Annotated in this window: 54 protein-coding genes, 2 tRNA genes and 1 other RNA gene (2 of these 57 only partly in view); 14 read left to right on the plus strand and 43 right to left on the minus strand. The window is 62.7% G+C overall.

The window, feature by feature from the left end:
* The 3 genes from ccmC to ACS0VV_RS07385 all read right to left on the minus strand — a co-directional run.
* Positions 1-93 carry the 5' portion of a heme ABC transporter permease CcmC gene (gene ccmC, locus ACS0VV_RS07375; protein WP_483532075.1) on the minus strand. 654 nt of this gene lie to the left of the window's left edge, so only the first 93 of its 747 coding nucleotides appear in the window; it begins with the start codon at positions 91-93; its stop codon lies off the left edge, out of view.
* Between the two features lie 108 nt (positions 94-201).
* Positions 202-1266, minus strand: a complete 1065-nt coding sequence (locus ACS0VV_RS07380; RefSeq protein ID WP_483532076.1) for a Leu/Phe/Val dehydrogenase — start codon at positions 1264-1266, stop codon at positions 202-204.
* A 53-nt stretch (positions 1267-1319) separates the two neighbouring features.
* Positions 1320-1396, minus strand: a tRNA-His gene (locus tag ACS0VV_RS07385).
* 205 nt (positions 1397-1601) lie between these two features.
* On the opposite strand from ACS0VV_RS07385, the gene ACS0VV_RS07390 reads away from it, so the two are divergent.
* The gene (locus tag ACS0VV_RS07390; protein WP_483532077.1) at positions 1602-2243 is read left to right on the plus strand and encodes a prolyl hydroxylase family protein; all 642 of its coding nucleotides are present in this window, start codon (positions 1602-1604) and stop codon (positions 2241-2243) included.
* Positions 2240-2677 (plus strand): GFA family protein, encoded by a 438-nt coding sequence (locus ACS0VV_RS07395; RefSeq protein WP_483532078.1) that lies wholly within the window; start codon positions 2240-2242, stop codon positions 2675-2677. The genes ACS0VV_RS07390 and ACS0VV_RS07395 overlap by 4 nt, the downstream gene beginning before the upstream one ends.
* 63 nt (positions 2678-2740) lie before the next feature.
* On the opposite strand, the gene rpmE is transcribed toward ACS0VV_RS07395, so the two are convergent.
* From rpmE to pyrH, 10 genes are all read right to left on the minus strand, one after another.
* Positions 2741-2968, minus strand: a complete 228-nt coding sequence (rpmE, locus tag ACS0VV_RS07400; RefSeq protein WP_151975121.1) for a 50S ribosomal protein L31 — start codon at positions 2966-2968, stop codon at positions 2741-2743.
* Between the two features lie 190 nt (positions 2969-3158).
* Positions 3159-3608: a 3-hydroxyacyl-ACP dehydratase FabZ gene (gene fabZ / locus ACS0VV_RS07405; RefSeq protein ID WP_483532079.1), complete on the minus strand. Its 450-nt coding sequence runs from the start codon at positions 3606-3608 to the stop codon at positions 3159-3161.
* Between the two features lie 27 nt (positions 3609-3635).
* Positions 3636-4334 carry an OmpH family outer membrane protein gene (locus tag ACS0VV_RS07410; RefSeq protein WP_483532080.1) on the minus strand — a complete coding sequence of 233 codons (699 nt, stop codon included), beginning with the start codon at positions 4332-4334 and terminating at the stop codon, positions 3636-3638.
* Entirely contained in the window at positions 4334-7012 is a 2679-nt protein-coding gene (gene bamA, locus ACS0VV_RS07415) for an outer membrane protein assembly factor BamA (RefSeq protein ID WP_483532081.1), read from the minus strand. Before bamA ends, ACS0VV_RS07410 begins: the two co-directional genes overlap by 1 nt.
* Positions 7013-7210: 198 nt before the next feature.
* A complete protein-coding gene (rseP, locus tag ACS0VV_RS07420) occupies positions 7211-8335 on the minus strand; it encodes an RIP metalloprotease RseP (protein WP_483532082.1) in 1125 nt (374 codons plus the stop codon).
* Position 8336: 1 nt separating this feature from the next.
* Entirely contained in the window at positions 8337-9491 is a 1155-nt protein-coding gene (locus ACS0VV_RS07425; protein WP_483532083.1) for a 1-deoxy-D-xylulose-5-phosphate reductoisomerase, read from the minus strand.
* On the minus strand, positions 9488-10234 hold the full coding sequence (locus ACS0VV_RS07430) for a phosphatidate cytidylyltransferase (protein ID WP_483532084.1): 747 nt from the start codon (positions 10232-10234) through the stop codon (positions 9488-9490). The genes ACS0VV_RS07425 and ACS0VV_RS07430 overlap by 4 nt, the downstream gene beginning before the upstream one ends.
* A gap of 168 nt (positions 10235-10402) precedes the next feature.
* Positions 10403-11083 carry a polyprenyl diphosphate synthase gene (uppS, locus tag ACS0VV_RS07435; protein WP_483532085.1) on the minus strand — a complete coding sequence of 227 codons (681 nt, stop codon included), beginning with the start codon at positions 11081-11083 and terminating at the stop codon, positions 10403-10405.
* Positions 11084-11102: 19 nt separating this feature from the next.
* The gene (gene frr / locus ACS0VV_RS07440) at positions 11103-11660 is read right to left on the minus strand and encodes a ribosome recycling factor (RefSeq protein WP_151975135.1); all 558 of its coding nucleotides are present in this window, start codon (positions 11658-11660) and stop codon (positions 11103-11105) included.
* 13 nt (positions 11661-11673) lie between these two features.
* Entirely contained in the window at positions 11674-12393 is a 720-nt protein-coding gene (pyrH, locus tag ACS0VV_RS07445) for a UMP kinase (RefSeq protein ID WP_483532086.1), read from the minus strand.
* A 147-nt stretch (positions 12394-12540) separates the two neighbouring features.
* On the opposite strand from pyrH, the gene ACS0VV_RS07450 reads away from it, so the two are divergent.
* Positions 12541-13392 (plus strand): metallophosphoesterase, encoded by an 852-nt coding sequence (locus tag ACS0VV_RS07450; protein WP_483532087.1) that lies wholly within the window; start codon positions 12541-12543, stop codon positions 13390-13392.
* Positions 13393-13450: 58 nt separating this feature from the next.
* On the opposite strand, the gene tsf is transcribed toward ACS0VV_RS07450, so the two are convergent.
* The 5 genes from tsf to ACS0VV_RS07475 all read right to left on the minus strand — a co-directional run bounded on the left by tsf (position 13451) and on the right by ACS0VV_RS07475 (position 18955).
* Positions 13451-14386, minus strand: a complete 936-nt coding sequence (tsf, locus tag ACS0VV_RS07455) for a translation elongation factor Ts (protein WP_483532088.1) — start codon at positions 14384-14386, stop codon at positions 13451-13453.
* Between the two features lie 101 nt (positions 14387-14487).
* Positions 14488-15258, minus strand: a complete 771-nt coding sequence (gene rpsB / locus ACS0VV_RS07460; protein ID WP_483532089.1) for a 30S ribosomal protein S2 — start codon at positions 15256-15258, stop codon at positions 14488-14490.
* A 543-nt stretch (positions 15259-15801) separates the two neighbouring features.
* Positions 15802-16737 carry a CDP-alcohol phosphatidyltransferase family protein gene (locus tag ACS0VV_RS07465; protein WP_483532090.1) on the minus strand — a complete coding sequence of 312 codons (936 nt, stop codon included), beginning with the start codon at positions 16735-16737 and terminating at the stop codon, positions 15802-15804.
* Complete coding sequence (locus ACS0VV_RS07470) at positions 16734-17483, minus strand: phosphatidylserine decarboxylase (RefSeq protein WP_483532091.1); 750 nt, start codon at positions 17481-17483, stop codon at positions 16734-16736. Before ACS0VV_RS07470 ends, ACS0VV_RS07465 begins: the two co-directional genes overlap by 4 nt.
* 74 nt (positions 17484-17557) lie before the next feature.
* Positions 17558-18955, minus strand: coding sequence for a helix-turn-helix domain-containing protein (locus ACS0VV_RS07475; protein ID WP_483532092.1), 1398 nt, complete (start codon positions 18953-18955; stop codon positions 17558-17560).
* 136 nt (positions 18956-19091) lie between these two features.
* Between ACS0VV_RS07475 and ACS0VV_RS07480 the strand changes: the two genes are divergently transcribed.
* The 3 genes from ACS0VV_RS07480 to ACS0VV_RS07490 all read left to right on the plus strand — a co-directional run bounded on the left by ACS0VV_RS07480 (position 19092) and on the right by ACS0VV_RS07490 (position 23068).
* Positions 19092-20687 carry an isocitrate lyase gene (locus tag ACS0VV_RS07480; protein ID WP_483532093.1) on the plus strand — a complete coding sequence of 532 codons (1596 nt, stop codon included), beginning with the start codon at positions 19092-19094 and terminating at the stop codon, positions 20685-20687.
* 81 nt (positions 20688-20768) lie between these two features.
* Positions 20769-20924, plus strand: a complete 156-nt coding sequence (locus ACS0VV_RS07485; RefSeq protein WP_199857872.1) for a hypothetical protein — start codon at positions 20769-20771, stop codon at positions 20922-20924.
* Positions 20921-23068 (plus strand): malate synthase G, encoded by a 2148-nt coding sequence (locus ACS0VV_RS07490; protein ID WP_483532094.1) that lies wholly within the window; start codon positions 20921-20923, stop codon positions 23066-23068. The genes ACS0VV_RS07485 and ACS0VV_RS07490 overlap by 4 nt, the downstream gene beginning before the upstream one ends.
* 64 nt (positions 23069-23132) lie before the next feature.
* Here ACS0VV_RS07490 and ACS0VV_RS07495 read toward each other — a convergent pair whose 3' ends face one another.
* The 4 genes from ACS0VV_RS07495 to ACS0VV_RS07510 all read right to left on the minus strand — a co-directional run bounded on the left by ACS0VV_RS07495 (position 23133) and on the right by ACS0VV_RS07510 (position 26037).
* Positions 23133-24101, minus strand: coding sequence for a hypothetical protein (locus ACS0VV_RS07495; RefSeq protein WP_483532095.1), 969 nt, complete (start codon positions 24099-24101; stop codon positions 23133-23135).
* Between the two features lie 127 nt (positions 24102-24228).
* Complete coding sequence (locus tag ACS0VV_RS07500) at positions 24229-24633, minus strand: hypothetical protein (protein WP_483532096.1); 405 nt, start codon at positions 24631-24633, stop codon at positions 24229-24231.
* A gap of 146 nt (positions 24634-24779) precedes the next feature.
* Positions 24780-25520 carry an anti-sigma factor gene (locus tag ACS0VV_RS07505; RefSeq protein ID WP_483532097.1) on the minus strand — a complete coding sequence of 247 codons (741 nt, stop codon included), beginning with the start codon at positions 25518-25520 and terminating at the stop codon, positions 24780-24782.
* Positions 25513-26037, minus strand: a complete 525-nt coding sequence (locus tag ACS0VV_RS07510; RefSeq protein ID WP_483532098.1) for an RNA polymerase sigma factor — start codon at positions 26035-26037, stop codon at positions 25513-25515. Before ACS0VV_RS07510 ends, ACS0VV_RS07505 begins: the two co-directional genes overlap by 8 nt.
* Before the next feature lie 202 nt (positions 26038-26239).
* Between ACS0VV_RS07510 and ACS0VV_RS07515 the strand changes: the two genes are divergently transcribed.
* A complete protein-coding gene (locus tag ACS0VV_RS07515) occupies positions 26240-27637 on the plus strand; it encodes a S8 family serine peptidase (protein WP_483532099.1) in 1398 nt (465 codons plus the stop codon).
* A gap of 128 nt (positions 27638-27765) precedes the next feature.
* Here ACS0VV_RS07515 and ACS0VV_RS07520 read toward each other — a convergent pair whose 3' ends face one another.
* From ACS0VV_RS07520 to ACS0VV_RS07530, 3 genes are all read right to left on the minus strand, one after another.
* A complete protein-coding gene (locus tag ACS0VV_RS07520; protein WP_483532100.1) occupies positions 27766-29580 on the minus strand; it encodes a glycosyltransferase in 1815 nt (604 codons plus the stop codon).
* An 18-nt stretch (positions 29581-29598) separates the two neighbouring features.
* Positions 29599-30858 carry a tetratricopeptide repeat protein gene (locus ACS0VV_RS07525; RefSeq protein ID WP_483532101.1) on the minus strand — a complete coding sequence of 420 codons (1260 nt, stop codon included), beginning with the start codon at positions 30856-30858 and terminating at the stop codon, positions 29599-29601.
* A gap of 261 nt (positions 30859-31119) precedes the next feature.
* A tRNA-Tyr gene (locus tag ACS0VV_RS07530) sits at positions 31120-31205 on the minus strand.
* Positions 31206-31347: 142 nt separating this feature from the next.
* On the opposite strand from ACS0VV_RS07530, the gene rlmB reads away from it, so the two are divergent.
* Positions 31348-32136, plus strand: coding sequence for a 23S rRNA (guanosine(2251)-2'-O)-methyltransferase RlmB (gene rlmB / locus ACS0VV_RS07535; protein WP_483532102.1), 789 nt, complete (start codon positions 31348-31350; stop codon positions 32134-32136).
* Positions 32137-32474: 338 nt separating this feature from the next.
* Here rlmB and ACS0VV_RS07540 read toward each other — a convergent pair whose 3' ends face one another.
* The 8 genes from ACS0VV_RS07540 to ffs all read right to left on the minus strand — a co-directional run bounded on the left by ACS0VV_RS07540 (position 32475) and on the right by ffs (position 39972).
* Positions 32475-32831 carry an HU family DNA-binding protein gene (locus tag ACS0VV_RS07540; RefSeq protein ID WP_483532103.1) on the minus strand — a complete coding sequence of 119 codons (357 nt, stop codon included), beginning with the start codon at positions 32829-32831 and terminating at the stop codon, positions 32475-32477.
* Between the two features lie 171 nt (positions 32832-33002).
* Entirely contained in the window at positions 33003-35402 is a 2400-nt protein-coding gene (gene lon, locus ACS0VV_RS07545) for an endopeptidase La (protein WP_483532104.1), read from the minus strand.
* A 141-nt stretch (positions 35403-35543) separates the two neighbouring features.
* A complete protein-coding gene (locus tag ACS0VV_RS07550; RefSeq protein WP_483532105.1) occupies positions 35544-36377 on the minus strand; it encodes a hypothetical protein in 834 nt (277 codons plus the stop codon).
* Positions 36378-36451: 74 nt separating this feature from the next.
* Complete coding sequence (locus tag ACS0VV_RS07555; protein ID WP_483532106.1) at positions 36452-37132, minus strand: RES family NAD+ phosphorylase; 681 nt, start codon at positions 37130-37132, stop codon at positions 36452-36454.
* Complete coding sequence (locus ACS0VV_RS07560) at positions 37129-37518, minus strand: antitoxin Xre-like helix-turn-helix domain-containing protein (RefSeq protein ID WP_483532107.1); 390 nt, start codon at positions 37516-37518, stop codon at positions 37129-37131. The genes ACS0VV_RS07555 and ACS0VV_RS07560 overlap by 4 nt, the downstream gene beginning before the upstream one ends.
* Before the next feature lie 78 nt (positions 37519-37596).
* The gene (locus ACS0VV_RS07565) at positions 37597-37986 is read right to left on the minus strand and encodes a YbaB/EbfC family nucleoid-associated protein (RefSeq protein WP_483532108.1); all 390 of its coding nucleotides are present in this window, start codon (positions 37984-37986) and stop codon (positions 37597-37599) included.
* Positions 37987-38013: 27 nt separating this feature from the next.
* Complete coding sequence (locus tag ACS0VV_RS07570) at positions 38014-39828, minus strand: DNA polymerase III subunit gamma/tau (RefSeq protein WP_483532109.1); 1815 nt, start codon at positions 39826-39828, stop codon at positions 38014-38016.
* A 49-nt stretch (positions 39829-39877) separates the two neighbouring features.
* Positions 39878-39972: signal recognition particle sRNA small type (ffs, locus tag ACS0VV_RS07575), an RNA gene on the minus strand.
* 80 nt (positions 39973-40052) lie between these two features.
* On the opposite strand from ffs, the gene ACS0VV_RS07580 reads away from it, so the two are divergent.
* Positions 40053-40640 (plus strand): hypothetical protein, encoded by a 588-nt coding sequence (locus ACS0VV_RS07580; protein ID WP_483532110.1) that lies wholly within the window; start codon positions 40053-40055, stop codon positions 40638-40640.
* Here the strand turns inward: ACS0VV_RS07580 and ACS0VV_RS07585 are convergent.
* The 3 genes from ACS0VV_RS07585 to ACS0VV_RS07595 form a co-directional block, all read right to left on the minus strand.
* The gene (locus ACS0VV_RS07585) at positions 40637-40918 is read right to left on the minus strand and encodes an ETC complex I subunit (protein WP_483532111.1); all 282 of its coding nucleotides are present in this window, start codon (positions 40916-40918) and stop codon (positions 40637-40639) included. The genes ACS0VV_RS07580 and ACS0VV_RS07585 overlap by 4 nt on opposite strands.
* Before the next feature lie 18 nt (positions 40919-40936).
* A complete protein-coding gene (gene hrpB / locus ACS0VV_RS07590; protein ID WP_483532112.1) occupies positions 40937-43423 on the minus strand; it encodes an ATP-dependent helicase HrpB in 2487 nt (828 codons plus the stop codon).
* Positions 43424-43513: 90 nt separating this feature from the next.
* Positions 43514-44536: a polyprenyl synthetase family protein gene (locus ACS0VV_RS07595; protein WP_483532113.1), complete on the minus strand. Its 1023-nt coding sequence runs from the start codon at positions 44534-44536 to the stop codon at positions 43514-43516.
* A gap of 96 nt (positions 44537-44632) precedes the next feature.
* On the opposite strand from ACS0VV_RS07595, the gene ACS0VV_RS07600 reads away from it, so the two are divergent.
* On the plus strand, positions 44633-44923 hold the full coding sequence (locus ACS0VV_RS07600; RefSeq protein WP_483532114.1) for a chorismate mutase: 291 nt from the start codon (positions 44633-44635) through the stop codon (positions 44921-44923).
* A gap of 73 nt (positions 44924-44996) precedes the next feature.
* Here ACS0VV_RS07600 and ACS0VV_RS07605 read toward each other — a convergent pair whose 3' ends face one another.
* From ACS0VV_RS07605 to ACS0VV_RS07620, 4 genes are all read right to left on the minus strand, one after another.
* On the minus strand, positions 44997-46205 hold the full coding sequence (locus tag ACS0VV_RS07605) for a hypothetical protein (RefSeq protein ID WP_483532115.1): 1209 nt from the start codon (positions 46203-46205) through the stop codon (positions 44997-44999).
* Between the two features lie 118 nt (positions 46206-46323).
* Entirely contained in the window at positions 46324-47817 is a 1494-nt protein-coding gene (locus ACS0VV_RS07610) for a sensor histidine kinase (RefSeq protein ID WP_483532116.1), read from the minus strand.
* On the minus strand, positions 47768-48445 hold the full coding sequence (locus tag ACS0VV_RS07615; protein ID WP_151975183.1) for a response regulator transcription factor: 678 nt from the start codon (positions 48443-48445) through the stop codon (positions 47768-47770). Before ACS0VV_RS07615 ends, ACS0VV_RS07610 begins: the two co-directional genes overlap by 50 nt.
* Before the next feature lie 88 nt (positions 48446-48533).
* On the minus strand, positions 48534-48854 hold the full coding sequence (locus ACS0VV_RS07620; protein ID WP_483532117.1) for a PepSY domain-containing protein: 321 nt from the start codon (positions 48852-48854) through the stop codon (positions 48534-48536).
* A 119-nt stretch (positions 48855-48973) separates the two neighbouring features.
* On the opposite strand from ACS0VV_RS07620, the gene ACS0VV_RS07625 reads away from it, so the two are divergent.
* Together ACS0VV_RS07625 and ACS0VV_RS07630 are read left to right on the plus strand one after the other, a co-directional pair.
* Complete coding sequence (locus ACS0VV_RS07625; protein ID WP_483532118.1) at positions 48974-50845, plus strand: ABC-F family ATP-binding cassette domain-containing protein; 1872 nt, start codon at positions 48974-48976, stop codon at positions 50843-50845.
* 76 nt (positions 50846-50921) lie between these two features.
* Complete coding sequence (locus ACS0VV_RS07630; RefSeq protein ID WP_483532119.1) at positions 50922-52169, plus strand: hypothetical protein; 1248 nt, start codon at positions 50922-50924, stop codon at positions 52167-52169.
* A 10-nt stretch (positions 52170-52179) separates the two neighbouring features.
* Here the strand turns inward: ACS0VV_RS07630 and ACS0VV_RS07635 are convergent, their stop codons facing one another.
* Positions 52180-52653, minus strand: coding sequence for a DUF6456 domain-containing protein (locus tag ACS0VV_RS07635; RefSeq protein WP_483532120.1), 474 nt, complete (start codon positions 52651-52653; stop codon positions 52180-52182).
* Positions 52654-52765: 112 nt separating this feature from the next.
* Between ACS0VV_RS07635 and ACS0VV_RS07640 the strand changes: the two genes are divergently transcribed.
* The gene (locus tag ACS0VV_RS07640; RefSeq protein ID WP_483532121.1) at positions 52766-53338 is read left to right on the plus strand and encodes a helix-turn-helix domain-containing protein; all 573 of its coding nucleotides are present in this window, start codon (positions 52766-52768) and stop codon (positions 53336-53338) included.
* A 14-nt stretch (positions 53339-53352) separates the two neighbouring features.
* Entirely contained in the window at positions 53353-54534 is a 1182-nt protein-coding gene (locus ACS0VV_RS07645) for a glycosyltransferase (protein ID WP_483532122.1), read from the plus strand.
* A gap of 113 nt (positions 54535-54647) precedes the next feature.
* On the opposite strand, the gene secF is transcribed toward ACS0VV_RS07645, so the two are convergent.
* A complete protein-coding gene (gene secF / locus ACS0VV_RS07650) occupies positions 54648-55625 on the minus strand; it encodes a protein translocase subunit SecF (RefSeq protein ID WP_483532123.1) in 978 nt (325 codons plus the stop codon).
* Positions 55626-55641: 16 nt separating this feature from the next.
* A protein-coding gene (gene secD, locus ACS0VV_RS07655) for a protein translocase subunit SecD (protein ID WP_483532124.1) crosses the window boundary here: on the minus strand, positions 55642-56728 show its 3' portion. It continues 512 nt past the right edge of the window; the window shows 1087 of its 1599 coding nt (coding positions 513-1599); its start codon lies off the right edge, out of view; the stop codon is at positions 55642-55644.

Below are 56728 nucleotides of genomic sequence, written 5' to 3' on the forward strand. Positions count from 1 at the left end.
CGCACCGGTCACCAGCAAGCCACCGATCAGCAGAATCGGGGTCAGCCAGTTGGCAATGGAAAGGAAACGTTTGGGATTGGCGTAAAGATGCATCGGTTCAGCTAGCTGTTCACCCGCGCATCATTGGCAGGTGCAATCCCGCGCTGCAAGGCAAACCGGACACGGCATGGTCTAAATCCCGCTGTCCAGTGGCTTTGACGCTTAGCCGCGTCCAATCAGTTCCATCGCCATTGCGTCGGCAACCTCGTTGGACGGGCGGCCTTCCGCCTCGCTCGTGTCCCAGATCGCCTGCAAACGTGCGGGGATTTGCGCGATGCGCTTGCGCACTTCGTTGATATCGCAAGGCTCGCCCTTCTGGCGGCAGAGATATTCGAGGCTGACATTGATGATGCCGCCTGCGTTGATGACGTAATCGGGCGCGTAGAGGATACCGCGTTCGTGCAGCATCGCGCCATGCTGAGGCCGTGCCAGCTGATTGTTCGCGCCGCCTGCCACGATGGCGCAATCGAGCCGGGCAATACCTTCGTCATCGAGGATCGCGCCCAGAGCATTGGGGCTGAAGACGTCGCACGCGGTGCTCATCACCACGTCGCTTTCCACCGCTTCGCCGCCGATTTCCTGCGCCAGTTCCTGCGCGCGCTTGGCGTTGATGTCAGAGACAATGAGGCTAGCCCCGTCCTTCGCCAGCAGCCGCGCCACGCCGCCGCCGACCGAGCCGCAACCCTGCACCGCGACGCGCACGCCGTCCATTCTGTCCTTGCCCAGCTTGTGCGCCACTGCGGCCTTGATGCCGTGGTAAATGCCCATGGCGGTGAACGGACCGGGATCGCCGCCCGCATCGCCTTCTGCCACCGGAAGACCACAAACATGGCTGGTGCGTTCGGCCACTTTGACCATGTCAGCCACCGTTGCTCCGACATCCTCGGCGGTCACATAGGCGCCGTTCAGACCCTCCACTGCATCGCCGAATGCGGCGAGCATTGCGTCGGTCTTGGTGCCGTCTTTATCAAGCATTACAACGGCTTTACCCCCGCCCATAGGCAGGCCGGCCATCGCGTTCTTGAAGCTCATTCCACGTGAAAGGCGCAGCGCATCGCGCATTGCACCAGCGGGATCGGCATAGTGCCAGAATCGGGTGCCGCCAGCTGCCGGACCGAGATGGGTCGAGTGAAGCGCGATAATCGCGGTGAGGCCGCTGGCGCGATCATGCACCACTTCAACCCGCTCATGCGCGTCCCAATCGGCTTCGGTCCAGAATGCCGGCATATCGCAAATCCCCTGCCGTTTACGGCGCAACTGCTTGCTATGCGGGGAGAAAATGGGGCGATCGAGGGGTCTCGAACCCCCGACCTCCGGTACCACAAACCGGCGCTCTAACCAACTGAGCTACGATCGCCACACACCCTACGCATTGCGTGAATGCGATGGGCCAATACCCGCCCGAACCCAAGCGTCAAGCGGGTTACAGCGCGGAGGCAGGCCTGTTGCACAAGTCGGCATTCGAGCAAAGCAAAAAATGCGCGGAAGCGATCTTGGCGCAAGATTGTTACGCAGCCGTTTTGCGGTTGGCGCGCCGCAACGCCCTCGCTATCGCTGCATACATGAATCAACCGGGCGATTCCTCGCTGGAAATCCTGCGCCGTGATCCGCGCGTGCTGCACGTGCCCTCGCCCAAGGTCGAGATGGTGATCGTCCCCAACTTCCTGCCCGCCGATTTGTGCGCGGAACTGGTGCGGCTGATCGACCTCGACCGCCGCCCCTCCACCATTGCCGATTACAATGGCGACGATGCCTTCCGCACGAGCGAGACTTGCGATCTGAAAGCGGAGGACGCGGCAGTGCAGGAGGTCGAGCAACGGCTTTTTGCGCTGACCGGCATCGACCCCGCGCATGGCGAGCCTTTGCAAGGCCAGCGTTACGAAGTCGGGCAGGAATTCAAGCAGCACACCGACTGGTTCAATCCCGATGGCGCCGATTGGGAGAAGTACTGCTCGGTCTCTGGCCAGCGCACCTGGACGTTCATGGCCTATCTCAACGATGTCGAAGCGGGCGGCGCAACACGGTTCAAAGTTGTCGGCAAGACGGTAAAGCCCGAGACCGGCAAGCTCGTCGGCTGGAACAACCGATTACCCGATGGCCGTGGCAATGTCAGCACGCTCCACCACGCGATGAAGGTGCGCAAAGGGCTGAAATATGTGATTACCAAGTGGTATCGCGAGCGGCCCTGGGGTTGGGAGACATGATACGTAGAGGGAAATGTCATTGCGGCGCAATCACCTTTGAGGCGGTGTTTCCGGATGAGAGGCTGGTGCCGTCGCGCTGCAATTGTTCGATGTGTGCAATGAAGGGCTCGGTTGGCGTCTACGTTCCAATCGAGGCGCTAAACATTACCAAGGGCAGTGACATTTTGGCTTGCTACCAATTCAACACAATGGCTGCCAAGCATCATTTCTGCCCGCGCTGTGGCATCCACTGTTTCCATCAGGCACGTTCTGACCCCGATAAATTCGCGATAAATGCCGCGACTTTGGAAGGCCTTGATCCCTATTCCGATTTTGCCGAGGTTCCGGTGTTCAACGGCAAGCGACACGTCAACGATTTCGGCGACCGCACGCAAGCTGGCTGGTTGCGGTTCGAGGCCACGCCCGGCAAGACTTGGCCTGACGGCGTAATTTGATCTTGCACAAACGAAAAAGGCGGCCCGCAGGACCGCCTTTTCGTGTAAAAGCGAAGCCGCCGTTTACTGCTTCTTGAGCGACAGACCGCCGAAACGCTGGTTGAACTTCGCCACGCGGCCACCGTCCTGGATGCGCTGCGGACCGCCCGTCCAAGCCGGGTGGCTGGTCGGATCGATTTCGAGGTTCATGGTGTCGCCTTCCTTGCCCCACGTCGTGCGGGTCTGGAATTCGGTGCCATCGGTCATCTTGACCGTGATCATGTGGTAATCGGGATGCGTATCGGCCTTCATGACGGTAGTCCTTCTGAGCAATTGCCCGGTTCCGACCGGACGTGCTGTTATCTGGGAAGCGGCGCGGTTAGCGACGTTCAACAAGTTTTGCAACCTTAGTTTCATCATTGCGAGCGAAGCAAAGCAATCCAGAGTGACCCGCGGAACGCTCTGGATTGCCACGGCGACTGCGTCGCCTCGCAATGACGGGTTAGGAAGGCGGATCAGCGACCATCGCGGTGAAGTCGACATCGCAGGTCACTTTGCCATCGACACTCGCCTCACCGTGGAATTTGCAAATGCGGCTGCGCTGCTGCGTGAACGCAACATCCAGCTTCAGCAAACAACCCGGCTCCACTGGCGCGCGGAACTTCGCGTTTTCGATCGCCATGAAATAGACGAGCTTGCCGCTATCGGCGAGTTCCAGCGTCTCGATGCCGAGAATGCCCGCAGCCTGCGCCAGAGCCTCGATCTGCAACACGCCCGGCATGATCGGGCGGCCGGGAAAGTGGCCTTGGAAGAAACCCTCGTTGAAGGTCACCGCCTTCAGCGCGCTGATCCGCTCGCCTTTGACGATTTCCTCGACGCGGTCCACCAGCAACATCGGGTAACGATGCGGCAGAGCCTTGAGGATGCGCGGAATATCGTACGTGTCGCTCATCGGCCCTGCCCCTCGCCTGTCCGGTGCTTAGCGGCCCGAAGCGGCCGGGTCCTGCTGTTGCTGCTGCTGCGCCGCCGCCTGTTGCTGCAAGGCGACAAAGGTCAACAGCTGCTGCACCTGCTGGAACAGCTGGATCGAGGCTTCGCTGGGCTGGAAGTCCGCCGGCGGAATGATGTTCACCACAGGCACCAACGTGTTGAGCGCGTCAACAACGGGGCCGGTGATGTCCGAGCCTTCAGCCTGGTACACCACCGTTGCGGGGTCGAGGATGAACTGCACGTTGCGCGCGGTAATCACCTGCTGCACGGCGGGCGAATATTGCTGCGCAACCTGCTGCACCACATACACGCGGGCGAGGTTGATCGGCTGTTGCAGCGTGGCAATTTCCTGATCGATGGCCTGAACCTGCCGCACGGTGGCATTGTTCGGGTCCTGCATGGCCGCTGCTTCATTCTCGTCGAGATTGCCGTTCGAGTTGAAATCGAACGACTGCATCAGCTGCTGGCGGGTCTGCTGGCGCTCCGAAATCGTCTGGCGCTGCGTCGCATATTGCTGGCCGATTTGCTGATAGGCATTCTGCAATGCGTTCGAGCTGGCGACGGCGGCCGGAAGATCAACCGTGGCAATGCCGTTCACCTGCGCAGCGGCGGTAACAGACATTTGCGGTGCCGCAATAGCACCAGCGAACAGCGCAGCGCCAAGCGCCTGCTTGAAAACAGTATTCATCAGAATTGCGTTCCTACATTGAAGGAGAAGAGTTTCACTTCATCGCCGCGCTGACTCAGAATGTCAGTGGCGATGTCGATCCGGAACGGACCAAAGGGCGAATTCCAGTTCACGCCAATACCCGCAGTGATACGCGGCGTGGCGGAATCGCCGACGAATTCCTCCACGAATGGCGGCAGCGTCTGGCCAACAGCCGGGTTGTTCGAGCCGTCCGGCGCAAGCGGGCTCGGCACCAAAATCGATCCGGTGATATTGCCGCCGTCATCGCGGATGAATTGCTGGAACAGCGGGTTACCGTCCCCGTCGCGCTGCGGGATGAACAGGCCATCGGGCACGGGGCTGATCGTCAACTGCGGGGTTTCGACATTGAACACCGAGCCGACATCGACGAAGATCGACGGGCGCAGCCCCAACTCGCGCGCGCCCGATCCCAGCGGAATCTCGACTTCGGCACGGGCAAGGTAATAGGCATTGCCGCCCAGGGCATCGTCGGTATTGCGATCGTCATCGATCGGCAACAGGTCGGCCTCTGTCAGCACGCCGTCGTCATCGCTTTCGATGTAGAAACGCCGCACCACGCGCGGGCCAACACCGCGAATATCGAAACCGCGGAACTGGCCCTCGCCAAGGAAGAAGCGGTCGGTGAGCAAAACGCCTTCATCGCCCCAGCCATAGATATAGCCACCTTCAAGCGAGAGCGAGCCGATAAAGCCGCTGCCCAAATTCCAGAAGCGCGAAGCATTCACTCTTGCGCGGGCATATTGCGTATCCCCGCCCAAACCGGCGAAATCGAGCGACAGGCTGGCTGCCGTGCCCGCCGTCGGACGCAGGCGGCTGTTGAGCGTGTTATAGGAGAAGGACGCACTGAGGATCGACTGCAAACGGTCGCCAATCGCATCGCACAGGAAGCGCCCGGCCAGCAGCGGCTCGCACTGCGATGTGCCGTCACCGTCGAAATCGGCGAAGAACTGCGATTCGTCGAGCGTCACTTCCTGATAGTTGAGCGTGTAGCGACCAAGGAAGCTGATATATTCGGTGAGCGGAACGCCGGTGCGGATGTTGAAGCCGGTGGTCGTCTGCTCGAACGTCGCGCGATCGCGGTCGAAGAAGCCGTTGTTGAAATCCTGCCGGAACACGTCAACGCCCACGGCGATATCGCGGTCAAACAGCTTGGGCTCGGTAAAGCTGATATTGCCCGAACGCGAGAAGCGCGACCAGTTGACGCCAAGGCCCACCGTCTGCCCGCGCCCACGGAAGTTGTTCTGCCGCACCGAGCCGTTGAAGATGAAGCTTTCGAGCGAGGAGAAACCGGCAGACAGCGAAAGCTCGCCGGTCGGTTCTTCCTGCACGTTCGCTTGGAGGATAATGCGGCCTTCGGCGCTGCCTTCCACCTGCTCGACTTCGAAATTCTCCTGGAAATAGCCCAGTGAATTGATCCGCGCGGTGGAGCGGCGCACTTGCAGGCTGGAGAAAGCGTCGCCTTCCGCAATGCGGAATTCGCGGCGGATCACCTTGTCCTGCGTCAGCGTGTTACCGTTGATCTCGATCGCTTCGATATAGGCACGCGGCGCATCGGCAACGGTGAAGGTCACGTCCATCGTGCGTTCTTCGGCATTGCGGACGATGCGCGGGCGCACCTGCGCGAAGGCGTAGCCGAAGGCGCCTGCGGTTTCGGTCAGGCCTTCCTCGATTTCGTCAATCTCTTCGGTGTTGTACCAGTCACCGCTCTGGATCGTCAGCTGGCTGGTCAGCGCCTCGCTGGAGAAATCGCGCAGCTGGCTGACAACTTCGATGTCGCCATATTGGTACCGCTCGCCCTCTTCCACCACATAGGTGATGATAAAGTCGCGGCGATCCGGCGTCAGCTCGGCCACAGCGGAGACGATGCGGAAATCGACATAGCCCTGGCTGAGATAGAACTGGCGCAGCAATTGCTGGTCATACGCCATCCGGTCCGGGTCGTAGCTGGTGTTCGAGCTGAAGAAGGCGAACAGGCTGTCCTCGCGGGTGATCATCTCACCGCGCAGTTGCGAATCGGAGAACACCTCGTTGCCGATGATGTTGATCTGGCGGACCTTGGACTTGGGCCCTTCGGTGATTTCAAAGATCAGATCGACGCGGTTCTGGTCGAGCATAACCATCTGCGGCTCCACCGTCGCGGCGAAGCGGCCCTGGCGCTTGTACAGCTCGATAATCCGCTCGACATCGGCGCGCACGCGGCTGCGGGTGAAGATCTGGCGCGGAGCAAGGTTGATTTCGGGGTAAATCTCGTCCGATTCAATCCGGTTGTTGCCTTCCAGAATGATGCGGTTGATGATCGGGTTTTCCTCGATATCGATCTGCATCACGCCGGTCGCGCGATCGAAGCTGATCGAATAGTCGGCGAACAGCTCGGTCGTGGCGAGTTCGATCAGCGCGCGGTCAGCGGCGGCGGCGCTATACGTGTCGCCCGGCCGCAGCGAGATGTAGGAAACGATCGTTTCCGGCTCCAGCCGCTGCGCGCCGCGCACGGTGATCGCGCGGATGAGGTCTTCCTGCACCTGCACCACCGGCGCAGTTTCTGCTGGGGGAGCCGCATCCTGAGCCAGAGCCACGTTTGGCAAACCCGCCAAAGTGGTGCAGCCGAGCAGAGCGGCCGCGTAGTGCGATGCAGTTATTGTCCGTGCTTTGGAACCCATTATCCGTCCACTCTAGTCGACACCAGCGCCCCAAAGTCCAGCCCGACCGGCCCAACCCCTATGGGCCACATCCAGGCCAATTGCTTCAAGGCCGTTTGACGCGAAGTGCGCCCTTGCCCGATGCCCGCCGGGCAATCAAGCGACCTTGCCGTATTTGGCCCCGATTTCGCGCTGAAATGTCTCTTTCCTCGTTCGCGCCTAGCTGCCGAAGAACGGCAGTTTGGCAATATCGATCACCGTCACGAACAGCATCAGTGCGAGCACTGTAGCGATGCCGACGCGATAGGCCCATTCCATACTGCGGGCGCTGGCTGGCTTCCGGCGGATCGCTTCGACCGCGTAGAAAGCCAGATGCCCACCGTCCAGTGCGGGGATTGGCAGCAGGTTAATGAATGCCAAATTAAGCGAGATGAGCGCAGCGAAGGTCGCGAAGGGCAGCCAGCCAAGGCTAAGCTGCTCGCCCGAGACCTTGGCGATGGTGATCGGCCCTCCCAGCTCCTCGACGCTGCGCTTGCCGGTCACGATCTGCTTGATGCCCGTTACCATCATATCGACCGTGGCCACGCTTTCACCCCAAGCCAGCCCCAGGGCCGGGACAGGCCCTACAGGCTCGTAGGTAATCTCCGTTTCCGGCCCCTGCACGCCGATCAAGCCGATGCGGCTGCTATTGCCGAACTGGTCTTCCACCTCTTCGGAGCTGGTGAGCACCGGAATGGTCAATTCCTCCCCGTCGCGGCGGACGGTGATGTCGAGCTCCGTATCGGGGTGGATGATGATTGCGCGGCGCACATCGAGGAAATCGCGCACTTCCTCGCCGTCCACCGCGATGATGACGTCGCCCAGCTCGATCCCCGCATCACGCGCAGCCGATTCTTCGGGAAATGCGGCAACCACGGTTTCATCGCTCGCGCTGCTGGCTACAGGCTGGCCGAAAGCCATGAAAAACGCCGCAAAAATGCCCACTGCGATCAGAATATTCGCAAACGGACCGGCGGCAACGATCAACGCCTTTTGCCAGAGCGGCTTCGAATGGAAATCATCGGGCTGCGGCGGATTGTCGGGATCGGGCACGCTCGCCGGGTTCATATCGCCCTTGAACTGGACATAGCCGCCAATCGGGATCGCGGAGATCTTCCACCGCGTGCCGCGCTGGTCGGTAAAGCCCGCCAATTCCTTGCCGAAACCCACCGAGAACGCCTCTGCCCCGACGCCGAAAAAGCGCCCGACCAGATAGTGCCCCAGCTCGTGAAGGGTCACCAATGGCCCAAGCACCAGCAGAAAGGCCAGCGGGTAAATCCACAAAGGAACGGACTGGATATCCAATTCAGGCAAGCTCCATCATTGCGCCCGCGCGCACCCGCGCTTCGGCGTCGACGGCGAGCACGTCGTCGAGCGTTTGCGGCGCTTGCGGCGCGTAGCTGTCGAGAGTTCTAGCCACTATTGCCGAAATTTGGGTGAACCTGATCTGACCGTCAAGGAAAGCGGCCACTGCGACTTCATTCGCCGCATTGAGCACAGCGGGCGCGGCTCCGCCCGCATAGGCAGCTTCACGCGCCAGTCTGGTCGAGGGAAAACGCTCTTCATCCGGCGCGAAAAAGCTCAATTCGCCAATCGCGGGCAGATCGAGCGGCTTGCACTGCGTGTCCATGCGCTTCGGATGCGCCAAGGCCGAGGCAATCGGCACGCGCATATCGCTCGGCCCCAATTGCGCCAGCGTTGATCCGTCGCGGTATTCAACCATCGAATGGATAACGCTTTGCGGGTGGACCACGATGCGCAGCCGATCCAGCCCCACGGGGAAGAGGTGGAACGCCTCGATAAATTCGAGCCCCTTGTTGAACATCGTAGCGCTATCGACGCTGATCTTCGCGCCCATCGACCAGTTGGGATGCGCGACCGCCTGCGCGGGTGTCACTGCCTCCAGCTCGGCGAGCGTTTTGGTGCGCAGCGGCCCGCCGCTCGCAGTGAGTGTGATCCAGCGCACATCCTCGATGGCATTGCCTTGCAGGCACTGGAATATGGCGTTGTGCTCGCTATCGACCGGTAGCAGCGTGGTGCCATATTGGGCGACTTTCGCCGTCATCACATGGCCCGCGCTGACGAGCGATTCCTTATTGGCGAGCGCGACGGTTTTGCCCTGCTCGATCGCCGCCATGGTGGGCGCAAGGCCCGCGCAGCCAACGATCGCTGCGACGGTCAGGTCAGCCGGGCGCTTGGCCGCTTCAATCAGAGCACCCTCGCCGCCCGCGCTTTCGATTGACGTGCCAGCAAGATGCTCGCGCAATTCAGGCAGACAGTTTTCTTCGCCTACAACCGCTATCTCCGCGTCAAACTCCTTGGCGAGCGCTGCCAGCTTCTCTGCCGAGCAATTCGCGCTCAGCGCTACGACATTCCAATTGGTGCGGTCGCCCCGGATCAGGTCGAGCGTCGAGTCGCCGATAGAGCCGGTCGCTCCGAAGATGGAAATGCTGCGCGTCATGCCGGATGCATCCGATACCACAATTCCGCCGAAACTATGGCAACGGGCAGCAATCCGTCCACCCTGTCCAAAACGCCGCCATGGCCGGGGATGAGGCGGCCCGAATCCTTCAGATTGGCTTTGCGCTTGAGCCAGCTCTCCAGAAAGTCACCCGCCTGCGCGACAATCGCCAGCACCGCGCCGATGGCGAGCGCGACAAGGCCCATCGCCGAGAAGCTGCGCTCTCCGACATTGCTGTAGAAAAAGGCGAAGGACACCAGCCCTGCCGCCAACATCCCGCCACCCAGCCCCGCCCAGGTTTTGGACGGACTGATACGCGGCGCGATCTTGGGGCCGCCGATGGCCCGGCCGGAGAAATAGGCGCCGGTATCGGTGGCGATGACGACCGCGACGATGCCGAGGACGACTTCGTAGGGGAGCCCGCCCAAGCGGTATGCCGCCCAGCCGATATAGGCGGTGCCGGCAAGCAGGATGACAGCGCGCGTGGCGGCATTCTTGCTGAAACGCAGCGCCATCCGTGCAAGCTCACCCAGTCCGATGACTGCGACCAGCGCGATAAAGGCCTTCCAGACATAGCCCCCCGACCAAAGCGCCGTGCCCGCCACCGCAACCATCACCACTGCACTCGCCAGCCGCTTGGGCAAATCGCCGGTGCGGATGTTGAAGGGGACGACGGTTATCGCCTTTTTGGCATAGCGTTTCGCCTTGTCGCGCTTGCGTTCAGGGGGGAGAGCGTCCGTCATCCCATCCTCCGTACGGGAATGATCGCCGCAACACCGCCAAAAACTCCCCTTCCCTCAGGGGAGGGGTTGGGGGTGGGGGAACCGCCGTTCGATAAGCGACCGCCGCACACCCACCTCCCAACCTCCTCCCTCAAGGGAGGAGGAGCAGGTTGCGCCCAGCCCATACGTTCACCGCCCGCCATAGCGTCGCTCCCGCTTGGCAAATTCCTCGCACGCCGCGCGCAAATGGCTCTCGTCAAAATCCGGCCACAGCACATCGAGGAACAGCATTTCGGCATAGGCCGATTGCCACAACAGGAAGTTTGACAGGCGCACTTCGCCGCTGGTGCGGATCAGCAGATCGAGCGGCGGCAGATCGGCGGTGTAGAGGTGCTTTTCGATGCTTTCGGCGTCGATAGACCCCTCTTCGCATGCTTTCTGCGCCGCGCGCACAATTTCCTGCTGCGCGCCGTAATTCAGCGCCACCGCCAGTGTCCGCTCACCATCCTTGGTACGCTCCAGCGCGTCTTCCAGCCTGGTGACAATATCGGGCGCGAAGGCCTTGTAATCGCCGATGATCTTCAGCCGCACCCGGCGTTCGATCATGTCCTGCAGATTGGCTTCGATAAACCTGCGCATCAGGTTCATGAGGTCGGAGATTTCCTCCTCCTCGCGCTTCCAGTTCTCGCTGCTGAAAGCATAGAGCGTAAGGCATTCCAGCCCCAGCACTTCGGCGGCCTGCACCGCCTTCTTCACCGCATCCCCGCCCGCCTTGTGGCCAAGCGCGCGCGGCAGCTTGCGCGCCTTCGCCCAGCGGCCATTGCCATCCATGATGATGGCGACGTGGCGGGGATAGTTCGGTTCGGACATCGGCGGAATAATCTGGCGCTTACTGCGTCAGGATTTCCTGTGTCTTCTTCTCCACCGCAGCATCGGTGTCCGCGACGTATTTGTCGGTGAGCTTCTGCACCTCCTCTTCCAACCGCTTGCGGTCGTCTTCGGAGATTTCCTTCTTCTTCTCGTCTTCCTTCAGCGCGTCATTGGCGTCGCGGCGGACATTGCGGATGGCGATTTTCGCCTTCTCGCCATATTCGCCCGCGAGTTTCGCCAGATCGCGGCGGCGTTCCTCGTTCAGATCCGGCATCGGCAGGCGAATGGTCTGCCCGTCCACCATCGGATTGAGGCCGAGATTGGCGCGGGCAATGCCCTTCTCCACCGCAATCACATTGCCCTTGTCCCACACCTGCACGCTGAGCATCCGCGGTTCGGGTGCGGAGACGGTGGCGACCTGCGAGATCGGCATCATCGCGCCGTACACTTCGCACACCACCGGATCGAGCAGCGAGGTGTTGGCGCGGCCCGTGCGCAGGCCGCCCAGATCGCTCTTGAGGCTTTCCACCGCGCCCGCCATCCGGCGCTCGACGTCGCTCTTGTCATATTTCGGCATTGTTCTCTCTCACTTAGTCTTTTTGTACGATAGTCTGGACACCATTACCCGCCAGCACGCGCGCAACATTGCCCTTTTCGCGGATCGAGAAGACCACGAGCGGGATATTGTTGTCACGGCACAGCGCCACGGCGGAGGCGTCCATCACTTTGAGATTGTCGGCAAGCACTTTGTCATAACTCACCGTGTCGAACCGCACCGCATCGGCGTTGCGCTTGGGATCGCTGTCATACACCCCGTCCACGCTGGTGCCTTTGAGCAGCGCGTCGCAGCGCATTTCGGCAGCGCGCAGAGCCGCTCCGGAATCGGTGGTGAAATAGGGCGCGCCGACACCGGCGGCAAAGATCACGATGCGGCCCTTTTCCAGATGCCGCTCGGCGCGGCGGCGGATAACGGGTTCGCACACCTGGTCCATTTGGATGGCGCTCTGCACGCGGGTGTGGACGCCCAGCTGTTCGAGCGCGCTCTGCATCGCCAGCGCGTTCATCACCGTCGCGAGCATTCCCATGTAATCGGCCTGCGCGCGGTCCATCCCCTGCGCCGCGCCCGACATTCCGCGAAAGATATTGCCGCCGCCGATGACGAGGCAGATTTCAAGGCCGGTTTCCTTCGCAGCCTTCACTTCCTCGGCAAGGCGCATGACATAGGCCGGGTCGATCCCGAATTCCTGCTCCCCCATCAGCACTTCGCCCGAGAGTTTGAGCAGAATACGCTTGGCGCCGGGCAAAAGCATGGGGAGTGGGTCCTCGTCCGATAAGGGTTTGCGCGGCCTTAGAGCGCGGGCGCGCCGGTGCCAAGGGTTTGCGGCGAGGTTTTGCGCCAAGGTTTGCTCCAAGGTTTGCTCTTGTGCGGGCGTGCTGGCGCTATAGGGATGGACGGCATGGCGTGGCGCATCCTAGATTTTCTCTGGCTCCGGTGGAAGCAGATCGCGCTTTTCCTGTTGCTGATTGTCGCACTGCTGGCGTGGAAAGCGTGGTCGGACACGATGGGCGAGCCTGTCGTGCTGGAGACGCAGGTGACCTTGCCCGGAATGCCCGCCGGAAGCGCAATCAAGGCGGTGCTGATCTCCGACATTCACGTCGCCGGGCCGGATATGCCGCCATCGCGGCTGGAGGCGATTGTCGAGCAGATCAACGCGCTGCAGCCCGATGTGGTCTTCATCGCAGGCGATCTGGTGAGCGAGAAGCGCACGGCGACGCATATCTATACGGCGGATGAGATCGTCGCCCCGCTCGCCGCGCTTGACGCACCGATGGGCGTGGTGCTGGTGCCGGGCAATCACGATCACTGGTTCGATTGGGACGCGCTGCGCGCAGAGGCGGAGGCGGCGGGACTGATTGTACTGCAAAACGAAGCGGTGCAGATCGGCCCGCTGGCGGTGGGCGGTGTGGACGATGCCTATACCCGCCGTGATGATTTGTCGCTGGTGCTCGACCAGATGCGCGAGCTTTCTGGCGGCCGTCTGATCCTCACCCACAGCCCCGACATCACCCCGCAAGTCCCCGCCGATATTCCGCTTGTTCTGGCGGGCCACACGCATTGCGGCCAGATCAGCCTGCCCTTGCTGGGCGCCCCCGCCTATATGTCGACCCACGGCAAACGCTACGCCTGCGGCGTGATCGAAGAAGGCGGGAAGACGATTATCGTCGGCGCAGGATTGGGGACGAGCCTGCTGCCGGTCAGGTTCGGGACGCGCGCGGAGATCTGGGTGGTGGAGTTGGTTGGGGAATAGAAAAAGCCGCCGGAGCGCGAACTCCGGCGGCTTCTCATTTTCGCTATGGAAGGAGCGATCAGCCCTTAACGGCAGCAGCCACTTCTGCGGCGAAGTCGCTTTCTTCCTTCTCGATGCCTTCGCCCAGCTGGAAGCGGACGTAATCGACCAGTTTGATCGTGCTGCCTGCTTCCTTGGCGGTGCGGGCGACGTACTCCTCGACCGAGGCCTTGCCGTCCTTCACGAAGATCTGGCTGAGCAGGGCGTTTTCCTTGGCGTATTTCTTCACCGCGCCATCAACCATCTTTTCCTGCACTTCGGCGGGCTTGCCGCTTTCGGCAGCCTTTTCGGCAGCGATCTTGCGCTCGCGCTCGATCACTTCGGCGTCCAGACCGTCAGCGTCCAGCGCCAGCGGGAACATCGCGGCCGCGTGCTGCGCGATATCGCGGCCGAGCGCGGCAAGCACGTCTGCCGACGCATCGCCTTCGAGCGCGACGAGCACGCCGATCTTGCCCAGATCCTGCGCATCGGGCGACACCGCATTGTGCATATAGGCCACAACCGCGCCCTGCGAGACCGACACGGTCTTCATCCGGCGCACCTGCTGGTTTTCGCCGATGGTGGCGACGTTGTTGGTCAGCTTGTCAGCCACCGTGCCGCCGTCGGGATAGGCAGCGCTCTTCAGCGCTTCGACATCGTCACCGGCAACGCCAAGCGCAACCTGCGTGGTCTTGCGGACGAAATCCTGGAACTGGTCGTTCTTGGCGACGAAGTCGGTTTCCGAATTGACTTCCACAGCCACGCCCTTGGTGCCTTCCACCGCGAGGCCGATCAGGCCTTCGGCAGCAGTGCGGCTGGACTTCTTGGCGGCGGTAGCAAGGCCCTTGGCGCGCAGCGCGTCAACCGCGGCTTCCATATCGCCATTGGCTTCTTCGAGCGCCTTCTTGGCGTCCATCATGCCCGCGCCGGTCTTTTCGCGCAGGGCCTTCACATCGGATGCGGAAAATGCAGCCATTGTTCTGTTCCTTCTTATGGAATGAGCGGCGCCGCCCCCATTGGAGCGGCGCCATAATCATTGTGTGTGACGGTTGGACGACTGTGCAGTCGTCCGGCCAATCAGGCGTCGGCAGCCGCTTCTTCAGCGACAACTTCGGCAGGCGGTGCGTCCATGGCGCCGATATCGGCACCCGAATCGACCACGCCTTCGCCCTTGCCAGCGCGTGCAGCGGCGGCAATCGCGTCGCAATACAGGCGCACGGCGCGGCTCGCATCGTCATTGCCCGGAACCGGGAATGCAATGCCTTCGGGATCGACATTGGTGTCGAGCACGGCGACGACCGGAATGCCAAGTACGTTGGCTTCCTTGATCGCGAGGTCTTCCTTGTTCGCGTCAATCACGAACATCACGTCGGGAACGCCGCCCATATCGCGGATGCCGCCGAGCGACATTTCCAGCTTGTCCTTCTTGCGGGTGAGGTTCAGCACTTCCTTCTTGGTGAGGCCGCTGGTGTCGCCCGAAAGCTTTTCCTCAAGCGTTTTGAGTTCCTTGATCGACTGCGAAATCGTCTTCCAGTTGGTGAGCATACCGCCCAGCCAGCGGTGGTTGACGAAGTGCTGGCCGCAAGCGCGGGCTGCCTGTGCAATCGGCTCCTGCGCCTGGCGCTTGGTGCCGACGAACAGCACCTTACCGCCTGCGCGGGTGGTCTGCTGCACGAAATCGAGCGCGCGTGCGAAGAGCGGCACGGTCTGCGACAGGTCAATAATGTGAACGCCGTTGCGGTCGCCGAAGATATACGGCTTCATCCGCGGGTTCCAGCGGTGGGTCTGGTGGCCGAAGTGTGCACCGGCCTCGATCAATTGCTGCATGGTGACGGTAGGACCCGCCATAGATAATTCCTTTCCGGTTAAGCCTCTGGAAAGCGGGGAACCGTGTGCAGCGCGTTTGCCCTGCCAACGGCACCGGTATGTGTGCCTTCCATGTGGATTTGCCCGCACGTGAAACGGCGGAGATTCGCCGGAGCCGGTCAAGCGGTTGCGCGCCTAGCGGAAGCGTTGAAGGAAATCCAGCGGAAACTTGCAGAACAGAGGTGCAGCCGGGCTACAACAGTTTACTCGGCGTTCGGATGCAAATGGCGCATAGGTTTTCCACAGGGTTATCCAGAAACCCTGAAGCCGTGGGGGAATGAGAACGCAAAAAGAACAAACTGCTTGACGGTGCGGAACAGATGTGGAACAAAAGAACGCATCAGGAACGTTTTCGATGCCGACCGTTTCCATCAAGCAACGCTAAAGCGCCCAAAGGAACAACCGCTATGACATTCGCAATCGCTATTTCGCTGTTCTTCGGCCTTGTGGCTGCGCTGTCACTGTCGGTCGTGTTTGCTTCACTCACCCGCGCATGGGCGCAATATCGCGCCATTCGGGCCGAACTTATCGCGATGGATCGTCCGAAAGCTGCTGTTCCACTTCGTCGACCGCAAGAGGCTCTCGCTCGGGCGCTGGCGGTTTGAGTTTCTCCGCCCTCGCCCGCTTGATCTTGTCGTAACGGATCACCGTCCATGCGATCAGCGCGAGGTAAATCGTCCCGATCAGAGTCAGCGTCCACCACGTTTCGATCAGCAAGCCGCCCACCAGCAGGCCCGCCAGCGCGATTACGACGAGTTTGAGCTCGCCCGTGGGACGCAGCGATTTCCAGCTCGGCGTTGCGAGGTTCGACACCATCAGTAGCGCGATCGCGACAATCCACGGCCCGACGAGCCATGGCTCGCGGAAGACCGGTTCCTCGGTCGCGATCCACAGATACATCGGCATGAAAGCGAAGCCCGCCCCCATCGGCGCGGGCACGCCGGTCAGGAAGCCCGCCGATTTGTGCGGCTGGTCATCGACATCGATCTGCGCATTAAACCGCGCGAGCCGCAGTGCACAGCAGATTGCGTAGGCCAACACGGCAAGCCAGCCAAAGCGCGGCGCTTCGGACAAGGACCAGAGATACAGCACCAAAGCAGGCGCAATGCCGAAACTTGCCGAATCGGCGAGACTGTCGAGCTCCGCACCAAAGCGCGATTGCGCCTTGAGCAACCGCGCCACGCGGCCATCCATCATGTCGAGGACACCGGCAATGATCATGGCGAACACCGCCTTGTCCCACTCTCCGGCCACCGCGAACAGAATGCTCGTGAGACCGGAGCATAGCGCTGCGGCGGTAATCGCGTTTGGCAAAACCGCGCGCATAGAGAGGCCACGCCCACCGCGCGAGCGGGTTACGTGTTCGTGCTCGCTGGCCTTGGGGCCGAGCCATGCGGGGCCGGGAGGTGCGGTATCGTCCTCGTCGTAATCATGCCCGTTCTGGCCATTGCCGGGGATCACTGGCTAACGCCCTCCAGCAGGCCTTGCGTGCCGAGTTCGGCCAGGACCGTTTCTCCCGCCACCACCTTCTGGCCAAGCAAAACCTTGGCATCGGTTCCAGCGGGCAGATACACATCTACCCGGCTACCGAAGCGGATAAGACCGACGCGCTGGCCCACCGCGACAATATCGCCCGGCTTCACAAAGGGCACGATGCGCCGCGCGACCAGCCCAGCGATCTGGGTAAAGCCGATACGCACACCGTCAGGCCGCTCGACCAGCAGATGCTGCCGCTCGTTCTCTTCGCTCGCCTTGTCGAGATCGGCATTCATAAACGCGCCGGGAATATACACGATGCGCTTCACCGTGCCTGCAATCGGCGAGCGGTTGATATGCACATCGAACACCGACATGAAGATCGAGATGCGGGTGACCGGTTCGGTCCCCAGACCCTGTGCGCCATCGCCATCGGGGCCCTGCAATTCCGGTGGAGGCGCAACCGTAGCGATCAACGACACGAGTCCGTCGGCGGGCGAAACGATCGCGGTCGATGCTTGCGGCACCACCCGTTCGGGGTCGCGGAAGAAGGCGAATACACCCAGCGACAGGAACAGCAGCGGCCATCCGGCCAGCTCCCATCCCACGATAAAGAAGAACAGCGCAATGCCCACGGCGATCACGCCGAATTTGCGGCCTTCGGGATGGATCGCGGGCCAGCCCCATTCGGCATCCCCGCGTCCGCGATTGTCTCTGAGTTCACCAGCCATGCGGAGGTATCTAGGGCGAAGCGCCGCGCCTCACAACCCGCAGGGGCCGCTTTGCGGGGAAAAGCGCACTGCGGTTACTCCATCGAGAAATCGAACGGCACCCCGCTTTCGCGGAAGCGCGCGGGCACGATATCGCGGCCCATTGGCGGGGCAGAACGGGCGATGCATTTAGGGCGATGGCACAAACGGCAGGCAACACCGATGGGGGTCGGCTCGCCAAGCCCTTTGCCGTAAACCAGTTTGTCGCCATGCGTCGCCGAACACGCAATCGCCACCGCCCGCCGCACGCTCGGCGCACCATAGGCGCCGCCCCCGCCGCGCACGGTGCGGGCGATAGAGATAAAGCGCTCGCCATCGGGCAGTTCGATCAATTGCGCGTCAACGTGCGCAGGCGTGTCGAGCACGGTGTGGACATTCCACAGGGGGCAACCCCCACCATGCCGGGCAAAGGGGAAGCCTGCGCCGTCAAGCCGTTTGGAGACATTGCCTGCGCGGTCGACCCGCAGGAAGAAGAACGGCACCCCCTCCTCCCCCGGACGCTGCAAGGTGGTGAGGCGGTGCGCCACCTGTTCGAAACTGACGGCAAAGCGCGAACACAAAGCCTCCACGTCATAACGCATATCGGCCGCCGCCTTGGCGAATTTGCGATAGGGCATCAGCAATGCCGCCGCCCAATAGGATTGCAGCGCCCGCCGCACGAGGCGCTTGCCATCCTCGCCCATGATGCGGCTTTCGCTGACAATCTGCGCAATCGGCGATTCCTGTTCGAGAATGGCGATCTGCAGCGCCGCCTGAAACCGCCGCCCCGCCTGGTCGATCCTCTCCGAGATATAGACCCGCCGCCGGTGGTAATCGTGCCAACGCGACGCGCCGCGCAAAATGCCGTCATCGGTGAGGCGCAGATCAAGCTGGTGGTTTTCCAACAAATGGTCTCCCATGGCGGCAAAGCTGTCGAGCTTGGTGGCGAGCGCGCTGGCGCTGTCATCAAGTTCAGGAAAGCAGTTACGCCGCGCGGCAAGGAAGGCGCGCGCCTCCGCGACCGGATCGGATGGCCCCTTATCCTCGCCCCCCACGCCATCCTCACGCCGCTCCGCCAGTGCCAATTGTTCCTCGCCGAACGCGGTGTGTAGCCGCAGCAGCGCCTCCGCCATGCCCGGATAGGACGTAGCAATATCCTCGATATCGAGCGGCTCGATGGCGATATCAGCAAAGATCGGGTCTTTGAGTGCGCCTGCCAGCCGCGCCGCCGTCTCGTCCGCATCCTCGTCCGCCAGACTGGCAACATCGATACGGTAAGTGGTCGCCAGCTTCAGCAGCATTTCAGCCGTAACCGGTCGCTGGTTGCGCTCCATCAGCGCGATATAGCTGGCGGAGATATCGAGATCGCTCGCCATATTGGCCTGCGTCAGGCCCAACTCGCGCCGCAGCTTCTTGAGACGCGGCCCCAGATAGAGCGTTTTTCCGGCCATCACATTGCTCCAGTGTCGCTTGCTTACAACTTTACAAGCATAGTTTGTAAAGATTGACAAGATGACACTGAATGGCGCGACATGGGCAATTTTGTGTCGCAGAAGGCTCTCAACACATTCCAGATTGGACGGAGCCATTATGACCTATTTCGCAGAAATCCACCGCCAGACGGGCATCAAGCACCGCGTCGGCGCGACCTGGCAGGGCATCGACCCCGAATTCGCCGCGCGTCTTGCGATGCAGAACCGGTTCCAGACCGGGCTCGACATTGCCCGCTACACCGCAAAGATCATGCGCGACGATATGGCTGCCTATGACAAGGATCCGGCGGCCTACACCCAGTCGCTCGGCTGCTGGCACGGTTTCATCGGCCAGCAGAAGATGATCAGCATCAAGAAGCATTTCGGCACCACCAAGGGCCGGTATCTCTACCTGTCGGGCTGGATGATCGCCGCCCTGCGCAGCGAATTCGGCCCCCTGCCCGACCAGTCGATGCACGAGAAGACCAGCGTTCCGGCGCTGATCGAAGAGCTCTACACCTTCCTGCGGCAGGCCGATGCCCGCGAGCTGGGAATGCTGTTCCGCGATCTCGACAAGGCGCGTGAAGCAGGTGACGAGGAAGCGGCTGCCAAGGCGCAGCAGGCCATCGACACGCACCAGACGCATATCGTGCCGATCATTGCTGACATCGACGCGGGCTTCGGCAATGCCGAGGCGACCTATCTGCTCGCCAAGAAGATGATCGAGGCGGGTGCCTGCGCGATCCAGATCGAAAACCAGGTGTCGGACGAAAAGCAGTGCGGCCACCAGGACGGCAAGGTTACCGTTCCGCACGAGGACTTCCTGCAGAAGATCCGCGCGGTGCGCTATGCCTTCCTCGAGCTCGGCATTCCCGAAGGCGTGATCGTTGCCCGCACCGACTCGCTCGGCGCTGGCCTGACCAAGCAGATCGCGTTCACCAAGGAACCCGGCGATCTGGGCGACCAGTACAACGCCTTCCTCGATTGCGAAGAAGTTGATGCGGCGCAGATCGGCAATGGAGAGGTGCTGATCAGCCGCGAGGGCAAGCTTTTGCGCCCCAAGCGCTTGCCCTCCAACCTCTACCAGTTCCGCGCCGGAACGGGTGAAGACCGCTGCGTGCTCGACTGCATCACTTCGCTGCAGAACGGTGCCGACCTGCTGTGGATCGAGACCGAGAAGCCGCATATCGGCCAGATCGGCGGTATGGTGAACCGCATCCGCGAAGTCGTGCCCAATGCGAAGCTGGTGTATAACAACTCGCCGAGCTTCAACTGGACGCTTAACTTCCGCCAGCAAGTCTATGATGTATGGGCAGAAGAAGGCCGCGATCTCACCGATTACGAGCGCGACCGTCTGATGAGCCAGCATTATGACGACAGCGAGCTGGCGAAGGAAGCCGACGAGCGTATCCGCACCTTCCAGGCGGACGCGGCGCGCGAGGCGGGCATTTTCCACCACCTCATCACGCTGCCGACCTACCACACGGCTGCGCTCAGCACCGACAATCTCGCCAAGCGTTACTTCGGCGAGGAAGGAATGCTCGGCTACGTCAAGCAGGTGCAGCGTGAGGAAATCCGTCAGGGCATCGCCTGTGTGAAGCACCAGAACATGGCCGGTTCCGATATCGGGGACGACCACAAGGAAGCCTTCGCTGGCGAAGCGGCCCTGAAGGCAGGCGGCGCGCACAATACGATGAACCAGTTTGCCGCCTAACAAGTGAAAACCGGGCCGGGACTTTGGAGAGTTCCGGCCTCCCCCCCAACCCTACCAACCGCCATCAAAAGGAGACACAACATGGCACAACCCGGTATGGCCCGCCCCGTGTTCTCGACCGAGGACTTCGGACTGATCCGCAACGCGCTCGCCGTCGCTATCCGCAATGGTGAAGACAATGCGGAAACCCGCAAACTGGTGAACCTGCACCACCGTCTGGGACGGTTCGCCCGATGAATACGCAGACCCTGTCAGAGCTTGAACGCCCCGTGGACACCGCAGAGCAGCGCGAGGACTATGTCCTGCATCCCTATCTGCGGGTGGCGGGCAGTCTGGTGGATTTCGTCGAAGGCGAAGTCCTGCCGGGCACCGGCATCACGCCAGACAGCTTCTGGCAGGGTCTGGCCAGGATTGCCGCCGATTTCGCCCCGCGCAACCGCGCGCTGCTGGCGAAGCGCGAGGACTTGCAACGGCGGATCGACGATTGGCACCGCGCCAATCCGCAGGCCCGCTCCGGCGCGCCCGAGAGCTTTCTGCGCGAGATCGGCTATCTGGTGGAGGAGCCCGCGCCCTTCACCATCGGTACCACCAATGCCGACCCCGAAATCGCCAGCACGGCAGGCGCGCAGCTGGTCGTGCCCGTGCTCAATGCGCGGTTCCTTTTGAACGCCGTCAATGCCCGCTGGGGCAGCCTCTATGACGCGCTCTATGGCACCGATGCTCTCGGCACGCCGCCTCCGAAAGGCGCATACGATACGCAGCGGGGCGCGCAGGTGATTGCCTGGGCGAAAGCCTTCCTCGACGATGCGGCTCCGCTTGCCGAGGGTTCATGGGCGGACTGGCGCGGCGGCACCCCTGCCCTCGCCGATCCCGCGCAATTGAAAGGCACTATCGGCAACAATCTCCTGCTCGCCAATAACGGACTGCATATCGAAGTGGTGATCGATCCCGCGCACCCCATCGGCGCCACCGATCCGGCGCATATCGCCGACATCCGTCTCGAAGCGGCGCTCTCGACAATTGTCGATCTGGAAGACTCCGTCGCAGCGGTCGATGCGGAGGACAAGGTTGCGGCCTACCGCAACTGGCTCGGTGCCATTCGCGGTGATCTTTCCGCCAGCTTCACCAAGGGCGGCGAGGCGGTGACGCGCACGCCCAATGAAGACCGTTTCTACACCAACACATCCGGCGAAACGCGCCCCTTGCGCGCGCGCAGCCTGCTGCTGGTGCGCAATGTCGGCCATCTCATGACCACGCCCGCCGTGCTTTTGCCCGAAGGCCACGAAATGCCCGAAGGCCTGCTCGACGCCGCGATCACCATCGCCATCGGGATGCACGATCTCAAAGGCCTTGGCCCGCTGCACAACAGCACGACGCGCAGCATCTATATCGTGAAGCCGAAAATGCACGGGCCGGAGGAATGCGCCTTCACCAATGATTTGTTCGATTCGGTGGAGGATATCCTCGGGCTGGAGCGCAACACGGTGAAAGTGGGCGTGATGGACGAGGAACGGCGCACCAGCGCCAATCTCGCCGCCTGCATCCATGCGGTGAAGGATCGCATTTTCTTCATCAATACCGGCTTCCTCGATCGCACTGGGGATGAAATCCACACCTCGATGCTGGCAGGCCCGATGGCGCGCAAGGCGGAGATCAAGGCGGCGGACTGGATCGCCGCTTACGAGGATCGCAATGTGCAGATCGGCCTCGCCTGCGGTTTTGCGGGGCGCGCGCAGATCGGCAAGGGAATGTGGGCCGCGCCCGACCGGATGCACCAGATGCTCACCGAAAAGATCGGCCACCCGATGAGCGGCGCGACCACCGCCTGGGTGCCCTCACCCACCGCCGCCGTGCTCCACGCGACGCATTACCACCGCTGCAACGTGGCAGAGCGGCAGGAAGCGCGCGCTGGCGAGCCGGTCGCACCGCTTTCCAAGCTGCTCACCGTGCCGCTGGCCGCAAATGCCGAGTGGTCGGAACAGGAAATCGCCGACGAGCTGCGCAATAATGTGCAGGGCATTCTTGGCTATATGGTGCGCTGGATCGACCAGGGGGTCGGATGTTCCAAGGTGCCCGACATCAATGATGTGGGCCTGATGGAAGACCGCGCCACCTTGCGCATTTCCGCGCAGCATATCGCCAATTGGCTAAAGCACGGCATTGTCGACCGCCTCGCCATCGACGAGGCGCTGCACGAAATGGCAGGCGTGGTGGATGCACAGAACGCGGGCGACCCCGCCTATGTGCCGATGCTCTCCAACCCGCGCGACAATATCGCGCTGGCCGCAGCGCGCGAGCTGATCGTGCACGGTTCGGAGCAGCCTTCCGGCTATACCGAACCGGTGCTCCACCGCGCGCGGGCACGGGCGAAACTCCAGTAGTCGCCAACAAGCGGGGAGGCTATGCCGGAGCGCATCCGGCACAGCCTCCCGCCTACGATCCGGCTCAAAACCGCTTCGACAGCGTAAGCCCGCCAAAGAAGTCCGCACTGTTGCTGTTAAGGCCGGTTCCGCCATGCACGGTCACGCGGAAGCCGCTTCCAAGGCTCGCACCGATCCATGCCGAAACATCGCTCGAAGCGGGACGTCCGTCGAAGGCCGATTCTTGCCAGGAATAGTCCGCGCCGAAGGAAATCCCTTCGCCAGCATAATAGCTGACGCCCGCCCCCGCGCCCCAGGTGGAACCGAGGGTCGAGCCTTCGGGCTGGCCGACAAAACGCCGGCGGCCATCGATATAGACCGTTGCATCGCCAAAGCCCTGCACCAGACTTGCGCCAACAGTGACGTCGGTTTCTCCTGTGCCGAGCCGGTCTTCAACCGAGGCGGTGGGCAGCTTCACGCGCACGGAAGGCTCAAACCAGGTGCTTTCGCCCAGCTCCAGGCTGTACGAGACCGAGACATTGACGTCGCCGAACCCACTGCGCTGGTTGTCCGCGCCAGCAAAGCCATCGTCATCGGTTACGTCATCATCATCGACACGGTCGTCATCGTCTTCGACTTCGATATCGCCGCCCGAACCCGAGCCGCTGCCGGAGGAACCTGAACCCGAATTGTCGCTATCGCCTCCACGGCCGCGTCCTCTGCCGCGTCCCTGGCCTCCGCCATCGAACAGGTCGGGTGTGGATAGCAGCGAGCCCGGCCCGTTGATCTGCACCCACGGAATGGAAACGCGCACGCGGAAGTCCCCGTAGCGGTAGGACGCGCTGATCGGAATGGCGATAACGTCCGTGCTTTCCAGCTCGTCATAATCGCCGCTTGAATAGGAAACGCCGGTGCTGAGCGTAAAGGACGAAGACGGGCCTTCGTCTTCGTCATTGCTGTCGGAAGCATCTTGCGCCAGCGCCGGAAGCGGTGCCAGCAGCAGACCGGCGAGCAGCAGGCCTCGGCCCGCATTGTGCGTGGAAAAATTTCGCATAGGTAAGTTCCCCCTTATCCTCTCTGGGTAATTTTTGGCGCTATCGCCATGTTTTGGTCAAGTGGCGCGTGGCACCCGACTGTGCGTTATGTTCACAAGCCGGATGCCACGCGCCAAAGGCAATGACCTAGATGTCGTCGCCTCCGCGACCACGGCCACGGCCTCTGCCACGGCCCTGTCCGCCATCGTCAGAGCGCATCCGTTCAGCCCGATCATCGCTGCCATTGCGTTCACGACGGACGTGACCGGGGCTGTCATCAGTGCCACGACCGCGGCGGACATCGCCCGGCGCGTCATCCGCACCGCGACCACGGCGGATGTGGCCAGGTTCATCGTCAGCACCACGGCCACGGCGTTCGCCGCGATCTTCGATTTCGCGGTCACGATCACGGCCTCTGCCGCGTTCCATCCGGTCGCTCATATCGTCCGATCCACGGGCACGGCGATCATCGCCGGGCGGGTCGTCACATCCACGGCATTGGCGCACGCCGTTGTCGTCCTGCGACTGGGCGGTTGCCGGGACGCTGCTCATGGCCAATGCGGCGCAAGCCGCGCCGCAAGTGGCAGCAATTTTCCAAAGTGTTTTCATGGGGGTTTCTCCCGTTCTCGCTACGACTTCCTCTTGGAAAGCCACTGCGAGAACGGGAGCGATCAGGCTTTATTCCATCGTGCCCGAAATTATTCCGCTGATGCCTGCCAGTCCGCTGCGATCAGCGCCGCTTCGCGCTCCGCCCCGTAAGGATCGCTCGCACCGAGCGCGTCATAAACTGCATCGAGCGACGCATCGGAAGCGCCGGATGCAAGTTCGATTCTATCCATTGCGGCAATGTCGGGAGCGTTCGGCGTCAGACCGACGATCTGCCAATCGCCTGCTTGCCGGCACGCCACACCACCGCCATCGCCCGCTGCGCCAGTGACCCGGAATTCGCGGCAGAAGCGCCCGTCTTCTGCGGCAAAAGTAAGCACCGGAGACAATTCTCCGCCATCGGCCAATTGCACAGTCTCGCCGGACGGCAGCGTGTCCAAGGCTTGCGCGAATTGAGCATTGTCCCGCGCCGGATTGACCAGCACGAAAGTCATGGCAATCGCAAGGGACGCGGCAATCGCGCCGCCGAGCGGCCATTTGTAACGGTTCCAGATGGGCGGATTGTCATTGGCTGGCGCGGGTTTTGGCGCATCGCTTGCCGATGCAGGTTCACCCAGTCCCATGCGTTCGAGCAGTGCCTCGTCCACGCCTTCGTCCAGCGGCGCGGCATAGGCTTCGCGCAGCAGCGCGTCATTGCCCGCCAGCCGCTCGACTTCGGCAGCCAGCGCCGGATCGCGCTCGATCTCGGCCTCGAACGCGGCGCTTTCGCCATCCGGCAAAGCACCGTCGAGGAAGGCCATGATCCGGGCTTCGCGGTCACTCACTTCAGTCATTGGCGACCTCCGCATTGACGACCTTGTCGATGGCGCGGCGGGCGCGGGACAAACGGCTCATGACTGTGCCGGCGGGCACGCCGAGCGTTTCTGCGGCATCGCGGTAGCTCATCCCGTCCATCACCACCAAGGCGACGACCACGCGCTGGTCTTCCGGCAGGCTGGCAAGCGCCGCGCGCGCCATTGCAAGGTCAGAACGTTCCTCCACCAGCCGCAACCCGTCGCTGCCGGAGATGTTGTGCGTGTCATCGATATCGATCTCTGTCCCGCGCGTGCGACGACGGCGGGCATCATCGATATGCAGGTTCTGTGCGATCCGGTACATCCAGCTATCCAGCCTTGTTCCCTGTTTAAACTGCTCGGCCCGCGACAGTGCGCGTTCGACTGTCGCCTGGCACAAATCATCCGCCGCCACACTGTCACGCGCCAAAGCGAGGCAGAACCGCCTGAGGCGCGGCAATATGCCGACAAGCTGACGTCGCAAATCCTCCGGTTCCGGTTCGAACTCGCTGATCATGCCCTCCCGTCAACGTTTCATGTGCATGATTATTCCCTGCGGCGTTACGAATGCCGGAATTCAGGGCGGGTTCAAGGGAATTTCTGCTGGACTTACCCGTTATCGCAGCACAGTTTCACCCTGTATCCGGAGGGAATGCATGAATTTGGCTCTACCCAGAGCGCTGCTATTGGCGGCCTGCGCCACCGTTGCGATTGCGGCAATGCCGTCAGACGTATTCGCCCAATCGGGCGGACGTTCACCAGCCGAGGAGGCGGAGCGCGCCGCCGAACGCGCCGAACGCGATGCTGCTCGGATTGCCGAGCGGGCAGCACGCGATGAAGAGCGGTATTTCCAAGATCGTGCGGAAATCCTCGACCGGAATATCGACGACCCCGACAGGCAGCAACGCGACCTCGCCCGCCTGGAAGAAGACCGGCAGGAAAACATCGCGCGCGCCACGCAGGAAGCCAACGAAGTGGCAGAGGAGCTTTCCGAAGAGCTCGCCGAAATCGAGGCCGACGCCGCCGAAGAGGCTGCCGAGCGGGCGGAGGATGGTGACGGCTCCAGCGAGGCCGCGCAATTGCGAGAACTGGGCCGCGACGAGTTTCCCGAATATGACGAAAACGGCTACCCTGTCAGGCGCGGCGAAGTCGCTGCGATCGGTTTGACAGCGGATGACATTGCGCAATTGGAAGCCGCAGGCTTTAGCGAAATAGCGCGGCAGGAACTCCCCGCACTCGATACAATGGTCCATCGCCTGCGTGCACCGGAAGGTCTGGATGCCATTGCCGCTCTTGCAAGAGCGCGCGAATTGCGCCCTGCGCGAACCTTCGATTACGTCCACTATTACGGGATGCAATACACGCCCGCAGGCAATGCCGAGAGCGTTGGCGATACCGCCCTGCCCGAACGCGACGGCGATCTGGTGATCGGGATGATCGACACCGGCATCATCAACCATCCGGTGCTGCGACGGGTAGACATAGAGATCGCCGATTTCGGTCGCGGCTCCAGCGCTATCCCGACCGCGCATGGTACCGCCATCGCCTCGATCCTCGCCAGCGAAGGGGCGTCGGATATCTATGTCGCCAATATTTTCAGAGGCAACAGCGATCAGCCCTACACCTCTGCCGATTCAATCGTCGATGCACTAAACTGGATGGTCGAAAACGGCGTGCCGGTGGTGAATATGAGCCTGTCCGGCCCACGCAATGCGATCCTCGACCGGCTTATCGAACAGACCGTCGGGCGCGGCACCTTGATCGTCGCCGCCGCAGGCAATGGCGGCCCCACCGCTGCTCCGGCCTATCCCGCTGCGCTGCAGGAGGTGGTCGCCGTTACCGCCGTCGACAGCCGCAACCGCATCTATCGCTACGCCAACCAGGGCAGCTACATCACCGTTGCCGCGCGCGGTGTCGGGCAGCCGGTTGCCAATACCAGCGGCGGCACCAGCTATGTCGATGGCACGAGCTATGCGACACCGCATATCAGTGCATGGCTGGCACGCTGCCGCGCAGCGTCGAGCGCAACAAGTTGCGCCAGGCGGCTGCGCAGGGAGGCCCGCGATCTTGGCGAACCCGGCTGGGATCCGGTCTATGGCCACGGCCTGATCGAATAACGGCAAAGCCTCTATCCCAATCAAGTGAAAGCCTCCGACCCCTTGCGGGGCCGGAGGCTCCATCCCGTCCGTATCATCAAAGCGACCTAGCGAACGGGACTGGGGGCTCGAGCGGGCGATAGCTCACCCTAAAAGTGGAAGCCGAACCCAAAAAGCACCGGCTGCAATCCCATGAGGCTCGCCCCGCCCAGACCCACACTGCCAAGGATCAGCACGAATGGGATCATGGCGGTGCGCCGCAGCACTCCGGCGTCCCATCCGGCGATATGCAGCATAGGTTGCAGCAGGAAGGCGAGCGCCAACCCGGCAAATGCCGGCTGGAAGCTCAGGATCGATGCAGCGAAGAAGATCGCTCCCGCCAATGTCTCCAAAGCCAGCGTGGCATTGGCGTCGGGATGCGTTTCCGACAGATAACGCGTTACCCGGTTGGCGGCATTGCTCTGCGGCACATTCTGGTCCGACGTGTCGCCGGTCACCAGAAAGCGCGCCTTGCGGGTGATGGCATAGCCCGCCACACAAATCGCCGATAGCGGGCTGAGCGCCGCATAGAGCGCGGTGCTCTTCGCCAGAAAGCGGAACAGCCGCACCGGCTGCTTCCAATGCTCCAGCACAAAGCACAGGATCGGCGCGAAAAGCGTCAGCACGGTGATGGCGAAGAAATCGGGCGTGAACAGCTGCGCCATATGCTGCGGCATCGCACGGATCGGCCAGACAATCTCCTGCCCCATCAACACCCATGTCAGGTCACGCGCTTCGCCCAGCACAAAGGGCAGGCCAAGGCCCGCAAGGATCATGAAAAAGAAGAAAAAGAACGTCAGCGGCAGGTTGGCCGTCGGGAAAAGGATATCCAGCTTCTCGATCGTCGGGATATTGCGCGACTTGAGAATACGGCCCGTCCACTGGTGCAGGAACTCGCACGTACCGCGCGTCCATTTGACGTGACGCACGCGGAAAGCGCGCACGGTTTCGGGGAAGGCCTCTGTGCAGACGACATCTTCGGCAAATACGCCGTAATAGCCCAGCTCGCGGATCGAGATGGCGTAAGCGAGGTCTTCGCTCACAATCTCGTCAAACCCGCCGACCTCTTCCCAGCAACTGCGCCGCAGCAGCGCGCCGTGGCCAAGGAACATCACAAAGCCGAAGCGGTTGCGCAGCGGTTGGTACCACTTCCAGTGCACATCGATGCCGATGCGCATATCTTCCTGCAGGCGCGTGCTTGTCGTCTCCTCGCAGCGGTGATTGGCCTGCACAAAGCCGCAATCGGGGTCGTTGACCAGATAGGCCGCGAGCGCGCGCAGGAAGTTTGCCGGCACGATCTCGTCCGCATCGACAACCGCGAAATAGGGTTCGCGCACATGGTACTTCAACGCATGGTTGAGATTGCCCGCCTTGAATCCGCTACGGTCACTGCGCCGGACAACTTCGACCCGGCCCGGATTGGCCGCCGCAAACCGGTCAATCGCCGCCTTGGCGCTTTCGCGGCTGCTGTCATCAAGAATGTAGAGCCGGAAATTGGAGTAATCGACATCGAGGCAGCTCTGCGCGCTCTCGGCAACGAAATCGTTGCACGTGGTATAAAGCATCGCGATCGGCGGGTGCTGCCGCAGGATCAGCGGATCGGGCTTGCTGCCGAACCGGCGATGCCACCAGGCGAAAAGGACAACGCCGACATTATACAGGCCATAAAGCCACGCAATCGGCGTGAAGACGGCGAAATAGCCAAGGATAAAAGTCGCCACCGCGCCCTCTGCTCCGGCAACGAAAGTATAGAGACGCGGTCCGAACCAAATGAGGCTGGCCGCCCATACGCCAAAGATAAAAACAAACAGCCACGGCTTGCGATCACCTGCTGCCCAAACCGCTTGCGGGATTACCGGCTGCCTTGTGTCGATCACGGACGCTTCGGGCGTTTCCGGATGCGATGATAGAGTCGGATTAAACATGGGATACCTCGCCTCTGCTCAGTTGCGCGGCAGGCGGAGCGTCACGCCCACCAGCACACGGGTGAATTGGGAAAGCGGCGCATCCTCATGCGTCACGGAAAGATGCAGGCGGTGCCAGCCAGCGACGCGGATGGAACCGGTGCCGAACACGGTGAAAACACCGCCTTCGGCCTGCGGGTCGGCGCTGGAGACGCTTCCGCCGCCAGCGCCAAGGCCCAGCGACCAGTCACCGGCATTGTATTCGCCGTAACCGATCGCCCGCCATTCTTCGTCGTCGGCCGCGCCGGTCGTGCCGAAATACAGGCTCGGCTCGACGCGGAACCCGCCGCCGAGATCGAAGCCTTGTGCGGCGTAGAACAGCTGGTCGGTGTAACCGGCGCTATGCGGGCTGATCTGCGCCCCGATCTTGGATGCCCCGATGTCCGAGACATAAACACCTTCAAGCCGGTAAATCTGCTGGTTCTCTCCCGCTGGAAGATCGCGATAACCGGCCTCCGCAATACCGATCACACCGGGCGCAAATTCCTGATGCAGCCCGACCGAATAAGTGGTGGCATTGGCGCCTGCTCGGGCCAGCACTGGATTGTCCAAGGTCAGCCCGTCATCATAGCGCGCCCAGATGCGCGTGCGCGGCGTGACCCAGCTCGCCAGCTCGACCAGCCGCAATCCAGCATTGCCGCCGCCCGACGTGTCGCCCGCCCAAACCGATAGCTCGGCCAGTGCCGGATAGTCATAGGCGGCACGCAGTCCCTGACGTGCTTCGTCACTGGCCGGATCGCGCTCCAGCGCTTCACGCTGTGCCTGCGCCGACGCCACCGCCCGGCCTTGGCCCAGCCGCGCGGTTCCGACGCCCACCATTGGCTCCGCATCGAGCGGGTTTTCGTAGGCAATGCGGACAAACCGCTCTTCCGCGCGCGGGTAATCACCTGCCCACAGCGCGTTGTAAGCAAGGCCGCTGGCCGCGCCGGGATTATCAGGCGCCAGCTCCGCAAAGCGTTGGAAGTAGCGTTCTGCCTCGGCGTGCCGGCCCGACCATGCCAGCAGATAGGCCATGGCATTAAGCGCGCCGAGATTATCAGGAGCCAGCGCCAGCGCACGCGACAGGTCGGCCTCGCCCGCTTCCCATTGCTGCTGCCAAGCGCGAGCCGTGCCGCGCCCTGTCAGAGCAGCAATATTGTCAGAATCACGCGCGAGGACATTGCTCCACGCTGCTTCAGCGGCAGCACCGTCGCCCGCCTGCATCGCTTGCTCGGCAACCGCTTCCTGCGCCCATGCCATTCGCGGAGCGGCCAATGCCATAGCGGCAAACACCACTATCCCTATTGTTGCGCGAGGTTGCAGTACGCGCCCGTTGCCCGAACACTTCGCTCCGATACTCCTCATTGTCGCCCCTTTCCGACTGGATTGCGGGGCGACTACGGATGAGCTGCGGACTTATTCCGTTGCGGTTCGAAAATGTGCGACCCGCAAGCTGGATGGCACCAAAGAGAAGCTGCGCGGCGGGCCAAAAGGGGGTTCAATGAAACCGGTATGTCCGGGTGGTGGACAGGGCTGGATTCGAACCAGCGTACGCTTGCGCGGGCAGATTTACAGTCTGCTGCCTTTAACCACTCGGCCACCTGTCCACACCGTTGCCGGAATGTGCGATTAAACGCATTTCGAAGCTGCGAAAAACGCAGCCGTCATGCCGAGAGGCGCCCCTTTGGCGAAGCACCGCTTGCCTGTCAATGCCCTCGCTGGCAGTAGGCGCCGCGAAAGGTGCAGTTTATGTCCAAGGCCAAGGGAAAGAAGTCGTTACGCGGTCGTGCGGGGCGGATGCAGGGCGGGCGCGGCTCGGGCCGGGCGAGCAAGGGCGCGGTGCGGCTGTGGGGCCGCCATGCGGTGGAAGCCGCGCTGATGAATCCGCGCCGCCAGCATCGCAAGCTGTGGGCCACGCTGGAAGGGCTGGATTCGCTTTGCGGTGAACTGCCGCCCGGCTTCCCGCTCGAACGCGCCGAAGTGGCCGATCTTGCGCGCCTTGTCGCCAAGGATGCGCCGCATCAGGGGCTGGTGCTCGAATGCGAGCCGCTCGACGATATGCATCTGTCCGACGTGATGGACGGCGATCCGTCGCGACCTCTGGTGGTGCTCGACCAGGTGACCGATCCGCACAATGTGGGCGCGATCCTGCGCTCCGCCGCTGCGTTCAATGCCGCCGCAATCGTGACGCAAGACCGCCACGCCCCGCCCGAAGGGGGGGTTATCGCCAAGTCCGCCTCGGGCGCGCTCGAAACCGTGCCGTGGGTCCGCGTGGTGAACCTCGCCCGCGCGTTGGAGGAGATGGCAGAGGCCGGATACTGGCGCATCGGCCTAGCTGGCGAAGCGGATGCGAATTTTGCCGAGGCGCTGCCTGCTGGCCCCATCGCCGTGGTGCTGGGCGCGGAAGGCGAAGGCATGCGGCACAATGTGCAGCAGCACTGCGACGCGCTGGCCCGCCTGCCGATCAGCGAGGCGATGGAAAGCCTGAACGTCTCCAATGCGGGCGCGATTGCGCTCTATGCGATAGCGACGCGGTAGAGCCCGTCAGAATGTAAAGGGTTCACACAAAGACACAAAGAGCACGAAGAGGCCGGTCTGCAATCGCGCCGCAGGCGCTTTCCATCTTATTCGCTCACAGAGGCACAAAGGCACAGAGGGATCGTACCATCCCCTCTGCGCCTCCGCGCCTCTGCGAGCGCATAAACTTTCTTGCGGCTACGCCGCAGGCACAACCTCTTCGTGGTCTTTGTGTCTTCGTGTGCAATCTATCTTTCTCACCAAAACAACAGCCGCTAAAACGAAGGGCCGCCCCTTGCGGGACGACCCTTCTTAGGACCGCTGCCATTGCAGGCAGCTTTCCCCTCCCTAACCCGTAATCAGTTGACCGCGTCTTTCAGGCCCTTGCCCGCCTTGAATTTGGGCTGGGTCGAGGCCGGGATCGTCATCGGCTCCCCGGTGCGCGGATTGCGGCCGGTGGATGCCTTGCGCCGCGCGACGGAGAATGTGCCGAACCCGACAAGGCGCACTTCGTCGCCCTTGGCCAGCGTCGCTTGGATCGTGTCGAAAACCGACTCCACAGCCTTGGTCGCATCATTGCGCGAAAGGCCGCTGGCATCCGCAACGGCTCCGATCAATTCGTTCTTGTTCATTGTCTGGAAGACCCCCTCACAAAAGTGAAAATCATGTTTGTTTTGGTCGCACCGCGATTCCCCCAAATTGAGCGAGTTTTCCACGCGCTGTCAAAGCCAAACAGGGTCGGAAACCGCCTTTTCCAGCCGAAGCGAAGTTTTCTGGCGGGGATGCGAGCAAATGTTGCGTCGCACACCGGTTGGCGCGACGTTTTCCGTCGGAAGGAGGATTACGCCGGTTTCCGAATCAGCCGGAGTATGAGGGGCTAGCGTCGGTTAGTGCGCGGTCGTGCCCGGCTCTCCGCCGCCCGCCTGCCCCTGCGGCTGGCTGGCCAGATCATCCGCTTCCGTCCATTCGATCGGCGCGGGCATGGCAGTCAACGCCACTTCCAGCACCTGATCGACATGGGCCACGGGAATGATTTCCAACCCCTGCTTCACATTGTCGGGAATTTCGGCGAGGTCTTTGGTGTTTTCCTCGGGGATCAGCACGGTCTTGATCCCGCCGCGCAGCGCCGCCAGCAGCTTTTCTTTGAGCCCGCCAATCGGCAGCACCCGCCCGCGCAAAGTAACCTCCCCTGTCATCGCCACATCAGGCCGCACCGCGATGCCGCTCAGCGTCGAAACGATGCTCGTCACCATGCCGATGCCCGCGCTCGGCCCGTCCTTGGGCACCGCACCTTCGGGCAAGTGGATATGGACATTCTTGCGCTGGAAAATGCTCGGCTTGATGCCATAGGCAGGCGCGCGCGCCTTGACGAAGCTGAAAGCTGCGGCGATGCTTTCGTTCATCACTACGCCCAGCTTGCCGGTCGTCTTGACTTCGCCCTTGCCCGGCGTAGTGACGCTTTCGATGGTGAGCAATTCGCCGCCCACGCTCGTCCACGCGAGGCCCGTGACAGCACCCACTTGCGGTTCTTCCTCGCTCATGCCGTGCTTGAACTTGCGCACACCGGCAAAGTCGCCGAGATTTTCGGGCGTGATTGTCACGCTCTCGACCTCTTTCTCGAGAATTTTGCGCAGGCTCTTGCGCGCCAGCCGCGCAATCTCGCGCTCCAGCGTGCGCACGCCCGCCTCGCGGGTGTAATAGCGGATGAGGTCGCGCAGACCTTCCTCGGTCAGCGTGAATTCGCCGTCCTTAAGGCCGTGATCTTCCACCTGCTTGGCGATGAGGTGACGGGTGGCGATCTCCACCTTCTCGTCCTCGGTATAGCCTTCGAGCCGGATGATCTCCATCCGGTCGAGCAGCGGCTGCGGCAGGTTGAGGCTGTTCGCCGTGGTGACGAACATGATGTCGCTGAGGTCGATATCGAGCTCCAGATAGTGATCCTGGAACTTGTTGTTTTGTTCGGGGTCGAGCACTTCCAGCAGCGCCGAAGCCGGATCGCCGCGGAAATCCTGCCCCAGCTTGTCGATCTCGTCGAGCAGGAAGAGCGGATTGCTCGTTCCAGCCTTTTTCAGGTTCGACACGATCTTGCCGGGCATGGAGCCGATATAGGTGCGACGGTGGCCGCGGATTTCGGCCTCGTCACGCACTCCGCCAAGGCTCTGGCGGATAAACTCGCGCCCCGTCGCGCGCGCAATGCTTTTGCCGAGCGAGGTCTTGCCGACACCGGGCGGGCCGACAAGGCACAGGATCGGACCCTTAAGCTTGTTGGTGCGCGCCTGCACGGCGAGATATTCGATGATCCGGTCTTTCACCTTTTCCAGCGCGTAGTGGTCCGCATCGAGGATTTCCTGCGCCTTCGCGATGTTCTTTTTCACCTTGCTCTTCTTGCCCCATGGCAGGCCGAGAAGCACATCGAGATAGTTGCGCACCACGGTCGCCTCGGCGCTCATCGGCTGCATCGATTTGAGCTTCTTCAGCTCGCTTTCGGCCTTGGCGCGGGCTTCCTTGGAAAGCTTGGTCTGCTCGATCCGCTTGGTCAGCTCGGCAATCTCGTCGCCTTCGCCATCATCGCCGCCGCCCAGCTCGTTCTGGATCGCCTTCAACTGTTCGTTCAGGTAATATTCGCGCTGCGTCTTCTCCATCTGCCGCTTTACGCGGCCACGGATCTTGCGCTCGACCTGCTGCACGGAAAGCTCGCCTTCCATCACCGAGAAGACCAGCTCCAGCCGCTTCATCGCGTCGCTTTCGGCGAGCATCTGCTGCTTGGTTTCGACCTTGGCAGCCAGTGCGGAGGCAATGGCATCAGCGAGTTGCCCCGCATCCTCGATCTCGGCGAGCGTTTCCTCGATATCGTCGGGCAGCTTCTTGTTGCTGCGCGCATAGTCGGCGAACTGTTCGAGCGCGGTGCGCATCATCGCCGCAACTTCGGTGCCGCTGGCGCTGGTTTCATCAAGCGCGGCGGTCTGCGCGAGGTAGTATTCCCCGTCGAGACGCATTTCGCTCATTTTCGCGCGCGCCTTGCCTTCCACCATCACGCGGACAGTGCCGTCGGGCAATTTGAGCATCTGTTCGATCTGCGCGACGGTGCCGATATCGAACAGGTCGCCGCGCTCTGGATCATCGGTGGAGGGATCGAGCTGCGAGACGAGGAAAATCTCCCGATCCGCTTCCATCGCGGCTTCCAGCGCAGCGACCGACTTGTCGCGCCCGACAAACAGCGAAACCGCCATGCCGGGGAAGACGACAATGTCGCGCAGGGGGAGAAGGGGGTAGGCGTTCATATGCATATCCGTGTGGTTTGCAGCCCACGTTTTAGACGAAGCCGCATGAATTCTGGCTGTAGGATATGGGGGCGCACGTGCTGCACCGCAACAGGTGCGGCGGGAATGTTGGGGATGGGGTGCGGGTAACCCCTTTATCGTGTGCTACTATCGGCCCTGCGTCCTAATCGGGCTCATGCCCCAGACTGCATAGCTGCTCGTCGCGTCGCCATTTGCATCCCGCGCTGGCGAATACCGGAGGCTATCGGACAAAGCCTCGCAGAAGACCGAGATGTCTTCGTCGGATCCCAATGGTGTCAGTCGGGCGCAGTTCTCGACCCTTCCGTTTGTCCCGATAGTGACGCGTACCGGAAGATTGCCTGAAGAAACTTCGCTTGAAACGTTATCAGGCAAGCGAGCCAAGGTGCGCGAGAAGCGCGACGCTTGCCAATCAAACGAAGCCTCATTCCTTAACGTTCGATGGGCTTCGGCATCGATGCCCCAACTTCCGACAAGGTTTGCCAGACATTCTCTGACCGCTTCGAGTGGTTCCGCCATGGAACCGACATTTAGCTCCAGCTCGCTGAAGAAGGTGTCCCTCACATGGATTACCGAAAGTTCGCGTTCGTATTCATCGCGTTCCTGATTGTCGTAAACGAGGTAGCCATTGCCGCGTGAGCTGCCGACGTAGAGAAACGAACGAGCGCCAAAGTAGCCCTCTGCCAAAGAAAGCCGCCAAGCGCGGCTGCCTGCCGAACCTGCGTCGGTTCCGCCGAACTGGAAATGCGGCTGCGCATTGTCGATTAACGGTTCGGGGCGCGCAATCGTCATCCAAAAGGGTGTCCCCGGCGCATACTGGCGCAGCTCGAGGATAACCGGCGCCTGTTCGTTGCCGAAGGTTCGCGCCAAAGCGCAACTGTCGTCCGCGTAGTCGAGCGTCCAATCGGATATGGGGGTGAGCCGCTCTACATCTTCCTGCGCCGCAACCGGCGTGGAAAACATCAGCAAAGCAGCGGCTAGCGCGGGGGAGCAAAGTCTCTTCATAACCGCGAGAATGTCTCCACCCTTCCCGCCTGTCAATCCAGCATCGACTTCACGTAAACCGTTGTTATCGCGCTGCCATCCCAGACATAGGAGAGGTGACGTTCTTGCACGCATTCGCGCACCAATCGCGGACGGAACAGCGCAGCGCATTCGCCGCCCGCGTGGCGGACGCTGGAATAGACGAGGCCGTTTGCGCCCTCCCCGCGCAGTTTGCGGCCCAGGGCCTGCGATGCCGCATAGTCATCGGGCGCATAGACATCCGCCATCCGTCTCTGCCGCCCGCGAACATCGTGCAGCCGGGCATCGAAAGCGACGCGGTAGACGCGCATATCAACCTCCTGCGGCGGCTCGTTCGTGGCGGCGAGGAAGCGGGTGCGGTGATATCTGGTTTCGGCAATCGCGGTGGCGAGGCTCTTCGCGCAGTAGAATGCACCATAGGAGCCATCGGCAAAGCGGTCTCCGCCGGGGCGCAGATGGGTGAAGGCGGCCATGATCGGCGAGCTGCCGGGGCCGGACACGCGATCTTCCGGCGGTACGAGCGTGATGTCCCCCACTTCGTCGCGGATGCGGTCATTGGTCATCGCTTCGAGTTCGAACACCGCCTCAAGGTCAGCCGGATCGGCGACTTTCTCGAACAGGCCAATCGGCGGAAAGCGGCTGGGGATGATGCGGTAGGCGCTGGGCCAGCGGATGCGTTTGACCGGAATGCTCACCCGCGCTGGGCGTCGATATACTGGCGCACCACAAACAGGTCGGCGACATTGCCTGACAGCATCCGCTCCAGCGCGGGCTTGCCGTCAAATAACGGCGCGGCATTGGGCTTGCGCACCCAGTCATCCGCGCTTTGCGGCAGGAGGAGTTGCAGCCCCTTGTAAATGCCGAGAATGTACGAAATCCGCTCCAGCGCGTCACGTGAGAGCGCCGCCACCTTGCCGCGTTTCCAGCTTTGGAGCGTGGAGCGGCTGTCTATGCCGAGCAGCTTCATCTGCTCCGCCTCTTTCAGCTTCCACGCCGCAGCGATGTTGAAAAAGGTGCGCAGCGCCGGGCCGGTCAGGTCGCGGCGCTTGTCGGCAGGGGCTTCGGCGAACGCGGTTGCCATATCTGGTCTCCTTCACGCAATATGTGCATTTTCTGCACAATTGTCAATGAAAGAGCGGATGGCGCACTTTCCGTCTGCTCACCCCATACCCGGCAGGTTGAACCCCGGCGGCAGGCCCATGCCCTTTTGCATTTCCGCCATATGTTCGCCCGCCTTGCGGTCGGCCTTGTCGCGGGCATCGTTGAAGGCGGCCGTGACGAGGTCTTCGAGGATCGACTTCTCTTCCTCTTTGAACAGGCTGTCATCGATGGAAACGCCGATGATGCGGCCGCGCGCGCTGGCGCGCACTTTGACAAGGCCGCCGCCCGCCGTGCCTTCGACCTCGATATTGTCGAGCGCGACCTGCGCATCCTGCATTTGCTGCTGGATCTTGGTGGCCGCTTCCTGCGCGGCGCGCATCATTTCTTCCATGTTTTGCATTGCTGCGTCCTTCCAGAATTTCAATACGCCTCGTCCGGCGCGTCCCATGCCTAGCTTTGCATCAGAGCGGAAAAATCAAGCCCGCTTGTTCCAACCTTCACGCCCGCGCACGGGTTCTTCTTCCTCGATCAAGCGCGCATCGGGGAAATGCTCGAACGCGGCCTTCACCAGCGGGTGGTTGCGGATGCGTTCGGCCTCGGCGCGTTTGGCCGCTTCCCCCTGCTCGAACAGAGTGAGGGCGCCTTCGGCGTCGGAGCGGATAACTTCCCACTGGCCGCCGATAATCTCCTGCAAACCCTGCCGGATGTGCTTGGCGATATCGTCGTCATAGCCCGGCGGCTGGGTGTATTCGAGCTTGCCGGGCGCCAGCGAAACCACCCGCACCTGCGCGCTCAGCATACTGGCAAAGCTGAGCGATCCGGGCGCGCCCGAATTTTCGATCTGTGAAACCATTTCGGCCCAGTCGAGCGCTGCCGTCGCGCCGCCTCCCGAAGCACTGCCAGCGCCCTGCCCCGCCCCGCCGCTGAGCGCGAAATTCTTGAGCTCTTTCGCCAGCTTGCCGGGATCGGGCATATCGGCGGCGTGGAGCACGCGCAGCAGCGCCATTTGCAGCGCCACCAGCGGATCGGGCGCGGTGCGCACTTCGTCATGCCCTTTGAGCAGCAATTGCCACAGCCGGTGCACCTGCCCGGCCGAAAGCCGCTGCGCCCATTCACCAATCGCCGCGCGCTCTTCTTCGGTCGGCGCATCGGGCTCGCCGATCTGGCCTACCGCGATGCGGTGGGTAAATTCCATCAGCGAGCGGATCAACGCGAGCGGCTCGACACCAAGCGCATATTGCTCCGCAACAGCGTCGAGCAGCTTGGCAGGCTCGCCTTCGAGGATGTGCTGGAACAGCCGCCGCTGCGCCCCGCGATCCGCGAGGCCGAGCATATCGCGCACCTTGGCCGCGCTGACCATGGTGGTTTCACCCGCGCTGTCCATATCCGCATGGGCAATCGCCTGGTCGAGGATCGAGAGGCCATCGCGCACCGAGCCTTCGGCCGCCGCCGCGATCATCGCCAGCGCCTCTTCCTCAGCGCCGACGCCTTCCTGCTTGCATACCCAGGCGAAGTGCTTGTGCAGCAACTCAGACGGGATGCGGCGCAAGTCGAAACGCTGCGTGCGGCTGAGCACCGTCACGGGCAGCTTGTCGACTTCGGTGGTGGCGAAGAGGAATTTGACGTGCGCAGGCGGCTCCTCAAGTGTCTTGAGCAAGGCATTGAAAGCATTGCGCGACAGCATATGCACTTCGTCGATGATGTAGATCTTGTAACGCGCCGACACGGCGGCATAGCGCACCGCCTCGATAATCTCGCGCACGTCATCCACCCCGGTGTGGGAGGCAGCGTCCATCTCGATGACATCGATATGGCGACCCTCGGCGATGGCGGTGCAGGGCTCGCACTGGCCGCACGGATCGATGGTCGGCCCGCCCTGTCCGTCCGGCCCGATGCAGTTCAGCGCCTTGGCGATCAGCCGCGCGGTCGAGGTTTTGCCCACCCCGCGCACACCCGTCATCAGGAAGGCGTGCGCCAGCCGGTCGCGCTCGATAGCATTGGCGAGCGTGCGCACCATCGGCTCCTGCCCGATCAGGGCGCTGAAAGTCTGCGGGCGGTATTTGCGCGCCAGGACACGGTAGGGTTGGGAAGCTACAGGTGCAGGCGCTACGGGCGGAGGCGCGGCGGGCTCCTCCGGCACGACCGTGGGCTCGGGCGCAGTTTCCGGCGCGCCAAACATCGAATTCTGGCCAGCCGCCTCCAGCTCGGCCGCAGAGGGTTGCGCCTCTTCGGGCTTTTTCTCGTCACTTGCCCACGGCAAGTCGTCCGGTGTCTCCGGGGAATCACTCATGCGGGCACGCTACGCGCTCGCTGGGCGAATGTCATCGCAACAATGATGTGGAAAAGGAGCCGAGCGACCCGCTGCCATTTACCTGGGCTGCTTCCTTCCGGATCTGACCCGGTGAGCAAACGCGAACGTCCACCCGACTCCCGACCCATATTATGGGGGGGTGACAGGCGGTTTGCAAGGGTGCACACACCGGCGCGGAAACATCGTCACTACGGGAGGGACAAATGCGTAAAGTGAAATGGGTTTTGGGCAGTGCTGCACTGGCGCTCACACTCGCGGCGTGCGGGGCAGACGCGGATCGTACGGCGGATGATGCAGCCGATGCTGCCGATGCATCCGGCACGGACGCAGCGGGTGATGCAGAAGGCGCAGCAGCGGCTACCGCAGCCGTCGATGCGACATCCATAGACTACGGTAATGATGCAAGCGAATATGCCAATGATGGCGAATGCGATGATATGCGCTTTGAGGGCGACGCCATGGCAGCAGGGCTGGTCGCCGAAAATATCGGCCGCGACGCCACCGATTGCCGCGCCGCAGCCGAGGCTGGCGAAATCGCCGTCAACGCGCTGTTCAACCAGCCCGACAATTACGGCGACGATACCAGCGAATACGCCAATGATGATGAATGCGACGATGTGCGCTACGCCATCGATTACGCCGACCGGATGTTCTACATTCCGGAAGACATCGGCCATGACGCGACCGATTGCCGCGCTGATGTAGAAGCAGGGCGCGCACGCTGGCAGGGGCCGACCGCCAATCCTGTTCGCGGCATGACACGCGCCGAATTGGAAGCGATGGCGCGTTAACGGAAATTGTCGGCGTAGGCCTGAATCTTCAGCGCCTTCGCCGGCACATTATGCACCCGCGCGGCAATGCCATATTTCTCGGCATAGGCTTGTGCTGCCTCTGCTGACGGGAACTTCAGCTGCACCTGTTGCCGCGTGTCACCGCTGCCTGCCCAACCCATCAGCGGGTCGGGGCGCTTGGCCTCTGCCGGGATGAAATCGAGCACCCACTCATCGGTGCGCGCCTTGCCGGATTGCATTGCGCTTTTCGGGCGCTTGTAGATACGTGCTTCTGCCATAGTGCCACCGCCGATAATTCAGTCGCCGCCCTTTGAAAAGGCGTTCTTGGTCTTAAGGCTCGGCTTTTCCGCCCAAGGCTCTTCCGGCCAGCGGTGTTTCGGGTAGCGGCCCTTCATATCCTTGCACACATCCGCCCAGCTTCCGCGCCAGAAGCAGGGGAGATCGCGGGTCGCCTGAATGGGCCTGCCAGCGGGACTGGTGAGATGGATGAGCAGCGGCGTCTGGCCGATCATCGGATGCGTGTCGAGCCCGAACAGGGCCTGCACCCGGACTTCGACGCTGGGCGCGTGTTCGCCTGCATAGTCGATGGCGTGGGAGGTTCCCGCGGGGCTGGTGAACTGCTTGGGTGCCCGCTGGTCAAGCTGCTGGCGTTCGTCCCAGGCCAGAAGGCCCAGCGCGGCCTCGGCGATGCGGCCTTGCGGCACATCGAAATCGCGTCGACCCGCAAGCAGAGGCGCAAGCCATTCCCCGGCGCATTCTTTCAGGCTGGCCTCTGACAGGGCATCAACTCCCGCAAAGCGTGCCCGTGCCAACAGTCCAGCGGGGAGCAGTTCCCCCAGCTTCTCGACAGCTTTCTCCACAAGGATATCCACAATCGCCTGAGGATCAGGATCGGGGTCCGGCCCGCTCGCCAATGTGATCGCCCCCAGCCGCCGCTCGTGCCGCGCTTCAACGCGGGCCTCGGCGGCATTCCAGCGGGCGACGGTGCGGGTCTCGATGAGGTGCGAGAGGTGCTGCTCAACATCCTGCTGGCTAAGATGGGCAGCAGCAGTGATGCGCGCCGACTTCGCTTTGCCCTGTGCATCGCCGATCACCAGCCATTCGGCGCGGGCGAGCGGGGATGCCGGATCGAGCTGGAACCCGCGCCCGCCAGCGGAAAGCCATTGCTCCCCCGATGCATCACGGCGGCGCGCGATCATGTCCGGACGGCCAGCGGCGAGGAGGATGGCTGGTGAAAGTGTATTTCCCTTTGAAACCGCTCGTCCTGAGCCTGTCGAAGGACGCTCGCGCCAACGTCCTTCGACAGGCTCAGGGCAATCGGAAATCTCGGTAACCCGCTTCGCCCACCCCTCCGCTAACCGATCCGCGCCCTTGGCCCTTGGCGAACGATCACCCGCCCAGCGCGACAGCCGTTGCTCCAGATCCTCGGAACGCCCGCCCAGCCCGCGCTCCTGCAACAGCACTGCGAGCCGCGCTGCAGTCAGCGCATCACCCGCCTCGGCCCCTGCGAGCAGCATCGCCGCCTGCCACGGCTCCATCGGCAGTGAAGCAATCTGCTCGCCGCGCGGAGTAATCGCGCCCGCTTCGTCCACCGCATCCAGCGCCCGAAGCCGCTCGCGCGCGCTGGCGACCGAGGCTTCGGGCGGCGTATCGAGCCATTGCAGGATCGCCGGATCGGTGACGCCCCATTGCGCTAGGTTCAAAACCAGTGGCGCGAGATCGGCGGTGAGCATTTCCGGCGTGTCAAATTCGGGGCGACCGGCATGGCCGCCCTCCTCCCACAGGCGATAGGCGACACCCGGCCCCTGCCGCGCCGCACGCCCGGCCCTTTGCGCGGCCGCCGCCTGACTGGCGCGACCGGTCACCAGATGCGTTGTGCCTGCCGCACGATCAAATTCGGCGCGGCGCGCGTGGCCGCTATCGACCACCACCGACACGCCATCGAGTGTCAGCGATGTCTCGGCGATGCTGGTGGCGAGGACGATACGACGTCGGCCATCGGGGTCGCGGCGGATGGCGGCGCGCTGCTCCTGCGGCTGGATTTGTCCGTGGAGCGGCAGGATCGGCGTGTTCGGCAGTTTCTCGCCAAGCCGTTCGCGCACCCGCTCGATTTCGCCGACGCCGGGGAGGAAGGCGAGCACATCGCCCTCCTCTTCACGCCATGCGGTGAGGATGGCAGACACCACGCTGTCTTCCAGCCGCTTTTCAGGCGACGATCCGAGCCATTCGATGCGCAGCAGATGCGCCTTGCCTTCGCTTTCGATCAGCGGCGTGTTCCCACCCATCATCCGGGCAAAACGCGCGCCGTCAATGGTGGCGGACATGACGCAAATCCGCAGATCATCGCGCAGCACGCTCTGCGTCTCCAGCGCCAATGCGAGGCCGAGATCGCTGTCGAGATGCCGCTCATGCGCCTCGTCGAACAGCAGCGCGGAAACGCCGGAAAGCTCCTGATCTTCCAGCAGGCGATTGACCAGAATGGCCTCGGTGACGACATTGATGCGGCTGCCCTTGCGGCTGTCGAGCCGCGTCAGATATCCGACCCGCTCGCCGACCGTTTCGCCCAGCATTTCCGCAATCCTCTCTGCCGCAGCACGCGCAGCCACACGGCGCGGGCTGGTGAGGATGATCTGGCCTTGGCACCAAGGCTGGTCGAGCAAGGCAGGCGCGACGACGGTGGTTTTGCCCGCCCCCGGCGGTGCAATCAGGACGGCGGAACTGTGCTCCCTGAGCGCTGCGAGCAAGTCCGGCAGGACGGCATTTATGGGGAGGTTTTCGCTCATCGTCATTGCGAGCGTAGCGAAGCAATCCAGAGTAATGAAGCGATCACACTGGATTGCCGCGTCGCCTTCGGCTCCTCGCAATGACGAAAGTCAGTAGCCCCGCGCCACAGCAAACTGCGCCGCCTGCACCATCGCGCGGCGGGCGGCGGAATCGGGGAAGATATCCAGCGCATCGCAGGCCCGCTGCGCATAGTGCCGCGCGCGTTCGCGGGTGGCGGAGACGCAATCATGCTTGCGGATCAGCTCCACCGCGTGCGCCAGATCCTCGTCCTCGGTGGTGAAACCGGCAATCGCATCCTGCCAGAAGCGCCGCTCTTCCGCATTGCCGCGTGCATAGGCGAGGATCACCGGCAGCGTCATCTTGCCTTCGCGGAAGTCGTCACCGCGATCCTTGCCCATTTCGGCGGCATCAGAATCGTAGTCTAAGGCGTCATCGACGAGTTGGAACGCGATACCGAGATTGCGGCCATAGGCGTCGAGCGCCAGCTCCTCGTCCTCGCTGCATTCGGCAACGACGGCAGAAATCCGGCTGGCGGCTGCGAACAAAGCAGCGGTTTTCGCGCCGATAATGTGCAGATACCGTTCTTCAGAGGTTTCGATCTTGCGCTGTGCGGTCAACTGGTCGACTTCGCCCTGCGCGATGATCGCGCTGGCGCCTGAAAGGATTTTGAGCACTTTCAGGCTGCCATCCTCCACCATCAGCTCGAAGGCGCGACTGAAAAGGAAATCGCCAACCAGCACCGTCGCCGGATTGCCGAACACGATATTCGCCGCTTCCTTGCCGCGCCGCATCTCGCTGCCGTCCACGACATCATCGTGCAGCAAAGTGGCGGTGTGAATGAACTCCACTGCAGCGGCGAGCTTGTGGTGGCGCGTGCCCTGATATCCGACAACTTCCGCCCCCGCGAGCGTCAGCATCGGGCGCATCCGCTTGCCCCCGCCAGCGATCAAATGCCCGGCAAGCGCTGGAATCAGCGGAATTTCGCTCTGCATCCGGTCAAGAATGATCGCGTTCACCGCATTCATCGGCGTGGCAGTCAGCGACAGAATGGGCGCAAGCGTCGGGCGCTCTTCACCATTCTTGCGCTTCAGGGGGACGACGTTGTCGCTCATGCCTGCTCAATGGGGACAAGCGCGCGGCTTGGCAAGCTGGCTTTTTAGTCGCATTCACAGGTGCAATAATGTTGCGGGATAGCTATGGCAGGCGCAATGACCGAAACGACCGACCTGCAGCTCGCCGCATTTCGCAAAAGCATCGACAATATCGATGCCGCGCTGATCCATATTCTGGCGGAACGTTTCCGCATCACGCAAGCGGTGGGCGAGTATAAGGCGGCGAACCGTCTGCCTCCGGCCGACCCGGCGCGCGAGACCAAACAAATTGCGCGGCTGCGGGCACTGGCGGTGGAGGCTGACCTTGACCCCGAATTCAGTGAGGCGCTGCTGCGTTTCATCATTGACGAAGTTATCCGCCACCACCGCAAGGCGCGCGGCGACTAGCGGCACAATGCAAACGGCCCGCGAGGTTGTCCTCGCGGGCCGTCGGTTCCCCCGTCCGGAAAGTCAGTAATCGCTAGTCCGGCTGGCGCTCCCTCACGCGCTCGGCGCGCGATGGCGTCGGCGTCGCCGCACGTGGCGGAGCTGGCGCAGGTGCGGGCGCACTGGCGGCCGGTGCCGGTGCCGGGCGCGGCGGCGGTGCGGCTTGCGGACGCGGAGGAGGCGGAGCGGCCTGTGGGCGCGGTGCGGGCGGTGCAGCCTGCGGACGCGGCGCTGGGGCAGGAGGCGGTGCGGTGCGCTGCGGCCTTGGCGGCGGAGCTATGTTGACGGGCGGCGTCGGATCACGTTGCGATACGCCTGGAGGCGGAGGCGGCGAACGCTCAATCCGCTCTCCGCGATTGCCGCGGTTCCCCTCATTACCACGCGGCGGGCGCGGAGCCTCGCCGGTCGGCCGTTCGGGGCGCGGGCGACGCTCTACCGAAGGCTCGCGCGGCGGAACCGGCGCGGACGCGTTGCGATCCGGGCGTTGGGGCCGCTGCGCCCCTGGTTCGCGCGGCGGGCGCGGCGGCTCGGCAACCGGCGGCTGCGGCTGCACCCAGCGCTCACCGACAGGTTGCGGCATGGGACGCGGCGTCTCGATCCCGCGACCATCGCCGCGCTCGGGCGGGCCAGAGGCGGTATCGAGCTCGCGCGGCGGGCGCGAAATCAGCGGGCGATCATTGCCGGTGGTGGAGGCGCTGTCACCGCGTCCGCGCCGGTCGCCATAGCGATCGTCGCGCCGGTCACGCTGGTCGCGTCCGGCTCTGCGATCTGCCGCATTCTCGGCAATCCGCTGCACGGTGTCGCCTTCGCGCAGATAGTTGCGGCGGTCATAACGCCAATCGCGGTCGTACCGCCCCCAGCGCTGATCGCGATAGCGATGTTCGCGGCCAAAGCGGTTCCAGTCGCGATAGCGGTAGGGCACCGAATAGCCGTAACGGCTGAAATTGAAGTAGAAATCATTGTACGCGCTGCGCCGCGCATACCAGTAGTCGCGGTGCCGCCGTGACCAGAAATACTCGGTGCCGTAGCGGTCGTACACATACTCGCCCACGCCGGGATAGTAGTAGTCATCATACCAGCCGTAATAGCCCGCGCCGTCGTCATAATCGTAATAGCCGTAATCGGCATAGGCGTCGTCATAATAGCCGTAATTGCTGTAGCCGTAGCTGCCATAGCTCACGCAGGCAGAGAGGCCGAGCGCGGCGGCTCCGGCAAAGGCGATTTTCAGGACTCGGTTGTTCATGGTCACTACCCCCGGCAATTCACTGTCGCATTTTGTATCGGTTATGTCGTGCATTAATTCTGACCGGCTGTGACAGCATTCAGAAAGGTTTGCCTCTGCGAAACTGAATGTTTTGCGCCTAAGCCGAGGGCGCGCGCGGCAGAATGAGCTTGACCAGCAGGCCGCCCAGATCCTCGCTTTCGTGCAGGCTGACGGTGCCGCCGTAAATCTGCGCCACATCGCGAACAATGGCGAGGCCAAGGCCGGTGCCCGGCTTGCCCGTATCGAGTCGCGCGCCGCGTCCGAAAATATCGTCGCGTGCCTTTTCGGGGATGCCCATCCCGTCATCTTCGATCCAGATCACGCATTCCTTCGCGTCAGGTTCCGCATCGATGGTGATGAACACGCTGCCCCCGCCATATTTGGCAGCGTTTTCGATCAGATTGCCGAGCAGTTCGTCGAGATCCTGCCGTTCCATCGCCACATCGGCATCCGGCCCAGCAATATCGAAGCGGACGTGATGGTACAGGCGCGATACGGCGCGCTCGACGCCTTCCGCGCTGTCCCTTGCCGATGCGCGTGATAGCCCCGTCGCCCGCCGCCCCACGGCGCGGGCCCGCGCGAGGTGGTGGTCGACATGGCGCTGCATCACATCCGCCTCCCGCAGCACCGCTTCGGGCAGGTCGGGCGATCTGGCGTGCGCGGCGTTGTTGAGGACGGTGAGCGGAGTTTTGAGCGCGTGCGCGAGATTGCCCGCATGGGTACGCGCTTCTTCCGCCTGCTTCTCCGAATGTTCGAGCAGCGCGTTCAGCTCCTCCACCATCGGTTGCACTTCAAGCGGCAGCGGCTCGGTCACGCGGTTGAAGCCCGTTGTGCGGATGCGCGCAATCGCCTGCCGCACACGGCGCAGCGGGCCGAGGCCGTACCATGTCTGCGCCATCGCCATCAGGAACAGGCCGATCCCCAGCACCGCGAAAGACCAGGCGAGCGTTCCGCGCACCTGCGCGATCTGTCCGTCAATCGCGTCGCGGTTCTGCGCCACGACGAACTGCCACTGCACATCGCTGCCGGGTAATTGTACCGTGCGCTGGGCCATGCGCAGCGTTTCGTCCTCGAACTGCTCGGAATCGTAGAAGATCGGTTCCAACGCGATCACGTCGCGCACCACCAACCGGTCATCCCATAAGGAGTTGGACGGAAACGGCTCCCGCCCCTCGCCCGTCACCTGCCAATAGGAGCCACTGCCCGGTTCAAGATAGGCCTGATTGCCGAGGATCGAATTGAACCGGACTTCACCGAAATCGTCGATCTCGGCCGAACGCAGCATGGAATTGAGCGGGATGGTCAGCCGTTCGTCAAATTCGGCTTCGAGCTGGCTGGTCAGCACCCTGTCGAGCGCCACACCGCCAACGGTCAGCAGGATGGTGATCCATCCCGCTGCGATCATCATCATCCGGCGTGAAAGGCTGCCGGTATGCGGGGCTTCGAAAAGACCTTCGTCTTCGGGCGCGCCCTCCGGTGCCGCGGCCTCTTCCGAAGCCGCCGCATCCTCTGGCAGAGAAACGTCGCCGATGTCGTCCGCGCTATTCGCGTGGTGCTTCGTCGGGGTCGTCGAGGCTGTAACCGAGGCCACGGATCGTTGTAATGACATCTGCGCCCAGCTTCTTGCGGATGCGCGTTACGAACACTTCAATCGTGTTCGAATCGCGGTCGAAATCTTGATCGTAGATATGTTCGATTAACTCGGTCCGACTCACCACCTTGCCTTTGTGGTGCATCAGATAGCTCAGCAGCTTGTATTCCTGCGCGGTCAGCTTCACCGGCTGGCCAGCCAGCGTCACGCGGCCCGAGCGGGTATCCAGCCGCACATCGCCCGCGGTCAGTTCGCTCGACGCATTGCCCGATGCACGGCGGATGAGCGCGCGCAGACGGGCGATCAGTTCCTCGGTCTGGAACGGCTTGGCGAGATAATCATCCGCGCCCGCATCCAGCCCGGCAACCTTGTCGCTCCAGCTGTCGCGCGCGGTCAGCACCAGCACGGGGAACTTGCGGCCTTCCTTGCGCCACATCCCGAGCACGGTCAGCCCGTCGATCTCCGGCAGGCCGAGATCGAGCACGACTGCGTCATATTCCTCGGTCGAGCCCATGAAATGCCCGTCTTCGCCATCGGTGGAGAGGTCCACCGCATAACCGTTTTGCTCCAGCGTCGTTTTCAGCTGCTGGCCAAGCGTCGGCTCATCTTCAACAATCAGAAGGCGCATCGAAAAATCCCTGTCAAACCACCGCGCAACCTGTTGCGCACTCGCTGAAACGCGTCAAGCAAGCAAGGAGTTTCCGGTGGGGAGAGGTTTAGCGCGAATAGCGCAGGATGCGCGCGCTGCGGGCATCGACATCGACCCAGATCATCCGGCCATTGCGGATGAATTTGAGCCGGTATGCCTGTTCTTCGGAATCATATTCGAAGCCGATATACTCGTCGGTCTCGCGCATTTGCGGGATTATCCGCCGCTCGATATCGCGGATCGGCATGATCCGTCCGGCTTCCATCTGCGCCCGTGCAGAGGATTGCTCACCGCCACGCTCGCGATCAAACGCCTGCGCTGCTGCGGGCGCGCTGGCAAGAGCGGCGGCCATCGCGATGGCGGAAAGAAGGATGGTCGGCTTTTTCATAATGGCTGTCTGCCTAAAGCTGCGGCGTTGAACAAGGTCTGAATTGCGCTGGACGACGATGTTCAGACTTGTTTCGCCGCTTGTCACATCCCGCCAGCCGCCGTAGTGGCGCGCCTGCAATGGCAGAACCCCCTCTCCTCAGCCTCGAAGGCGTCGGCCTCCACCAGGGCGGGCGCTGGCTGTTCGGCGACCCCGCGACGAGCGAGGGGCTCGATCTCCATATCGGCCCGCGAGACCGGATCGCACTGATCGGCCGCAATGGTGCGGGCAAGACCACGTTGCTGCGCCTGATTACCGGCGAGATCGAGGGCGATCGCGGGACACGCAAAGTGAAGCCGCACGCCAATATCGTATGGCTGGAGCAGGAGCCCGACTTCTCCGCGCACGCGACGCTGATGGACTTTGCCACAAGCGGCACCCGCGCGCCTCCCGAACACGCGGTGGAAGCCATCGCCGGACAACTCGGCATCGACATGGCGCGCGAGGCAGCGACCGCCAGCGGCGGCGAAAGGCGCCGCGCCGCCATCGCCCGCGCGCTGGCGCAGGAACCCGATTTGCTCTTGCTCGATGAGCCCACCAACCACCTTGATCTGGCCGCTATCGACTGGCTGGAGGCCTGGCTCACCCGTTACAAGGGCGCGTTCATCGTTATCAGCCACGACCGCACTTTCCTGAAACGCCTGACCCGCGCAACGCTGTGGCTCGACCGTGGCAATCTGCGGCGCAAGGAAGTCGGCTTTGGCGGCTACGAAGCGTGGGAAGAGCAGGTCTATGCCGAGGAGGCACGCGCGGCCGAAAAGCTCGATGCCAAACTGAAGATCGAAGCGCACTGGCTCGAACGCGGCGTAACCGCACGGCGCAAACGCAATATGGGCCGCCTCGAAAAGTTGTGGGATATGCGCGCCGCCCGCGCCGCCATGATCTCGCCCGCAGGCACCGCCAAACTGAAGCTGACGAGTGATGAGGACTTCAAGAGCAAGTCGGTGATCGTGGCCGAGGATATTTCCAAGACCTACGGGGACCGCCCCATCATCAAGCCCTTCAGCTTGCGGATCCAACGCGGAGACCGGATCGGGATTGTTGGCTCCAACGGGGCGGGCAAGACGACCCTGCTCAAACTGCTCACCAAAGAGCTGGAGCCCGATACCGGCAGCGTCACCCATGCAAAGACTCTCAGCGGGGTGATGATCGACCAGCAGCGCGCTCTGCTCCAGCCCGAACTGACCGTGCGGCAAGTGCTCGCCGAAGGGGGCGACTGGCTCGATGTGCGCGGCGTGCGCAAACACGTGCAGGCCTATCTCAAGGATTTTCTGTTCGATGCGAGCCTGATCGATGCCAAGATCGGCACCTTTAGCGGCGGCGAGCGCAGCCGGTTGCTCCTCGCCCGTGAATTTGCCCGCACGTCGAACCTGCTCGTCTTGGACGAGCCAACCAACGACCTCGATCTCGAAACGCTCGACCTGTTGCAGGAAGTGATCGCCGATTACGAAGGCACGGTGCTGATCGTCAGCCACGACCGCGACTTCCTCGACCGGACGGTGACGGTGACGCTCGGCCTAGATGGCAGCGGCACGGTGGATATCGTCGCGGGCGGTTACGAAGATTGGGAGGAGAAGCGGACAAAGAAGGCCGCGAAGCGCCAAAAAACTCCCCTCCCGTGTGCGGGAGGAGCCGGGGGAGGGAATGTAACGGCGGACGGTGACATGCCCTCCCCTAATCCCGATACCCGCCCCGGCGGAAGCCGGGGGCAACGGGAGGGGAACGCCAAACTCTCCTACAAAGACCAGCGCGATTACGAATTGCTGCCCGACCGCATTGCCGAGCTTGAAGCGCTGATCGCCAAGGGGGAAACCGCGCTCGCCGATCCCGATCTCTACAGCGCCGATCCCGCGAGGTTTGAACGCATTTCCAAATCGCTGGAACTCGCGCGCAGCGAGAAGGACGAGGCGGAAGAACGCTGGCTGATGCTGGCCGAACAGGTCGAAGGCTAGGCCGCCAATCGTGGTGAATCCGCGTTAACCACTTCTGGTTACAGCGATTGCACCAAACCGCCGCAAAAGGCGTTCTATGGGCAATGCCGCATCTTCCGCGCTTCGGATCGACGAAAACGCTTATGGCAGTCTTGAAGGTCTGGGCTCAGGCCTTGGCGGCGGCGTGCGCAAGCTCAAGAAAAAGCCCGTTCTGGTGCTCGACCCCGAAGAACTGGCGCAGGCCCATGCGGCTTTCCACGAAGCTTCGGCGGAACAATTGGGCGAAACGGTCGAACGCGCTCCACGGCCCGCGATGATCCTTGGCCTTGCGCCGATGGATGACGATGACGCCGAAGAAATGGGCCAAGCCGACGATGTCGACGAGGATGCCGATACCGGCCAGCCGTCCGCCGAGGCCGTGCTTTCGCTGACCCGCCGCAAAAGCGCACCGATGGTTGACGATACCGGTCCGTTGGGCCTCGAAGAAGACTATGCCCCCATCGGCGACGATTTTGTGCCGGAAGATGATGGCATCGGCATGGGCCCCATCGAACGGCTTGGCACAATCGAAGACGGGCTGGATATCGCCAACCGCATCTTCCCCTCGCTTTCGCTCGACAGCGGAACCTATCACGAGCCCGAGGACTCGCCGCGCGAACTTCTCGAAGCGTCCTTCGAGCAACCGCCCGTGCAGCGCGAAGAACCTGCACCGCGAGCGCCAAGCGCACCGCCGCGCAAAGAGCCGGAAGAGACAGCTTTGCAGGCCGTCGCCCGCCGCATCGAAAACAAGTCGCGCATTGTGGATGTCACCCCGCCTGCGCCAGAACCGCCCGTTACAGAGCCCGATCTCGCGCCGGTAGAAGAAGCGGCACAGCCCGAAACGGCGTCTCCCGCGCCTGTGCGCTTCGACGAGCTCAATCCGGCGAAGGATTATGAGGCTCCGGACGAGGTGTATGATCTCGACGCATGGTTGAGCGAAGAAGACGCGATCGAAGACATCGCGCCCGAGCACGCCGCTGAACAGCCGGAGGATTTCGCGCGCGTTCCGGAAGCCGAAATCGAACCACCCGCCGCTGTCGAAACCCGCGCGCCCGTCTCCACCGATACGGCCGTGCAGGAAAGCACCACCTTTACCGATGACGACAGCCTCGACGGTTACGCCTTTATGCGCGACCAGTCGCCTCGCCGCAAAGTGTTGAGCAGCGCAGCGCCGGGCCAACAGAGCGCGCTGCGGGCGAAGCTGCTGCGTGAGGCCGAGGCGGAACGTGCGGCGAAGGCTAGCCAATCGCCCTCTTTGCTTGTCCGCTTGTGGAACCGTCTGCTCGCCTTCCTGCGCCGCAAGTAAGGCCGCGGGTTCACCCGATCCGGTAGAAATCCGCCACCCTGTCCAGCGCCAAACGCAGCACCAGCTTCCCGCTGCGCGCGGGCCAGCTCAGCGCCTTCTCCGCCACCGGCAGGGTCTCGCCTGCACATACGACGCGCCAGAGGATGTCTTGCAGGCCCTTCCCCGCTTCGCGCAACGCGCCGTCGAAACGCTGCTTCGCGGCAAGCTGGCGTTCGGTCGGGGACAGCCCGTGCTCGCCCGAGCCTTTAATCCGCACCGGATCCCAGCGCATCGTCACCGGCGGGCCGAGCTGCGCCCGTTCGTAATCCGCCCGCAACCGCTCGCCCGCGTCGAAGAGCCGCGCGTCGAGATGGCCGTGCGCATGGAGCCAGCCGAGCGGGCTTTCCGCCACATTCACCGTAACGCTGCGCTTGCGGCGGCTGACACCGCCCTGACGACGGGGCCCCTCGGGAGTTAGTTCACGTTGTACATACTGGCGCTGCATTCGGGCCTCCTTCATCGTGACGATGGCAAGGCCCTTGCATTTGCAAATCGGTTGTAGGAAAGAGAAAAAATTACCAATTGGGTTAAATCCATCCGCCGACGGAGTGCCGCACATGATCAATCGCATCCGGGATATCCGCAAGCGCAAGGGCATGACGCTGGCCGAAGTCGCCGCCGCTTGCAATCCGCCCACTACCGCGCAAACCATCGGGCGGCTCGAAACCGGGATGCGCAATCTCTCGCTGGTCTGGATGAACCGCATCGCAGCCGCACTCGGCGTCGATCCGGAAGCGCTGGTCAAGGCCGAGGACGAGGCGCAGCCGCAAGTCGTTGCGCGGCTCACCAGCGGCGGGGCGGAAAGCCTGTCCAGCCCGCGCGATGCCATCCTGCCCACCGAACTGGTCGATAGCGGGAAGCTCGTCTGTCTGGAAATCGAGGTGGGACAAGGCGAATATCGCGCCGGCGACCAATTGTGGATGCGCCAAGTCTCTCCCGATGATGCCGCGCAGCTCATCAATCGCGATGTGCTGGCCCCGCGATCGGGCGGACGGTTCGCTTTCGGGCGGCTGATTGACCGGCAGGGCGCGCTGGTCGGATTGCTGCCGCCGGGCATCGGCCAGCGGCAGATCGTGATCGATAATCCCGCGTGGCTCGCCGTTGCCGAAATGCTGGTGCGCAAGCTCTAGTCCGGTACCGTCCCATGCCCCGTATCCTCTCGATAGCTACGCTCTATCCCAACCGGCACGTTCCGCGTTTTGGCACTTTTGTCGCACGGCAATTCGAGGCGTTGGCGGCAATGGACGATTGGGACGTGACGGTCATCAATCCCATCGGCGTGCCGCCCGTGCCGATGGGCAGGTACAAGGCACGGGCCGCTGCGGCGGTGAGCGGCGAAGAGGCGGGTGTGCACGTCCACCGTCCGCGCTTCACGCTGATTCCGGCTGTCGGTGGACCGTTCAACCCCGCGATGATCGTCCGGGCTGCCCTGCCCCTCGCCCGGCGCCTGCACGAAGGAGAGCCGTTCGATCTGGTCGATGCCCAATTCTTTTACCCCGATGGGCCCGCAGCGGCGCGGATTGCGGCGGAACTCGGCTTGCCTCTGAGTATCAAGGCGCGCGGTGCGGATATCTCGCATTGGGGGAATACGGGTTACGCGCAGCGCAAAATGATCGCGGCGGCCGAGCAAGCGGCGGGATTGCTGTCGGTAAGCGGCGCGCTGGCGGATGACATGGTCGCTATCGGCCTCCCGCGCGAGAAGATCACGATCCACTACACCGGGCTCGACCGCGAGCTGTTCCGCGTTCGCAACCGCGCCAAGCAGCGCCGCAAGTTGGCGGAGAGCCATGGTATTTCCCTGCGCGATGACGAGCGCCTGCTCGCCTGCGTCGGCGCACTGATCCCGCGCAAGGGGCAGGAATATGTGCTGCGCGCTCTGACCGGCCTGCCCGAAGTGCATTGCGCTTTCGTCGGCACCGGGCCCGATGCGGCGGCGCTCAAACAGCTCGCTTACGAGCTTGATCTTCCACACCGCGCGCATTTCCTCGGCAGTCTCGACCATGGCGCGCTGCCCAAGCTGCTGTGCGCGGCCGAGGCGATGGTGCTGCCTTCGGCAAGCGAGGGGCTCGCCAATGCCTGGGTCGAGGCGCTCGCATGCGGGACTCCGCTCGTCATCACCAATGCCGGCGGCGCGCGCGAGCTGGTGAGGCAGCCATCCGCCGGCCGAATTGTCGAGCGCACGGCGGAAGCGATTGCGCTAGGTATCCATGCGGTTCTGGAGGCGGGTTACGCGCCGGAGGACGTCGCCGACAATGTCGCGCAATTCAGCTGGGAGGCGAATGCGGCGAATTTGGCGGCGTATTATACAGGGCTGATCTCACAGTAATCGTCATTGCGAGGAGCCGCAGGCGACGCGGCAATCCAGTTACGACGGGACTGGATTGGTTCAGGCTGCGCCTGTGCTTCGCAACCGCTCCGCTCGCAATGACGGTTAGAGAATCAAACCTCGCCGCGCGCCTTCTTTTCCTGCCGGTCTGCCACCGTCTCTTCCGGCACGAAACTGTCCGAATTGACGCCCAGCCAGATCAGGATCGGCGCGGCCATATAGACCGAGCTGTAGGTGCCGACGAAGATACCCAGCGTAATCGCCGCCACCAGGCCGAACAGGCTGGCAGGACCGAAAAACAGCAGGGGCAGCAGCGCGATAAGCAGTGTCAGGCTGGTCATCACCGTGCGGGCCAGTGTCTCGTTCACCGACAGGTCGAGCAGCTCGGGCACCGGCATCTTGCGGAATTTCTTCAGATTTTCGCGGATGCGGTCATACACGACGATGGTATCGTTTAGCGAATAGCCGATGATCGCCAAAATGGCGGCGATGATTTGCAGGCTGAATTCCAGCTGGAACAGCGCAAACATCCCCAGCGTCAGCGACACGTCGTGGAACAGCGCGAACAGCGCTCCCACACCGAACTGCCATTCGAAACGCACCCAGATATAGATCGAGATGGCCAGCATCGCCGCAAGCAGCGCAAAGACCGATTTTTCGCGGAATTCGCCTGCCACCTTTCCCGACACCGTTTCGTTGGCATCGCGGCGAACATTTTCGAATTCCGACTGGATTTCGGCGATGACTTCTTCACCGATCGCACTTGCCGCGCCCGGCGTGTCTTCGGCACCCTCCGGCAAGGCAACGCGCACGCTTACCGAATTGGCATCGCCGAACCGTTGGATCGTCGGCTCGCCATAGCCGAGCGTGCTGAGGTTCTCGCGCAATTCGGCAATCGGCGCCTCCTCCATTTGCTCGAAGGTCACGCGCACTTCCTGCCCACCGGCGAAGTCCACGCCGAAATTGAGGCCCTTGGTCATCACCAGGCCCCAGCTCGCCGCGATCAGCACGATGCTGACGAGGTAGAACGGCACCCGCCATTTCAGGAAGTTGATATTGGTGTTGTCGGGGACGAGTTTGAGCAGTCGCATAGTGGTTCCCTCCCCCTTAAATCACGAGATCGTTCGGGCGCTTGTCGCGCAACCATCCGGCCACCCACATCCGGGTGAGCGTGACGGCGGTAAACACGCTGGTGAACAGGCCGATAATCAGCACCACGGCAAAGCCGCGCACCGGCCCCGATCCGAACAGGAACAGCAGCACACCGGCGATGAAGTTGGTCATATTGGCGTCGTAAATCGCGCGGCTGGCTTCCTTGTAGCCGGTCTCCACCGCCGCGATGACCCGCCGGCCGCGCCGCCGCTCTTCACGAATGCGCTCGTTGATCAGCACGTTGGCGTCGACCGCCGCGCCAATGGTCAGCACGAAACCGGCGATGCCCGGCAATGTCAGCGTGGTGTTCATGAATGCCATGATGCCGAGAATCATCAGCACGTTGAGTACCAGAGCGACAGTCGAATAGACGCCGAACCGCCCGTAAGTGGCGATCATCAGCGCGATCACTAGCAGCGTGCCGACGGCCATCGCAATACCGCCTTTGACAATCGAATCGCGGCCCAGATCGGGCCCGACCGTGCGTTCCTCGATCACCGTCAGATCGACCGGCAGCGCGCCCGAATTAAGGCTGATGGCGAGGTTGTTCGCCGTATCGACGGTAAAGCCGCCCGCAATCTGCGCCTGCCCGCCGCAAATCGGTTCGTTGATATTGGGAGCGGAGAGCACTTGCCCGTCGAGGATGATGGCGAAGGGGCGGTTGACGTTCTCTGTCGTCAAGGAACAGAAACGCGCGCCGCCCTGCGCGTCGAATTGGATCGAGACGACCGGCTCGTTCGTCTGCGGGTCGAAGCTCTGCTGCGCGCCTTCCAACCGGTCACCGCGAATGCCGCCGAGGCGGCGCACCGCGATTGATTGGCCGGCCTGCTCGGACGTATCGGCAAAGGGGAAAATCTCGCTTCCGGGATTGGCCACGCCCTGCTGCACATCAGTGGGCAGCGCGTTGACGTCCACCAACTTGAATTCCAGCTCCGCCGTTTGGCCGAGCAAAGCCTTCAATGCTTCGGGATCTTCCAGACCCGGCACCTGCACCACGATGCGGTTGTCGCCCTGCCGGATGATCGTCGGCTCGCGCGTACCG

The organism is Aurantiacibacter sp. KMU-128 (assembly GCF_056933515.1).

Coding starts and splice junctions, on each gene's coding strand:
- ACS0VV_RS07425 (WP_483532083.1), bottom strand. CDS start 9,491: ATGACGCGCAGCATTTCCATCTTCGGAGCGACCGGCTCTATCGGCGAC.
- ACS0VV_RS07380 (WP_483532076.1), bottom strand. CDS start 1,266: ATGCCGGCATTCTGGACCGAAGCCGATTGGGACGCGCATGAGCGGGTT.
- ACS0VV_RS07515 (WP_483532099.1), top strand. CDS start 26,240: ATGCCGTCAGACGTATTCGCCCAATCGGGCGGACGTTCACCAGCCGAG.
- uppS (WP_483532085.1), bottom strand. CDS start 11,083: ATGTCCGAACCGAACTATCCCCGCCACGTCGCCATCATCATGGATGGC.
- ACS0VV_RS07490 (WP_483532094.1), top strand. CDS start 20,921: ATGAATACGCAGACCCTGTCAGAGCTTGAACGCCCCGTGGACACCGCA.
- ACS0VV_RS07480 (WP_483532093.1), top strand. CDS start 19,092: ATGACCTATTTCGCAGAAATCCACCGCCAGACGGGCATCAAGCACCGC.
- ACS0VV_RS07565 (WP_483532108.1), bottom strand. CDS start 37,986: ATGGGACGCGCCGGACGAGGCGTATTGAAATTCTGGAAGGACGCAGCA.
- ACS0VV_RS07635 (WP_483532120.1), bottom strand. CDS start 52,653: ATGCAGCGCCAGTATGTACAACGTGAACTAACTCCCGAGGGGCCCCGT.
- ACS0VV_RS07640 (WP_483532121.1), top strand. CDS start 52,766: ATGATCAATCGCATCCGGGATATCCGCAAGCGCAAGGGCATGACGCTG.
- ACS0VV_RS07645 (WP_483532122.1), top strand. CDS start 53,353: ATGCCCCGTATCCTCTCGATAGCTACGCTCTATCCCAACCGGCACGTT.
- ACS0VV_RS07605 (WP_483532115.1), bottom strand. CDS start 46,205: ATGAACAACCGAGTCCTGAAAATCGCCTTTGCCGGAGCCGCCGCGCTC.
- ACS0VV_RS07450 (WP_483532087.1), top strand. CDS start 12,541: ATGGCGTGGCGCATCCTAGATTTTCTCTGGCTCCGGTGGAAGCAGATC.
- ACS0VV_RS07495 (WP_483532095.1), bottom strand. CDS start 24,101: ATGCGAAATTTTTCCACGCACAATGCGGGCCGAGGCCTGCTGCTCGCC.
- ACS0VV_RS07620 (WP_483532117.1), bottom strand. CDS start 48,854: ATGAAAAAGCCGACCATCCTTCTTTCCGCCATCGCGATGGCCGCCGCT.
- ACS0VV_RS07615 (WP_151975183.1), bottom strand. CDS start 48,445: ATGCGCCTTCTGATTGTTGAAGATGAGCCGACGCTTGGCCAGCAGCTG.
- fabZ (WP_483532079.1), bottom strand. CDS start 3,608: ATGAGCGACACGTACGATATTCCGCGCATCCTCAAGGCTCTGCCGCAT.
- ACS0VV_RS07595 (WP_483532113.1), bottom strand. CDS start 44,536: ATGAGCGACAACGTCGTCCCCCTGAAGCGCAAGAATGGTGAAGAGCGC.
- rlmB (WP_483532102.1), top strand. CDS start 31,348: ATGTCCAAGGCCAAGGGAAAGAAGTCGTTACGCGGTCGTGCGGGGCGG.
- hrpB (WP_483532112.1), bottom strand. CDS start 43,423: ATGAGCGAAAACCTCCCCATAAATGCCGTCCTGCCGGACTTGCTCGCA.
- ACS0VV_RS07505 (WP_483532097.1), bottom strand. CDS start 25,520: ATGACTGAAGTGAGTGACCGCGAAGCCCGGATCATGGCCTTCCTCGAC.
- rpsB (WP_483532089.1), bottom strand. CDS start 15,258: ATGGCGGGTCCTACCGTCACCATGCAGCAATTGATCGAGGCCGGTGCA.
- frr (WP_151975135.1), bottom strand. CDS start 11,660: ATGCCGAAATATGACAAGAGCGACGTCGAGCGCCGGATGGCGGGCGCG.
- ACS0VV_RS07485 (WP_199857872.1), top strand. CDS start 20,769: ATGGCACAACCCGGTATGGCCCGCCCCGTGTTCTCGACCGAGGACTTC.
- ACS0VV_RS07390 (WP_483532077.1), top strand. CDS start 1,602: ATGAATCAACCGGGCGATTCCTCGCTGGAAATCCTGCGCCGTGATCCG.
- ACS0VV_RS07395 (WP_483532078.1), top strand. CDS start 2,240: ATGATACGTAGAGGGAAATGTCATTGCGGCGCAATCACCTTTGAGGCG.
- ACS0VV_RS07570 (WP_483532109.1), bottom strand. CDS start 39,828: ATGAGTGATTCCCCGGAGACACCGGACGACTTGCCGTGGGCAAGTGAC.
- ACS0VV_RS07630 (WP_483532119.1), top strand. CDS start 50,922: ATGGGCAATGCCGCATCTTCCGCGCTTCGGATCGACGAAAACGCTTAT.
- ACS0VV_RS07520 (WP_483532100.1), bottom strand. CDS start 29,580: ATGTTTAATCCGACTCTATCATCGCATCCGGAAACGCCCGAAGCGTCC.
- pyrH (WP_483532086.1), bottom strand. CDS start 12,393: ATGCTTTTGCCCGGCGCCAAGCGTATTCTGCTCAAACTCTCGGGCGAA.
- rpmE (WP_151975121.1), bottom strand. CDS start 2,968: ATGAAGGCCGATACGCATCCCGATTACCACATGATCACGGTCAAGATG.
- ACS0VV_RS07470 (WP_483532091.1), bottom strand. CDS start 17,483: ATGGCTGGTGAACTCAGAGACAATCGCGGACGCGGGGATGCCGAATGG.
- ACS0VV_RS07430 (WP_483532084.1), bottom strand. CDS start 10,234: ATGACGGACGCTCTCCCCCCTGAACGCAAGCGCGACAAGGCGAAACGC.
- secF (WP_483532123.1), bottom strand. CDS start 55,625: ATGCGACTGCTCAAACTCGTCCCCGACAACACCAATATCAACTTCCTG.
- ACS0VV_RS07600 (WP_483532114.1), top strand. CDS start 44,633: ATGACCGAAACGACCGACCTGCAGCTCGCCGCATTTCGCAAAAGCATC.
- ACS0VV_RS07550 (WP_483532105.1), bottom strand. CDS start 36,377: ATGTTTTCCACGCCGGTTGCGGCGCAGGAAGATGTAGAGCGGCTCACC.
- ACS0VV_RS07560 (WP_483532107.1), bottom strand. CDS start 37,518: ATGGCAACCGCGTTCGCCGAAGCCCCTGCCGACAAGCGCCGCGACCTG.
- lon (WP_483532104.1), bottom strand. CDS start 35,402: ATGCATATGAACGCCTACCCCCTTCTCCCCCTGCGCGACATTGTCGTC.
- ACS0VV_RS07410 (WP_483532080.1), bottom strand. CDS start 4,334: ATGAATACTGTTTTCAAGCAGGCGCTTGGCGCTGCGCTGTTCGCTGGT.
- tsf (WP_483532088.1), bottom strand. CDS start 14,386: ATGGCTGCATTTTCCGCATCCGATGTGAAGGCCCTGCGCGAAAAGACC.
- ACS0VV_RS07510 (WP_483532098.1), bottom strand. CDS start 26,037: ATGATCAGCGAGTTCGAACCGGAACCGGAGGATTTGCGACGTCAGCTT.
- ACS0VV_RS07500 (WP_483532096.1), bottom strand. CDS start 24,633: ATGAGCAGCGTCCCGGCAACCGCCCAGTCGCAGGACGACAACGGCGTG.
- ACS0VV_RS07580 (WP_483532110.1), top strand. CDS start 40,053: ATGCGTAAAGTGAAATGGGTTTTGGGCAGTGCTGCACTGGCGCTCACA.
- ACS0VV_RS07525 (WP_483532101.1), bottom strand. CDS start 30,858: ATGGCATGGGCGCAGGAAGCGGTTGCCGAGCAAGCGATGCAGGCGGGC.
- ACS0VV_RS07585 (WP_483532111.1), bottom strand. CDS start 40,918: ATGGCAGAAGCACGTATCTACAAGCGCCCGAAAAGCGCAATGCAATCC.
- ACS0VV_RS07625 (WP_483532118.1), top strand. CDS start 48,974: ATGGCAGAACCCCCTCTCCTCAGCCTCGAAGGCGTCGGCCTCCACCAG.
- bamA (WP_483532081.1), bottom strand. CDS start 7,012: ATGGGTTCCAAAGCACGGACAATAACTGCATCGCACTACGCGGCCGCT.